General features: G+C 71.0%; 52 protein-coding genes and 1 riboswitch (1 of these 53 cut by a window edge). Of the genes, 22 read left to right on the top strand and 30 right to left on the bottom strand.

Annotation, left to right across the window (positions count from 1 at the left end):
• Positions 1-164: 164 nt before the first annotated feature.
• Entirely contained in the window at positions 165-1,745 is a 1,581-nt protein-coding gene (locus ACFV9H_RS17205; protein ID WP_385398587.1) for a PucR family transcriptional regulator, read from the bottom strand.
• A gap of 158 nt (positions 1,746-1,903) precedes the next feature.
• Complete coding sequence (locus ACFV9H_RS17210; RefSeq protein ID WP_385398590.1) at positions 1,904-4,264, bottom strand: ATP/GTP-binding protein; 2,361 nt, start codon at positions 4,262-4,264, stop codon at positions 1,904-1,906.
• 235 nt (positions 4,265-4,499) lie between these two features.
• On the opposite strand from ACFV9H_RS17210, the gene gabT reads away from it, so the two are divergent.
• The 3 genes from gabT to ACFV9H_RS17225 all read left to right on the top strand — a co-directional run bounded on the left by gabT (position 4,500) and on the right by ACFV9H_RS17225 (position 7,264).
• The gene (gabT, locus tag ACFV9H_RS17215) at positions 4,500-5,846 is read left to right on the top strand and encodes a 4-aminobutyrate--2-oxoglutarate transaminase (protein WP_385398593.1); all 1,347 of its coding nucleotides are present in this window, start codon (positions 4,500-4,502) and stop codon (positions 5,844-5,846) included.
• A gap of 142 nt (positions 5,847-5,988) precedes the next feature.
• On the top strand, positions 5,989-6,762 hold the full coding sequence (locus ACFV9H_RS17220; RefSeq protein ID WP_385398595.1) for a phosphatase PAP2 family protein: 774 nt from the start codon (positions 5,989-5,991) through the stop codon (positions 6,760-6,762).
• A gap of 49 nt (positions 6,763-6,811) precedes the next feature.
• Positions 6,812-7,264 carry a hypothetical protein gene (locus ACFV9H_RS17225; protein ID WP_385398598.1) on the top strand — a complete coding sequence of 151 codons (453 nt, stop codon included), beginning with the start codon at positions 6,812-6,814 and terminating at the stop codon, positions 7,262-7,264.
• Positions 7,265-7,322: 58 nt separating this feature from the next.
• On the opposite strand, the gene ACFV9H_RS17230 is transcribed toward ACFV9H_RS17225, so the two are convergent.
• The 8 genes from ACFV9H_RS17230 to ACFV9H_RS17265 all read right to left on the bottom strand — a co-directional run bounded on the left by ACFV9H_RS17230 (position 7,323) and on the right by ACFV9H_RS17265 (position 17,049).
• Positions 7,323-9,116 carry a chitinase gene (locus tag ACFV9H_RS17230; protein ID WP_385398783.1) on the bottom strand — a complete coding sequence of 598 codons (1,794 nt, stop codon included), beginning with the start codon at positions 9,114-9,116 and terminating at the stop codon, positions 7,323-7,325.
• A gap of 82 nt (positions 9,117-9,198) precedes the next feature.
• On the bottom strand, positions 9,199-9,663 hold the full coding sequence (locus ACFV9H_RS17235; RefSeq protein ID WP_385398600.1) for a hypothetical protein: 465 nt from the start codon (positions 9,661-9,663) through the stop codon (positions 9,199-9,201).
• 176 nt (positions 9,664-9,839) lie between these two features.
• Positions 9,840-11,258, bottom strand: a complete 1,419-nt coding sequence (locus tag ACFV9H_RS17240) for an NAD(P)/FAD-dependent oxidoreductase (RefSeq protein WP_385398603.1) — start codon at positions 11,256-11,258, stop codon at positions 9,840-9,842.
• 23 nt (positions 11,259-11,281) lie between these two features.
• Positions 11,282-12,088: an ABC transporter permease gene (locus tag ACFV9H_RS17245; protein WP_385398605.1), complete on the bottom strand. Its 807-nt coding sequence runs from the start codon at positions 12,086-12,088 to the stop codon at positions 11,282-11,284.
• A complete protein-coding gene (locus ACFV9H_RS17250; protein WP_385398608.1) occupies positions 12,088-13,017 on the bottom strand; it encodes an ABC transporter permease in 930 nt (309 codons plus the stop codon). Before ACFV9H_RS17250 ends, ACFV9H_RS17245 begins: the two co-directional genes overlap by 1 nt.
• Positions 13,014-14,162, bottom strand: a complete 1,149-nt coding sequence (locus tag ACFV9H_RS17255) for an ABC transporter ATP-binding protein (RefSeq protein WP_385398611.1) — start codon at positions 14,160-14,162, stop codon at positions 13,014-13,016. The genes ACFV9H_RS17250 and ACFV9H_RS17255 overlap by 4 nt, the downstream gene beginning before the upstream one ends.
• A gap of 73 nt (positions 14,163-14,235) precedes the next feature.
• Complete coding sequence (locus ACFV9H_RS17260; protein WP_385398613.1) at positions 14,236-15,486, bottom strand: spermidine/putrescine ABC transporter substrate-binding protein; 1,251 nt, start codon at positions 15,484-15,486, stop codon at positions 14,236-14,238.
• A gap of 48 nt (positions 15,487-15,534) precedes the next feature.
• A complete protein-coding gene (locus ACFV9H_RS17265) occupies positions 15,535-17,049 on the bottom strand; it encodes a gamma-aminobutyraldehyde dehydrogenase (RefSeq protein WP_385398785.1) in 1,515 nt (504 codons plus the stop codon).
• 194 nt (positions 17,050-17,243) lie between these two features.
• Between ACFV9H_RS17265 and ACFV9H_RS17270 the strand changes: the two genes are divergently transcribed.
• The 3 genes from ACFV9H_RS17270 (at position 17,244) to ACFV9H_RS17280 (ending at position 20,238) form a co-directional block, all read left to right on the top strand.
• Positions 17,244-17,798: an NADAR family protein gene (locus tag ACFV9H_RS17270; protein WP_385398615.1), complete on the top strand. Its 555-nt coding sequence runs from the start codon at positions 17,244-17,246 to the stop codon at positions 17,796-17,798.
• Entirely contained in the window at positions 17,795-18,226 is a 432-nt protein-coding gene (locus ACFV9H_RS17275; protein WP_385398617.1) for an NUDIX hydrolase, read from the top strand. Before ACFV9H_RS17270 ends, ACFV9H_RS17275 begins: the two co-directional genes overlap by 4 nt.
• A 422-nt stretch (positions 18,227-18,648) precedes the next feature.
• Positions 18,649-20,238 carry a TROVE domain-containing protein gene (locus ACFV9H_RS17280; protein WP_385398619.1) on the top strand — a complete coding sequence of 530 codons (1,590 nt, stop codon included), beginning with the start codon at positions 18,649-18,651 and terminating at the stop codon, positions 20,236-20,238.
• A 54-nt stretch (positions 20,239-20,292) separates the two neighbouring features.
• Here ACFV9H_RS17280 and ACFV9H_RS17285 read toward each other — a convergent pair whose 3' ends face one another.
• Complete coding sequence (locus ACFV9H_RS17285; protein ID WP_385398622.1) at positions 20,293-21,003, bottom strand: hypothetical protein; 711 nt, start codon at positions 21,001-21,003, stop codon at positions 20,293-20,295.
• Positions 21,004-21,113: 110 nt separating this feature from the next.
• On the opposite strand from ACFV9H_RS17285, the gene ACFV9H_RS17290 reads away from it, so the two are divergent.
• The 5 genes from ACFV9H_RS17290 (at position 21,114) to ACFV9H_RS17310 (ending at position 26,026) form a co-directional block, all read left to right on the top strand.
• A complete protein-coding gene (locus tag ACFV9H_RS17290; RefSeq protein ID WP_385398625.1) occupies positions 21,114-22,139 on the top strand; it encodes an adenosine deaminase in 1,026 nt (341 codons plus the stop codon).
• Between the two features lie 21 nt (positions 22,140-22,160).
• The gene (locus ACFV9H_RS17295; protein ID WP_385398627.1) at positions 22,161-22,850 is read left to right on the top strand and encodes a glycerophosphodiester phosphodiesterase; all 690 of its coding nucleotides are present in this window, start codon (positions 22,161-22,163) and stop codon (positions 22,848-22,850) included.
• Between the two features lie 86 nt (positions 22,851-22,936).
• On the top strand, positions 22,937-24,016 hold the full coding sequence (locus tag ACFV9H_RS17300; protein ID WP_385398787.1) for a sensor histidine kinase: 1,080 nt from the start codon (positions 22,937-22,939) through the stop codon (positions 24,014-24,016).
• On the top strand, positions 24,013-24,690 hold the full coding sequence (locus tag ACFV9H_RS17305) for a response regulator (protein WP_385398629.1): 678 nt from the start codon (positions 24,013-24,015) through the stop codon (positions 24,688-24,690). The genes ACFV9H_RS17300 and ACFV9H_RS17305 overlap by 4 nt, the downstream gene beginning before the upstream one ends.
• A 148-nt stretch (positions 24,691-24,838) precedes the next feature.
• Positions 24,839-26,026, top strand: coding sequence for a serine hydrolase domain-containing protein (locus ACFV9H_RS17310; RefSeq protein WP_385398632.1), 1,188 nt, complete (start codon positions 24,839-24,841; stop codon positions 26,024-26,026).
• On the opposite strand, the gene ACFV9H_RS17315 is transcribed toward ACFV9H_RS17310, so the two are convergent.
• The 3 genes from ACFV9H_RS17315 to ACFV9H_RS17325 all read right to left on the bottom strand — a co-directional run bounded on the left by ACFV9H_RS17315 (position 26,027) and on the right by ACFV9H_RS17325 (position 29,300).
• The gene (locus ACFV9H_RS17315; protein ID WP_385398634.1) at positions 26,027-26,491 is read right to left on the bottom strand and encodes a hypothetical protein; all 465 of its coding nucleotides are present in this window, start codon (positions 26,489-26,491) and stop codon (positions 26,027-26,029) included. It abuts the gene before it with no gap.
• A 78-nt stretch (positions 26,492-26,569) separates the two neighbouring features.
• Positions 26,570-27,748: a spermidine/putrescine ABC transporter substrate-binding protein gene (locus ACFV9H_RS17320; protein WP_385398636.1), complete on the bottom strand. Its 1,179-nt coding sequence runs from the start codon at positions 27,746-27,748 to the stop codon at positions 26,570-26,572.
• Positions 27,749-27,860: 112 nt separating this feature from the next.
• Positions 27,861-29,300, bottom strand: coding sequence for a gamma-aminobutyraldehyde dehydrogenase (locus ACFV9H_RS17325; RefSeq protein WP_385398639.1), 1,440 nt, complete (start codon positions 29,298-29,300; stop codon positions 27,861-27,863).
• 168 nt (positions 29,301-29,468) lie between these two features.
• Here ACFV9H_RS17325 and ACFV9H_RS17330 point away from each other — a divergent pair, with 168 nt between their 5' ends.
• The 10 genes from ACFV9H_RS17330 (at position 29,469) to ACFV9H_RS17375 (ending at position 39,260) form a co-directional block, all read left to right on the top strand.
• Positions 29,469-29,972 (top strand): Lrp/AsnC family transcriptional regulator, encoded by a 504-nt coding sequence (locus ACFV9H_RS17330; protein ID WP_007266859.1) that lies wholly within the window; start codon positions 29,469-29,471, stop codon positions 29,970-29,972.
• Positions 29,973-29,975: 3 nt separating this feature from the next.
• The gene (locus tag ACFV9H_RS17335) at positions 29,976-31,337 is read left to right on the top strand and encodes an aspartate aminotransferase family protein (RefSeq protein WP_385398641.1); all 1,362 of its coding nucleotides are present in this window, start codon (positions 29,976-29,978) and stop codon (positions 31,335-31,337) included.
• A gap of 194 nt (positions 31,338-31,531) precedes the next feature.
• Complete coding sequence (locus ACFV9H_RS17340; protein ID WP_385398644.1) at positions 31,532-32,335, top strand: ABC transporter ATP-binding protein; 804 nt, start codon at positions 31,532-31,534, stop codon at positions 32,333-32,335.
• Positions 32,317-33,387 carry a hypothetical protein gene (locus tag ACFV9H_RS17345; protein ID WP_385398647.1) on the top strand — a complete coding sequence of 357 codons (1,071 nt, stop codon included), beginning with the start codon at positions 32,317-32,319 and terminating at the stop codon, positions 33,385-33,387. The genes ACFV9H_RS17340 and ACFV9H_RS17345 overlap by 19 nt, the downstream gene beginning before the upstream one ends.
• A 26-nt stretch (positions 33,388-33,413) precedes the next feature.
• Complete coding sequence (locus ACFV9H_RS17350) at positions 33,414-34,505, top strand: LOG family protein (RefSeq protein WP_385398650.1); 1,092 nt, start codon at positions 33,414-33,416, stop codon at positions 34,503-34,505.
• A gap of 79 nt (positions 34,506-34,584) precedes the next feature.
• Positions 34,585-35,490 carry a hypothetical protein gene (locus ACFV9H_RS17355; RefSeq protein ID WP_385398652.1) on the top strand — a complete coding sequence of 302 codons (906 nt, stop codon included), beginning with the start codon at positions 34,585-34,587 and terminating at the stop codon, positions 35,488-35,490.
• 119 nt (positions 35,491-35,609) lie between these two features.
• Positions 35,610-36,215: a hypothetical protein gene (locus ACFV9H_RS17360; protein ID WP_385398655.1), complete on the top strand. Its 606-nt coding sequence runs from the start codon at positions 35,610-35,612 to the stop codon at positions 36,213-36,215.
• A 161-nt stretch (positions 36,216-36,376) separates the two neighbouring features.
• Complete coding sequence (locus tag ACFV9H_RS17365; protein WP_382642448.1) at positions 36,377-36,607, top strand: ferredoxin; 231 nt, start codon at positions 36,377-36,379, stop codon at positions 36,605-36,607.
• Positions 36,597-37,991, top strand: coding sequence for an NAD(P)/FAD-dependent oxidoreductase (locus ACFV9H_RS17370; RefSeq protein ID WP_385398658.1), 1,395 nt, complete (start codon positions 36,597-36,599; stop codon positions 37,989-37,991). Before ACFV9H_RS17365 ends, ACFV9H_RS17370 begins: the two co-directional genes overlap by 11 nt.
• A 15-nt stretch (positions 37,992-38,006) precedes the next feature.
• Complete coding sequence (locus ACFV9H_RS17375; protein WP_385398661.1) at positions 38,007-39,260, top strand: cytochrome P450; 1,254 nt, start codon at positions 38,007-38,009, stop codon at positions 39,258-39,260.
• A gap of 47 nt (positions 39,261-39,307) precedes the next feature.
• Here ACFV9H_RS17375 and ACFV9H_RS17380 read toward each other — a convergent pair whose 3' ends face one another.
• The 9 genes from ACFV9H_RS17380 to rpsB form a co-directional block, all read right to left on the bottom strand.
• A complete protein-coding gene (locus ACFV9H_RS17380) occupies positions 39,308-40,360 on the bottom strand; it encodes an ABC transporter ATP-binding protein (protein WP_385398664.1) in 1,053 nt (350 codons plus the stop codon).
• Positions 40,360-41,976, bottom strand: coding sequence for an ABC transporter permease (locus ACFV9H_RS17385; protein WP_385398790.1), 1,617 nt, complete (start codon positions 41,974-41,976; stop codon positions 40,360-40,362). The genes ACFV9H_RS17380 and ACFV9H_RS17385 overlap by 1 nt, the downstream gene beginning before the upstream one ends.
• A gap of 110 nt (positions 41,977-42,086) precedes the next feature.
• Positions 42,087-43,178: a thiamine ABC transporter substrate binding subunit gene (locus ACFV9H_RS17390; protein ID WP_385398667.1), complete on the bottom strand. Its 1,092-nt coding sequence runs from the start codon at positions 43,176-43,178 to the stop codon at positions 42,087-42,089.
• Between the two features lie 84 nt (positions 43,179-43,262).
• A riboswitch (TPP riboswitch) is annotated at positions 43,263-43,372 on the bottom strand.
• Between the two features lie 58 nt (positions 43,373-43,430).
• Positions 43,431-44,543 (bottom strand): 23S rRNA (adenine(2503)-C(2))-methyltransferase RlmN, encoded by a 1,113-nt coding sequence (gene rlmN, locus ACFV9H_RS17395; RefSeq protein ID WP_385398670.1) that lies wholly within the window; start codon positions 44,541-44,543, stop codon positions 43,431-43,433.
• Positions 44,544-44,636: 93 nt separating this feature from the next.
• Entirely contained in the window at positions 44,637-45,713 is a 1,077-nt protein-coding gene (locus ACFV9H_RS17400) for a phosphatidate cytidylyltransferase (RefSeq protein WP_385398673.1), read from the bottom strand.
• The gene (gene frr, locus ACFV9H_RS17405; protein WP_031144133.1) at positions 45,713-46,270 is read right to left on the bottom strand and encodes a ribosome recycling factor; all 558 of its coding nucleotides are present in this window, start codon (positions 46,268-46,270) and stop codon (positions 45,713-45,715) included. Before frr ends, ACFV9H_RS17400 begins: the two co-directional genes overlap by 1 nt.
• A gap of 85 nt (positions 46,271-46,355) precedes the next feature.
• Positions 46,356-47,135, bottom strand: a complete 780-nt coding sequence (pyrH, locus tag ACFV9H_RS17410; RefSeq protein WP_354380102.1) for a UMP kinase — start codon at positions 47,133-47,135, stop codon at positions 46,356-46,358.
• 162 nt (positions 47,136-47,297) lie between these two features.
• Positions 47,298-48,134, bottom strand: a complete 837-nt coding sequence (gene tsf / locus ACFV9H_RS17415) for a translation elongation factor Ts (RefSeq protein WP_385398676.1) — start codon at positions 48,132-48,134, stop codon at positions 47,298-47,300.
• A 135-nt stretch (positions 48,135-48,269) separates the two neighbouring features.
• Positions 48,270-49,154, bottom strand: coding sequence for a 30S ribosomal protein S2 (gene rpsB / locus ACFV9H_RS17420; RefSeq protein ID WP_385398678.1), 885 nt, complete (start codon positions 49,152-49,154; stop codon positions 48,270-48,272).
• 250 nt (positions 49,155-49,404) lie between these two features.
• On the opposite strand from rpsB, the gene ACFV9H_RS17425 reads away from it, so the two are divergent.
• Positions 49,405-49,947 carry a M23 family metallopeptidase gene (locus ACFV9H_RS17425; RefSeq protein ID WP_385398680.1) on the top strand — a complete coding sequence of 181 codons (543 nt, stop codon included), beginning with the start codon at positions 49,405-49,407 and terminating at the stop codon, positions 49,945-49,947.
• Positions 49,948-50,027: 80 nt separating this feature from the next.
• Here the strand turns inward: ACFV9H_RS17425 and ACFV9H_RS17430 are convergent, their stop codons facing one another.
• From ACFV9H_RS17430 to ACFV9H_RS17460, 7 genes are all read right to left on the bottom strand, one after another.
• The gene (locus tag ACFV9H_RS17430; protein ID WP_385398792.1) at positions 50,028-50,567 is read right to left on the bottom strand and encodes a TetR/AcrR family transcriptional regulator; all 540 of its coding nucleotides are present in this window, start codon (positions 50,565-50,567) and stop codon (positions 50,028-50,030) included.
• Positions 50,568-50,637: 70 nt separating this feature from the next.
• Entirely contained in the window at positions 50,638-51,474 is an 837-nt protein-coding gene (gene whiG / locus ACFV9H_RS17435) for an RNA polymerase sigma factor WhiG (RefSeq protein ID WP_385398683.1), read from the bottom strand.
• A gap of 209 nt (positions 51,475-51,683) precedes the next feature.
• Positions 51,684-52,979 (bottom strand): DNA-processing protein DprA, encoded by a 1,296-nt coding sequence (gene dprA / locus ACFV9H_RS17440; protein WP_385398685.1) that lies wholly within the window; start codon positions 52,977-52,979, stop codon positions 51,684-51,686.
• Positions 52,976-54,622 carry a YifB family Mg chelatase-like AAA ATPase gene (locus ACFV9H_RS17445; RefSeq protein WP_385398688.1) on the bottom strand — a complete coding sequence of 549 codons (1,647 nt, stop codon included), beginning with the start codon at positions 54,620-54,622 and terminating at the stop codon, positions 52,976-52,978. The genes dprA and ACFV9H_RS17445 overlap by 4 nt, the downstream gene beginning before the upstream one ends.
• Positions 54,622-54,993, bottom strand: a complete 372-nt coding sequence (locus ACFV9H_RS17450; RefSeq protein WP_385398690.1) for a YraN family protein — start codon at positions 54,991-54,993, stop codon at positions 54,622-54,624. Before ACFV9H_RS17450 ends, ACFV9H_RS17445 begins: the two co-directional genes overlap by 1 nt.
• Positions 54,994-55,123: 130 nt before the next feature.
• Positions 55,124-55,432 carry a DUF2469 domain-containing protein gene (locus ACFV9H_RS17455; protein ID WP_003965949.1) on the bottom strand — a complete coding sequence of 103 codons (309 nt, stop codon included), beginning with the start codon at positions 55,430-55,432 and terminating at the stop codon, positions 55,124-55,126.
• A gap of 55 nt (positions 55,433-55,487) precedes the next feature.
• Positions 55,488-55,696, bottom strand: the final stretch of a protein-coding gene (locus tag ACFV9H_RS17460) for an NUDIX hydrolase (RefSeq protein ID WP_385398693.1). It continues 301 nt past the right edge of the window; only the last 209 of its 510 coding nucleotides appear in the window; its start codon lies beyond the right edge, outside the window; it ends in the stop codon at positions 55,488-55,490.

Genomic DNA, 55,696 nt, shown 5'->3' on the forward strand with positions numbered 1-55,696 from the left:
GGGCTGAATTGCCCTCCGGTCAAATCCAGCCCCGCCGGCGTTTGAGGCGCCGCCGGAGGCCAATCCAGCCTCGCCGGCGTTTGAGGCGCGGGGGGTCGGGGGCGGAGCCCCCGCAGCGGCGCCGCACCCGGCACTCGCACCGGCACCGGCACCCGCACCCGCACCTACGACGGAGTCGAGCTGGCCTTGAGGGCGAGCCACAGCTCCATGCGGACGTCCGGGTCCTCCAGGGAGCGGCCGAGGATCTCCTCGACGCGCTTCATCCGGTAGCGCAGGGTGTGCCGGTGGACGCCGAGGTCCGCGGCGGCCGCGTCCCACTGGCCGTGCCGGGAGAGCCACGCCTGGAGGGAGGCCACCAGGTCCCCCCGGCCCGTCGCGTCGTGCTCCCGCAGGGCCCGCAGCGTGCCGTCGGCGAAGGCCCGTACCGCGTCGTCGGCGAGCAGCGGCAGGACCGAGCCCGCCGCCATGTCCTCGTGTTCCACCAGGGGACGACCGCGCCGGCGGGCCACCGCGAGGGCCTGGTCGGCCTGTTTCAGGGCGGCCGCCACGGTGCCCGGTCCGGCCGGCGCGGACAGGCCGACCACCAGTTCGTCGGGCTCCGGCCCGCTCGCGTCCCGGCCGCGCCGGGCCTCCAAGGCCTCCGCGTGGTCCACGCACGCCTGTACGGCCGAGCCCGCGTCGGCGGCCAGCACCACGAGCCGGCCCGGCTCGGGCACCACCAGCAGCGTTTCGCCCGTGCGGGCGGCCGCCGACTCCACCGCGTCGGCCAGCAGGGCCAGGCCCTCCGGCTGGGCCGTGCCGGGGAGTGCCGGTTCGGCCACGATCAACCGGAAGGGGGCCTCCAGCAACACTCCGTACAGGTCTCCGGCCACGGACCGCGCGTGCTCCGCCTCCCCCGCCAGCAGCATCCGCAGCACCGCCGCCCCCAGCCGGGACTCGGCGTCGTGCAGGGAGCGCGAGCGCTCGGTGGTGAGGGTGAGGAGGGCGACGGCGGAGTGCACGGCGTACCGCTCGGCCGTGCCCAGCGGGGCGGCGGTCCCGACGGCCAGCGCGCCGCGCGCCCGCCGCCCGGTGCCCAGCGACTGGAGCTCCACCCGGTCCTCCGCGCCGCCGACCACCGCACTGGCGGGCGCGGGCCGGTCCCGAAGCCGCTCCACGTCGGGGGTGAGGCGGGCGGCGCGGCGCGCGGCCCAGTCGGGGGCGGCCGCGACGACCGCGCCCGAGGTGTCGTAGAGCGCGGCCCAGCCGTGCACGTGCGCCGCCAGCTTCGCGAGCAGCTCGGCGGGCCCGTCGGCGGACAGCGCGGCGCGCGTCAGCTCCCGCTGCGCCTCGAAGCCGGCGGTCACGGCGCGGTACTGGTCCGCCGCGAGGGCCGCGGAGACGGCCTTGCTGATCGCGAGGAACGGGGTCCGGCGGGGTACCTCCAGCAGCGGCATGTCCTCGGCCCGCGCGGCCTCGACCAGTGCTTCGGGGACCGCCTCGTAGTTGACCCCGATGGCGAAGCCGATGCCGACGACCCCGGCCGCGGCGAGGCGGCGTACGTAACGGAGCATCTCCTGCGGATCCTCGGCGTCCAGCTTCATCGCGGTGATCAGCAGCAGCTCCCCGCCCTCCATGTACGGAACGGGGTCGGCGAGCTCGCTGACGTGGGCCCAGCGCACGGGGGTGTCGAGGCGGCTCTCCCCCGCCCGGACGCTGAGTTTGAGCGCCGAGTGCTGGACGAGCGAGGCGAGGGTGAGCGGCATCGGTTACCAGGGGCCTTAGCGGGAGGGACGGCGGAGGGCTGAACGGCGGGCTGACGGACGGAGGCGTACAGAGCACCAGAACGACCACGGGAGCTTTTCGCCGCGCCGTATGAACGACTCCCCTCGATTCTGCCACCTCGTACGGTTTCGGGTGCGGGTCAGGCCGATCCGGCCAGCCGCACCAGCAACGGCGCCGCCCGTTCCCCGCGGACCGAGGTCAGCGACAGCACCGCGGACCCCGGCGGCACCGCGTGCGCGAGGTCCGAGGCGGACCAGCGCTCGCGCTCCACCTGGCGCACGGTCACCGCGTCCGTGGTGACGGCCTTGCCGGTGACGAGCTTGCGGAAGGCGTGGATGGCCCGGGTCAGCGGCTGGTCGGCGAAGACCGTGCGGTGGGTGACGTCGCGGGTCTCCACCCACTCGGTGCCCCAGGCCTCGGCGAAGCGCTTGCCGTCCCAGGTGGTGACCCCGGAGAAGGCCATCCGGCAGCCGACCGCGCCGAGCAGCGGAGTGCGCAGCGCCTCCGGTACGTCGTCCAGCGTGCGCAGCGTGAGCAGTACGCCTGCGTTCGCGGACCGCAGTCGCTGTACGCCGCGCACGGTCTCCGCGGTCAGGGTGTGGGAGGCGTCGTCGAAGGCGAGGAAGGCGAAGAGGGAGCGGTCGGTGCGGGCGGCCGCGGCGGCGTTGAACTGGGCGAGCAACAGCCGGGCCAGCATCCGGGAGGCGTCGGCGTGCCCGCGCTCGGGCAGGTCGACGCGGACCCGGATCGGGTGCTCCAGGGCGCGCAGCGAGAAGGGCCGCCCCTGGCCGGTGGTGTCGAAGAAGCCGGCGAAGGCGGGCCGGTCCAGCAGCGCCACCCGGTCGGCGAGGGCCGGCCCGGGGTCGCCGTGGGATCCGTACTGCCGCTCCCGCGCGTCGAGCTCGCGGAGCATGGCGTGCGCCCCGGCGTCCTCCAGGGCTCGGCGCAGCCCGGCGAGGGCGTCCGGCACCTGGTCGAGCAGCTCGCGCAGCTCGGGCACGGCGGGGAACCGACCGTACGCCGCCCGGAAGGGCCCGAGGAGCTGCGCGAGGGCGGTCGCGGCGCGGCGTACCTCGATCCCGGGGACCTCACCGACGAAGGCCTCGGCGAGCAGGGTGGCGGCCTCGTCGGGGTCGGTCGTGCCGCCGTAGAGGTCGAGGTCGTAGACGGAGCCGGGGTCGCCGACGCGCACGACGACGTCGTAGGCCCCGTCCGGCCCGAGCTGCGCGCCGGCCGCCCCCACGGCGACGACGGCGGCCTGCCCGGCGAGCGCCTGCAGCGCGAGCGACTCGACGACGGGCCGCACGAGCCGGCCCGTCTTCCCGGCGCCGGAGGGCCCGACGGCGAGGAGCGAGGTGCCGAGCACGTCGGGGTCGAGGGCGAGGCCGGTGCCGCGGCGGGCGTAGGGGTTGCGCGGCTCGTCCTCGACGGTGCCGAGCCGCACCTGCCGGACCAGCAGATCGTGCCGGGCTGCCCTGACGGGCAGGTCCCGCGCCCCGGAGGGGTGGGCACAGGCGGCGGCGCCCTTGTCGCGCACGGCGTCGGCGAAGGCCCGCAGCCGGCTGGGGTCGGCCTGTACCGACTCCCAGGCCCTGCGGATTCGGGTGTAGTCCACGTCGTTCATCCGCCCGGCCTTGATCTCGGCTTCCAGCCTTTCGGCCGACTCGGCCAGCCCTGCGGCACGCAGTTCCGCCCAGGATGTGAGGTCGGTGCGCCGCACCGGCTGGGCAGCGGCCCGCGCGGCCGCTGCTTCCGCCGCGGCGGCCCGGCCCCGTCCGGACCAGTCGGCAAGCCTGACGAAGAACACGATGACCGGAAGGTAGATCACCGCGTACAGGATCCACATGACGACCGCACCCGTGGCCGGCTCGATCTCCCGCCACGGCACGTGCCCGAGGACCAGTTCCTCCACCTTCACGAGGTGCGTCTTGAACACGATCACCACCAACAGCGCGCCGAGCGTGGCACCGAGCGCCGCGGCCCTTCGTCCCTGGTCCGCCACCACGCGCTCGAAAGCGGTCCGCCAGTTGCCCAGCCGGGCGAACCCGAAGACGAGCCCTGCGGTGAGGAGCACCTCGTAGACCTCCATCGCGATGGCCCCCCGGTCATCGACCGGCAGGTGGCTGTAGGGGTCCCACCAGTCGCCGGGTGTGAAGATCAGCAGCAGGTAGGTCGACCACGGGACGGATCCGTACATCGTGATCCGCCACACGAGAACGCAGCCGAGGAACGTCAGGATCGCGCGATTGCGGAGCTGGCGGACGTTCACTGCGTCACGCGCGGCATCCCCTGTCGGACCGGTCCGCCACACACCCGGGTCCGTGCCGACCCGCGGAAGGGACAACCACTGCTCCAACTCCGGCCCTTGGGCCGGGACGTGCGCGGGAGACGGCGGTACGAGCGGCTTCGGCGGGGCCCCCACCGGCCTCGGCGGTACCGAAGGCCGGGGGACGTGACCTGCCCGCGTCGAGCGTCCGTCGTGCGTGCCCTCGGTGTCCATGAACCCCTGCCCCCTGCCAGTTCGGTGCTGCGGCGCTCAATCTAGTGCCCGGCCCGCGCCTTCGGCCCGTACCCGGTCATGATCCACAAGACGCGCCCCGCATCCCTCCTATGGCCGTCACGGACAAGGACACGCGGGCACCACTCCCGAACGGAGCATGCAGGACCCCCGCCCCCGGGCCTAGCCTGCGGACAAAGACACAAGTGCGTCCGAAATCACCCCCAGGGAGCTCCCTATGACCGCTGTCCCGCAGGAGCGCAAGCTCGTCACCGCGATCCCCGGCCCCAAGTCGCAGGAGCTGCAGGCCCGCCGCCTTGAGACGGTGGCCGGCGGCGTGGGCTCCGTGCTCCCCGTCTTCACGGCCCGCGCGGGCGGCGGCATCATCGAGGACGTCGACGGCAACCGCCTGATCGACTTCGGCTCCGGCATCGCCGTGACCTCCGTCGGCGCCTCCGCCGAGGCCGTCGTGCGCCGCGCCTCCGCGCAGCTCGCGGACTTCACCCACACCTGTTTCATGGTCACCCCGTACGAGGGCTACGTCGAGGTCTGCGAGGCCCTCGCCGAGCTGACCCCGGGCACCCACGCCAAGAAGTCGGCGCTGTTCAACTCCGGCGCCGAGGCCGTCGAGAACGCCGTCAAGATCGCCCGTGCGTACACCAAGCGCCAGGCCGTCGTCGTCTTCGACCACGGCTACCACGGCCGTACGAACCTGACGATGGCGCTGACCTCGAAGAACATGCCGTACAAGCAGGGCTTCGGTCCCTTCGCCCCCGAGGTCTACCGCGTCCCGGTCGCCTACGGCTACCGCTGGCCCAGCGGCGCCGAGAACTGCGGCCCCGAGGCCGCCGCCATCGCGATCGACAACATCACCAAGCAGATCGGCGCCGAGAACGTCGCCGCGATCATCATCGAGCCGGTCCTCGGCGAGGGCGGCTTCATCGAGCCGGCCAAGGGCTTCCTGCCGGAGATCGTGAAGTTCGCCAACGAGAACGGCATCGTCTTCGTCGCCGACGAGATCCAGTCCGGCTTCTGCCGCACCGGCCAGTGGTTCGCGTGCGAGGACGAGGGCATCGTCCCCGACCTGATCACCACCGCCAAGGGCATCGCGGGCGGTCTGCCGCTCGCCGCCGTGACCGGCCGCGCCGAGATCATGGACTCCGCCCACGCGGGTGGCCTGGGCGGCACCTACGGCGGCAACCCGGTGGCGTGCGCCGGTGCGCTCGGCTCCATCGAGACCATGAAGCAGCTCGACCTCAACGCCGCGGCGAAGAAGATCGAGTCCGTCATGAAGGCCCGTCTCTCCGCCATGCAGGAGAAGTACGAGATCATCGGTGACATCCGCGGCCGCGGCGCCATGATCGCGATCGAGCTCGTGAAGGACCCGGTCTCCAAGACCCCGTTCCCGGAGGCGGCCGGCGCGCTCGCCAAGGCCTGCCACGCCGAGGGCCTGCTCGTCCTCACCTGCGGCACCTACGGCAACGTGCTCCGCTTCCTCCCGCCGATCGTCATCGGCGAGGACCTGCTGAACGAGGGCCTGGACCTCATCGAGGCCGCGTTCGCCGGCATCGGTACGGAGATCTGATCGAACGTCTAGAACGTCCGATCGCAGCACCCGATCGCTACCAGCGGTAACGGTCGGACGCTGTGAAGAAGGTGTGGGGGGCCGATGGCAAGAGCGCGTTCTTGCTGTCGGCCCCCCTCTCGCTGCCGTACGGTTTCTGCAGATGAGTGAGACACCCCGTTCCCGGGAAACCGGGGGCGACACCAGTACCGGGCTTCCCCAGCGCCGCACTGGGCATGCGTTCGCGCACACTCCTCACCGATCGGACAGCCGTCCGCCCCAAACCCCCCGGGGCGTACGGCAACCCGATCCGGGCGGCCGTCCCGGAACCATCCCCCCTGTTCCGGGACGGCCGGCCATCCTCCTCCTTCTCCTCTCCCTGCTGGGACTCGCACTGACGACCTGGCAGGTCCTCGTCTCGGGCCCGCTGATCACGCCGGACGAGAACCTCAGCCGCGCCCTGGTCCGCACGGTCCCCGACGCCGTCACCGAGCGCCTCGCCGACCTCGGCAACATCCCGGTCGCCGTACCGGTCCTGGCCCTGGCGATGGCGTACGCCGTCCGGCGCTCCCGCGCCTGGGCCCCGGCCCTGACCGCGGGCCTGGCGATGGCCCTGGTCCCGGCCGTGATCGTGCCGCTGAAGGAGTGGACCGCCCGCCCGGGCCCCCTGGAGCCCTGGGCCGCCGGCTACTACCCCTCGGGTCACACCGCCACCTCCGCCGTCGCCTACGTCGGCGCGGCCCTGCTGATCGGCCCGTACACCCGCCGCGGGTGGCCGCTGGCCGTCGCCCTCGTCCTGACGGGCGCCACGGCCGCCGGCCTGATCCTGCGCGGCTGGCACTGGCCTCTGGACGTACTGGCCAGCTGCTTCCTGTGCACGCCCCTGCTGATGGCCGTCGCAGGGGTCGTACGCCGCACTGTCAGACCCCCCGCCTAGTCTGTCGCCGATCTTGGGACTTCTCCCCTACGGAAGGCGGCGGCGCGCGATGGGTGCCAGCGGGTGGGACTACGTGACGGAGTACGAGGGCGGCGTCGAGGCATCGCTGACAGCCCTGCAGGCACGCGTGTTCAGGGAGGAGTTCGGCGAGATCGACGACTATCCGGACCTGGCCTCGCTGTGGGCCGACCACGAGTTCATGGGCACGCAGGGCACGCACACGATCCTCGATGTCGTGCGGGTCGTCCGGGGCCCGGAGGAGCAGGAAGGCACCGTGCGGCCCCTCGCCGCCGACCGGATACTGCACCACTTCGGCACGGACCGGCCGACCGTCGCACAGTTCGAAGAGCTGATCGCGCGGGCCTCGCGGGCGATGAGCCACCAGGAGTACACGGAGAGCCTGTCGAGCGAGGGCAGCCTGCGCTGGAGCGGGCTGTACGTCCTGCTGTACACCGGCGACGAGCCCACCCACGTCGGCTTCTTCGGCAGCTCCGGCGACTGACGCCACCGGCCGGTCCGGGCCGCGGAGGGCGCCGGACCGGCCGGGGCCGGGCGCTGCTTCAGCCGCCGAAGTAGGAGTCGAAGTTCCTCGAGAACTCCCAGCCGCCGAAGCGGTCCCAGTTGATCGACCAGGTCATCAGGCCGCGCAGGGCGGGCCAGGTCCCGTGGGTCTGGTAGCCGCCGCAGTTCGTCTTTTTCGTCAGGCAGTCCAGTGCCTTGTTCACCTCGGCGGGCGCGGTGTGGCCGTTGCCCGCGTTGGTCGTGGCCGGCAGGCCGATGGCGACCTGGTCCGGGCGCAGCGGCGGGAACACCCGGGCGGTGTTGCCGGCCACCGGGAAGCCGGTGAGCAGCATGTCGGTCATGGCGATGTGGAAGTCGGCGCCGCCCATGGAGTGGTACTGGTTGTCGAGGCCCATGATCGAGCCCGAGTTGTAGTCCTGGACGTGGAGCAGGGTGAGGTCGTCGCGCAGGGCGTGGATGACCGGCAGGTAGGCGCCGGCGCGCGGGTCCTGGCCGCCCCAGGGGCCGGAGCCGTAGTACTGGTAGCCGAGCTGCACGAAGAAGGTCTCGGGGGCCATGGTCAGGACGAAGCCGGGGCCGTACTTGGCCTTCAGGGTCTTCACGGCCGAGATGAGGTTGACGATTCCCGGTGTGGTGGGGGCCCGGAAGTCGGTGTCGCCGGTGGCCAGGGAGAGGGAGTGGCCCTCGAAGTCGATGTCGAGGCCGTCGAGTCCGTACTCGTCGATGATCTTGCCGACGGAGGAGACGAAGGTGTCGCGGGCGGCCGTGGTCCCGAGCTGGACCTGGCCGTTCTGGCCGCCGATCGAGATCAGCACCTTCTTGCCCGCCGCCTGCTTGGCCTTGATGGCCGCCTTGAACTCGGCCTCCGCTTCGACGGTCGGGCATTCGGCGACCGGGCAGAGCCGGAAGCGGATGTCCCCGGAGGTCACCGAAGTCGGTTCGCCGAAGGCGAGGTTGATGACGTCCCAGGAGGCGGGTACGTCGGCCATCCGGAGGTGGCCGGAGCCGTTGGCGAAGCTCGCGTGCAGGTAGCCGACCAGCGCGTGCGCGGGGAGTTCGCCGCCGCCCCCGCCGCCGCCGCTCGTGGTGGTCGCGGAGACGGGGGCGCTCTTCGGGGACTCGCCCGCCGCGTTCACCGCGCCGACCCTGAAGGTGTACGTGGTGGAGGCCGCGAGGCTGGTCACGGCCGCCGAGGCGGAGCTGACGGAGAAGGGCGCGGCGCCGTCCCGGTACACGGTGTACGAGGTGGCCCCGGGCACCGCCGTCCAGGACAGGGAGATCGCGCTCGACGAGGTGGCGGTGGCCGTCAGGCCGGTGGGGGCCACCGGCGGCTGGGGCAGGCCGGGGCCGCCCGGGTCGGGTCCGACGAGGGTGAGGTCGTCGGTGAAGTGGGCGGACTGTCCGTACCAGCCGTGCGTGTAGACGGTCACGGAGGTGGTCGAGGGGCCGGTGCGGAAGCCGGTCGTCAGCTGCTTCCAGGCACCCGCGCTCTGCGTCCAGGTCGACGCGTCGGTGGTGCCGGTGCCGCTCGCGCCGAGGTAGACGTACGCGCCCTGGACCCAGGCGGTCAGCGTGTACGTCGAGTCGGGCTTGACGGTGACGGTCTGCGAGCAGCGGGCGTTGTCCTGGCCGACGGGGGTGGCCTTGAGGGCGGAACTTCCGCCGTGGACGGGGGTGGTGACGGTGGCTCCGCTGCCCGCCGAGCAGTTCCAGCCGTCGAGGCCGGCCTCGAAGCCGCCGTTGCGGATCAGGTCGGCGTCGGCCGCCGCGGCGGGCGGCCCCGCGGCGAGGAAGCCGGCCACCGCGAGTGCGGCGGCCGTGACGAAGGACATGGCTCTGCGCACAACTGCCTCCGGGGCGTGGGGGGATGGAGGGGGTCAGCCGCGCCCAAGATGGTCCAGACCAATGCCCTTGTCAAGACTTCCGGGCCTCCTCCGCCACCACGCCCGCGGCCGCCTCGTGCATCGCGAGCTCCAGCACCGACGGGTCGGTGAGGGTTCCCTCGCCGTCCGGGAGCACCAGCCAGCGGACCCCGCCCGTCGCCCGGCCGGGATACGGGACCACGATCCAGGTCCCGCGCCCCGCTCCCCGTACGCCCGTGCCGAGCCAGCGGGAAGCCGTGCCCGGGGGCACGAAGAAGCCCAGCCGCGAGTCCCCGAAGTCGGCGAGCACCGGGCCGGGCCGGTCGAGGAGCAGGTTCAGCACGTCGAGGGTGGCCTGCCCCAACTCCCCGGGCAGGATCAGCACGTCCCAGCGCCGACCGGCGGGCAGCAGGGTCACCCCGAGGGGGTTGCGCTCCCACTCGAACCGGCAGGCCTCGGGATCGGGCGCCACCGATACCAGCCATTCCACCGCCGTCTTGGTTCCCGGGATCGTCATCGCCCGGCCTCCCTTCCCTGTTGGTGAGGGTCCTCACCTGGGGAGAGCGGGGCCGGGCGCGGCGATGACGCGGGTTCGACCACATCGTGGTGGTGAACCGGGTCACACGGTGATCGGCGTCGTGTGCGGGGGCGTGCGCGAGGGCGCCGGCCGGCAAGGGCCCCGGCCGGCGGGCCTCAGCTGTCGAAGCCGAGGCCGAAGCGGTCCAGCGTACGGAGCCAGAGGTTGCGGTGCCCGCCGCGGCGGTCGGCGCGGGCCAGCGACCACTTGGTGAGGGTGATCCCGGTCCAGGCGAAGGGCTCTGGCGGGAACGGCATCGGCTTGGACTTCACCATCTCCAGCCGGGTGCGCTCGGTGTCGAGGCCGTCCAGCAGGTCCAGCATCACGTCCGCGCCGAAGCGCGTGGCGCCCACTCCGAGCCCGGTGTAGCCGGCCGCGTAGGCCACCTTGCCGGAGTGCGCGGTGCCGAAGAAGGCCGAGAAGCGCGAACAGGTGTCGATCGCGCCGCCCCAGGCGTGGCTGAACTTGACGCCCTCCAGCTGCGGGAAGGCGGTGAAGAAGTGCTCGGCGAGCTTGAGGTAGGTCTCGGGGCGGTGGTCGTACTCGGAGTCGAGCTTCCCCCGGTAGGGGTAGATCGCGTCGTAGCCGCCCCAGAGGATCCGGTTGTCCTTGGTGATCCGGAAGTAGTGGAACTGGTTGGCGCTGTCGCCGAGCCCCTGTCGGTTCTTCCAGCCGATGGAGGCCAGCTGCTCCTCGTCCAGCGGCTCGGTCATCAGCGCGTAGTCGTAGACCGGGACGGTGAACGGGCGGATCCGCTTGACCAGCGACGGGAAGATGTTGGTGCCCAGGGCGACCCTGCGCGCGAGGATCGTGCCGTACGGGGTCTGGACGGTCATCCCGCGGCCGGCCGAGGCCATCTGCAGGCCGCGGGTGTTCTCGTAGATCCGCACCCCGAGGTCGAGGCAGGCCTGCTTGAGACCCCAGGCCAGCTTCGCCGGGTGGATCATGGCGACGCCGTCGCGGTCCCATAGGCCCGCGAGGAACGTCGGCGAGCCGACCTCCGCGCGCACCGCGTCGCCATCGAGCCATTCGGAGTTGCCCGCGAGGCCGAGGCGCCGGGCCTCCTCGTGGAGTTCCCGCAACTCCTCGACCTGGTGCGGTTCGGTGGCCACGTCGATCTCGCCGGTGCGCTCGAAGTCGCAGTCGATTCCGTAGCGGGCGACCGCCTCCTCGATGGCGTCGAGGTTGCGGGCGCCCAGCTCCTCCAGCTTGGCGAGCTCGCCCGGCCAGCGGGCCAGTCCGTTGGCGAGGCCGTGGGTGAGGGAGGCCGCGCAGAAGCCGCCGTTGCGGCCGGAGGCGGCCCAGCCCGCCTCCTTGCTCTCGATCAGTACGACGTCCCGCTGCGGGTCCCGCTCCTTGGCGAGGAGCGCGGTCCACAGCCCGCTGTAGCCGCCGCCGATGACGAGCAGGTCGCACTTCTCGTCGGAGGTGAGCGCCGGTCGGGGGGCGGGCTTGCCGGGGTCGTCCAGCCAGTACGAGACCGGCATGGCTTCGGAAAGGGATTTCGCAACACTACGCATGGCGACTGGGGCCATGGCTTCCAACTCCCTACAGGGTGTTACTTGGGCTGTGCCTTCTTGCGGCGGTTGCCGACCATCTGGCCGGCCAGGACCACCAGCACCGCGATGACGAACATCGCCGTGCCGATGACGTTGATCTGTACGGGCGTACCGCGCTGGGCCGATCCCCACACGAACATGGGGAAGGTGACGGTGTTGCCCGAGTTGAAGTTGGTGATGATGAAGTCGTCGAAGGAGAGCGCGAAGGAAAGCAGTGCGCCCGCCGCGATACCGGGGGCGGCGATCGGCAGGGTGACCCGCACGAAGGTCTGCACCGGGCCGGCGTAGAGGTCGCGGGCGGCCTCCTCCAGGCGCGGGTCCATGGACAGGACGCGCGCCTTGACGGCGGCGACGACGAAGCTGAGGCAGAACATGATGTGGGCGATCAGGATCGTCCAGAAGCCCAGCTGGATGCCCATGTTGAGGAAGAGCGCGAGCAGCGAGGCCGCCATCACGATCTCGGGCATGGCCATGGGCAGGAAGATCAGCGAGTTGACCGCGCCGCGCGCCTTGAAGCGGTAGCGGACCAGCGCGAAGGCGATCGCGGTGCCCAGTGCCGTCGCCGCGAGGGTGGACCACAGGGCGATCTGGAGCGAGAGCGAGAGCGAGCCGCACAGGTCGGCGACCCCGCACGGGTCCTTCCACGCGTCGAGCGAGAACTCCTGCCAGGCGTAGTTGAACCGCCCGGTGGGGTTGTTGAAGGAGAAGACGGTGACGACGACGTTCGGCAGGATCATGTACGCGAGCGTGCCGAGGCCGAAGATGACGACGAGATTGCGCCGCAGCCAGCCGGTGAGAGTGCGCATCAGACCAGGTCCTCCGTCCCCGCTCGGCGGATGTAGATGGTGACCATGATCAGCACGATGGCCATGAGGATGAAGGACAGCGCGGCCGCCGTCGGGTAGTCGAGGATCCGCAGGTACTGCGACTGGATGACGTTGCCGATCATCCGGGTGTCCGTGGAGCCGAGCAGTTCGGCGTTCACGTAGTCACCGCTCGCCGGAATGAAGGTGAGCAGGGTCCCGGAGACCACACCCGGCATGGAGAGCGGGAAGGTCACCTTGCGGAAGACCGTGGCCGGCTTCGCGTACAGGTCCCCGGCCGCCTCGTGGAGGCGGGTGTCGATGCGCTCCAGCGAGGAGTACAGCGGGAGGATCATGAAGGGGAGGAAGTTGTACGTCAGACCGCAGACCACCGCCAGCGGCGTGGCCAGCACCCGGTCGCCCTCGGTCATGCCGAGCCAGCTGGTGACGTCGAGGAAACCGATGTTGTTGAGGACGGCGACCACCGGGCCGCCGTCGGCCAGGATCGTCTTCCAGGCCAGCGTGCGGATCAGGAAGCTGGTGAAGAACGGGGCGATCACCAGGACCAGCAGCAGGTTGCGCCAGCGGCCGGCCTTGAAGGCGATCAGGTAGGCCAGCGGGTACCCGAGCAGCAGGCACAGCGCGGTGGCGGTGCCGGCGTACAGCAGGGAGCGCAGGAACTGCGGGTAGTACTCGGTGAAGGCGTCCCAGTAGGTCTGGAAGTGCCAGGTGACCTGGAAGCCCTCTTCGAGGGAGCCCGTCTGCACCGAGGTGGAGGCCTGGTAGACCATCGGCAGGACGAAGAAGACCAGCAGCCACAGGATGCCGGGGAGCAGCAGCCAGTACGGGACCAGCCGCTTGCGCACGGACGCCTTGTGCACCGGGGGTTCGGCGGGGGCGGCGACCTCCGGCAGTGTGGCGGGGGCGGTCATGCGCTCTCCTCGACCGTCTCGATGCCCGCGTCGATGTCCTGGGCCGCGTCGAGGCCGAAGGTGTGCTCCGGGTTCCAGTGCAGGATGACGTCGGCGCCCGGCACCAGGCGGGCGTCCCGCTCGATGTTCTGGGCGTAGACCTCCAGCTCGGGACAGACCTTGCTGTCGATCACGTACTGGGTGGAGACCCCGATGAAGGAGGAGTCGGCGATCTTGCCCGCGACCTTGTTGCGGCCGGCGGCGATGGTGTGCTCCTCGTCGGCGTGGACCAGGGAGATCTTCTCCGGGCGGACCCCGACCAGCAGCTTCCCCCCGGAGCGGGGGGTGGTCGCGCAACGGGCGGCGGGCAGGTGCAGCTTCGTGCCGGAGGCGGAGACCACCACCTCGGACCCGGCGGACTCCACGGAGGCCTCGATGAGGTTGGACGTGCCGAGGAAGTTGGCGACGAAGGTGGTGCCCGGGTTCTCGTACAGCTCGGCGGGGGCGCCCAGCTGCTCGACGCGGCCGCCGTTCATCACGGCGACCGTGTCGGCCATGGTCATGGCCTCTTCCTGGTCGTGCGTGACGTGCACGAAGGTGATGCCGACCTCGGTCTGGATCCGCTTGAGCTCCAGCTGCATCTGGCGGCGCAGCTTGAGGTCGAGGGCGCCGAGGGGCTCGTCGAGGAGGAGCACCTGCGGGTGGTTGATCAGGGCGCGGGCCACGGCGACGCGCTGCTGCTGGCCGCCGGAGAGCTGGTGCGGCTTGCGCTGGGCGAACTGGCCGAGCTGGACCAGTTCCAGCATGTCGTCGACCTGCTTCTTGACGGACTTGATCCCGCGGCGGCGGAGCCCGAAGGCGATGTTCTCGGAGATGTTCAGGTGCGGGAACAGCGCGTAGCTCTGGAAGACCGTGTTGACCGGGCGCTTGTACGGCGGGAGGTGCGTGACCGCCCGGTCGCCGAGGTGGACCGTCCCGGTGGAGGGCTCCTCCAGGCCGGCGATCATGCGCAGGGTGGTGGTCTTGCCGCAGCCCGAGGCGCCGAGCAGGGCGAAGAAGGAGCCCTGGGGGATGGTGAGGTCCAGCGGGTGCACGGCGGTGAAGGAGCCGTAGTGCTTGCTGATCCCGGAGAGGCGGACGTCGCCGCCTTCGGTCTTGTCAGTCATGAAGGGGTCCCGGGGGTGGGTGGGCGGAGAGGACAAGGAAGGGTTCGCCGCATGGCGCGGACGGCGCGGCCGGCTACGCGCCGATGAGCTTGGCGAACTTCTCTTCGTACGCGGTCTCTTCCTCGCTGGTGAGGGAGCGGAAGGCGTGCGCCTTGGCGGCCATGGCCTTGTCCGGGACGATCAGGGGGTTGTCCGCGAGTGCCGGATCGATCTTGGCCAGCTCGTCCTTGACGCCCTCGACCGGGCAGACGTAGCTGATGAAGGCGGCCAGCTGGGCGGCGACCGGGGGCTCGTAGTAGTAGTCGATGAGCTTCTCCGCGTTGGCCTTGTGCCGGGCCTTGGCGGGGACCAGCAGGTTGTCGCTGGAGGTGATGTATCCGGGGGCCGGGATCGCGTACTGGATGTCCGGGTTGCCGGCCTGGAGCTGGATCACGTCGCCCGCCCAGGCGAGACAGGCGGCGAGGTCGCCCTTGTCGAGGTCGGCGGTGTAGTCGTTGCCCGTGAAGCGGCGGATCTGCTTGGTGTCCACGCCCTTCTGGAGGCGGCCGATCGCGCCGTCGAAGTCCGCGGTGGTGAAGTTCGCCGGGTCCTTGCCCTGGTCGAGCAGGGTCATGCCGACGGAGTCGCGCATCTCCGTGAGGAAGCCGACCCGGCCCTTGAGGGTGGGGTCGTCGAGCATCTGGGTGACGGAGTCGACCTTCTTCCCGTCGGTGGCCTTGGTGTTGTAGGCGATGACGGTGTCGATGCCGGTCCACGGGTAGCTGTAGGCGCGGCCCGGGTCCCAGTCGGGGGTGCGGAACTGTGGGATCAGGTTGGCGTAGGCATGGGGCAGGTGCGAGGGGTCCAGCTTCTGCGCCCAGCCCAGGCGGATGATGCGGGCGGCGAGCCAGTCGGTGACGACGATCAGGTCGCGGCCGGTGTCCTGGCCGGCGGCGAGCTGCGGTCTGATCTTGCCGAAGAACTCGACGTTGTCGTTGATGTCCTCGGTGTACTTGACCTTGATCCCGGTCCGCTTGGTGAACTCCTCCAGGGTGGGACGGGTCTTCTCGTCGTCGCTGGTGTCCATGTACTCGGTCCAGTTGGAGAAGTTGATCTCCTTCTCCTGGGCCGAGTGGTCGTCGGAGGCCACTGCCGTGTCGCCCTCGCGCTTCGCCGGCGGGATACCGCACGCGGCAAGGGTGGAGAGGCCGCCGAGGGTGAGCGCTCCGACACCGGAGGCGCGCAGCAGCGAGCGGCGGGTGAGGGCGCCGCGCCCGCTGGTGAGGCTGCGCCGCATCGCGGCGAGTTGCGCCTCCGAGAGGCGGTCGGGCTCGAACTGCTCCATGCGTGGTGCCCTTTCGGGAGGTGTACCGCTGGTCGGGCGGTGCTTCTCTTATCGGTCCCCGAAGATCGTGCGGTGCCAGTCCTTCGCGGCGACCGCCGTGTTGTCGTACATCACGTGCTTGACCTGCGTGTACTCCTCGAAGGAGTAGGCCGACATGTCCTTTCCGAAACCACTGGCCTTGTATCCGCCGTGGGGCATCTCGCTGATGATCGGAATGTGGTCGTTGACCCAGACGCAGCCCGCCTGGATCTCCCGCGTGGCGCGGTTGGCCCGGTAGAGGTCGCGGCTCCAGGCGGAGGCGGCGAGCCCGTACGGGGTGTCGTTGGCCAGCGCGATGCCCTCGTCGTCACCGTCGAAGGGCAGGACGACGAGGACCGGGCCGAAGATCTCGGACTGGACCACCTCGCTGTCCTGGGCGGCGCCGGTGATCAGGGTGGGCCGGTAGTACGCGCCCTCGGCCAGGTCCCCGCCGGGGATCTCGCCACCGGTGACGACGGTGGCGTAGCCGCGGGCGCGCTCGACGAAGCCGGCGACGCGGTCGCGCTGGGCGTGGGAGACCAGCGGGCCGAGGTCGGTGGTGGCGGCGAAGGGGTCGCCGAGGCGGACGGTCTCCATCAGTTCGGCGACCCGGGCGACGAAGGCGTCGTGCAGCGGCCGCTGGACGTAGGCACGGGTGGCGGCCGTGCAGTCCTGGCCGGTGTTGATGAGGGAGGCGGCGACGGCGCCGTTCGCGGCGGCCTCCAGGTCGGCGTCGTCGAAGACCAGGAAGGGCGCCTTGCCGCCGAGCTCCAGGTGGAGCCGCTTCACGGTGGCGGTGGCGACTTCGGCCACCCGCTTGCCCACTGCGGTGGAGCCGGTGAAGGAGGTCATGACCACGTCCGGGTGGCCGACCAGGTGCTCTCCGGCCGTACGGCCCGCGCCGGTGACGATGTTGATCACGCCGTCGGGCAGACCCGCGTCCTTGGCCGCCTGCGCGAACATCAGGGAGGTCAGCGGGGTGAGCTCGGCCGGCTTGAGGACGATGGTGTTGCCCGCGGCGATCGCCGGGAGGATCTTCCAGGCGGCCATCTGGAGCGGATAGTTCCAGGGCGCGATGGAGCCGACGACCCCGATGGCCTCGCGGCGCACGTAGGAGGTGTGGTCCGCGGAGTACTCGCCCGCCGCCTGCCCCTGGAGGTGGCGGGCCGCGCCGGCGAAGAAGGCGGCGTTGTCGATGGTCCCCGGCACGTCGAACTCCGTGGACAGCCTGATCGGCTTGCCGCACTGGAGGGACTCGGCGGACGCGAAGTCCTCGGCCTGCTCGGCCAGGACGGCGGCCAGCCGGTGCAGTGCGTCCGAGCGCTCGCCCGGGGTGGCGCCGGACCAGGCCGGGAAGGCCCGCTTGGCGGCCGCGACGGCCTCGTCGACGTCCGCGGTGCTCGCGAGCGCGTAGGTGAGGACCTCGTCGCCGGTGGCGGGGTCGACCACGGTGTGTGACTGGCCGGAGGTGCCGGCCCTCAGTTGCCCGTCGATGTACTGCGCGCCGTCTGCGAAGCGGTCTTTGACCTGGAAGCGGTTGCCCATCACGCTCTCACGCTCTCCGTAGCTACAGTTCGAGCTACAGCTCGAATTGAGTGCCGATCCTGACAGAGGAGAACCCCTCGGCCAAGTGATTCCGTTGTTGCCTTTTGATTACGCGACGGAATCGGTCGACCATGTGTCGAGGCACGCCCGAAATCCCGTACGAAGTGTCAGTGGCGACTGTCAGACTCGCGTGCATGGAGATGATCGACAAGCTGACCGAGCAGGTCAGCCGTGGTGAGCGGGTCAAGTTCCTGCCGTTCTGGGGACACCGGCCCAGGCCGGACGGGAGCCTCGGTCCGAGCTGTCTGAGTCAGTGGTGGCCGGCCGAATTCACTGTGGGTGATGTCCGGTACGCCACGGCGGAGCACTGGATGATGGCCGGGAAGGCGCGGCTGTTCGGGGACCCTGAAGCGGAGCGCGCGGCGCTGGAAGCCAAGACTCCGGCCGAGGCGAAGAAGGCCGGGCGGCTCGTGCGCGGCTTCGACGACGAGATATGGGAGCGCGAGCGGTACAGGATCGTGGTGGAGGGCAGCGTGCACAAGTTCGCCTCCACACCGGAGCTGACCGCGTACCTGCTGGGCACCGGAAACCGGGTGCTCGTCGAGGCCAGCCCGCTGGACCGGATCTGGGGCATCGGGCTGGCGGCCGACGACGAGCGCGCGCTGGACCCGGCGCGCTGGCGGGGGCTGAACCTGCTGGGCTTCGCCCTGATGGAGGCCCGCGAGCGGCTCCTGCGGGGAGAGGCGTGACGGACCGGCGCCGGGTCGCCGCCGTGATAGTCCGGGACGGCTGCGTGCTCATGGTGCGCGAGCGCGGCCTGGGTCCCACGGGCCGGCACGACGGGCCGGAGTACTGGACCCTGCCGGGCGGCGGCCTGGAGCAGGGCGAGGAGCCGGAGGACGGGGTCCGGCGGGAGGTGGCCGAGGAAGTGGGACTGCGCGCCCTGGGCGTGCGGTACGCGTACGACGCTCCCTACCCCTCGGGCTGGACCTCCTGCTTCCGCGTGGAGGTGGCGCCCGGAGAGCCGGTGCTCGGGGTCGACGCGGACCTGGAGTGCGACTGTCCGCGGATGGTCGGGCTGATCTGGGTCCCGCTGTCGCGCGGCACGGACGGAGAGTCGGTCATGGTGCCGACGCTGCTCAGTAATTGCGTGGTGGATCCCGAACCCGGCGCCTAACGTGATCCTCGTCCAGGTGCGAAGGCGAGACCTACTTCCACTGTCAATGGGGCGGCCGCGGGTTCGAGTCCCGTCATCGGCTTCGGGCCGGTGTAGCTCAGTTGGTAGAGCACCACGTGGTTTCGCCGACCTTGTTCTCTGGACATGTGTGTCACGCACCTCCCGGTGCGCTCAGGCTGCGGCTACTTCTTTCAGAATCCACGCCGCCGCCACTTCTGATCTCGGGAGGCACGCGTGGGGGATGCCCGGTGCGCAGGCGACGGCTACTTCCGGATCGACGGGTCGCGGGTTCGAGTCCCGCCCGGCCACGGCCGGTAGCTCAGTCGGATAGAGCAGTCGACATTGTCCGTCGCCGACTTCGATCTCGGGCATCCCTCACGTCACGTCTCCCCCGCTTTTCTTTGAATTCGGGGGGATTCACCATGGCTCGTTTCAACCTGCGCGCGCTCAAGGCGGCAGCCGCCGCGCCCACGTCGCCCGTACGCTCGACCCGCCGCGCCCGCACCCACCAGGGCGGCCCCGGGTACGAACGCGATCCGCGCTCCGAGCTGTTCCTGCTCGCCGTCGCCAACTTCGTGACGCAGCGCACCTTCTACGAGAGCGGCGAGGACCGCGACGACCGCTTCGCGGCGCTCGTGCGGCAGCTCGCGGTCGAGGACCCGGCGTGGACCGCCGGCCTGCTGCGCTGGCTCCGTGCGGACGCGAACATGCGGACCGCCTCGCTCGTCGGCGCGGCCGAGTACGTCAAGGCACGCCTCGACGCGGGTGCCACCGACGGGCCTTCGAACCGCCAGGTCGTGGACTCGGTGCTGCAGCGCCCGGACGAGCCCGGCGAGCTGCTGGCCTACTGGACGGCGACGTACGGGCGGGGCGTGCCCAAGCCCGTCAAGCGCGGCATCGCCGACGCCGTGCGCAGTCTCTACTCCGCCACCTCCCTGCTGAAGTACGACACCTCCTCCAAGGCGTACCGCTTCGGCGACGTCCTCAACCTCGTGCACGCCTCCCCCGACCCGGCCAAACCCTGGCAGGGCGAGCTGTTCCGGCACGCCCTCGACCGCCGGCACAACCCGGAGAGCGCGCGGGTCCCGGCGGGCAACCGCACCCTCGCCGCCCATCGGGCACTGATGGAGCTGCCGGTCCCGGAGCGGCGCGGTGTGGTCCTCGCCCCGGACGGCGCGGAGCGCCTCGCGGAGGCGGGCATGACCTGGGAGGCCCTCGCCGGATGGCTGCAGGGGCCGATGGACGCGGCCGCCTGGGAGGCGGTCATCCCGTCCATGGGTGCGATGGCGCTGCTGCGCAACCTGCGCAACTTCGACCAGGCCGGGGTCTCGGACGTGGTGGCCGCGCGCGTCGCGGCGAAGATCTCCGACCCGGAAGTCGTCGCCCGGGCCCGGCAGTTCCCCTTCCGCTATCTGGCCGCCTACCAGCACGCTCCCTCGCTGCGCTGGGCGTACCCGCTGGAGCAGGCACTCGGGCACTCGCTGGCCAACGTGCCCGCGCTGCCCGGCCGGACGCTGGTGCTCGTCGACCGGTCCGGGTCGATGTGGTGCCGGCTGTCGAACCGCTCCCAGCTCAACCGGGCTGACGCGGCGGCCGTCTTCGGGGCGGCACTGGCGCTGCGGGCCGAGGAGGCCGACCTGGTGCAGTTCGGTACGACCAGCGAGGTGGTCCCGTACACCCGGGGCGAGTCCGTGCTGAAGGTGCTGGAGCGGTTCGGGGACCTCGGTGGCACCTATACGGCCCGCGCCGTGAAGGAGCACTACCGGGACCACGACCGGGTGCTGATCGTCACCGACGAACAGGCCGCCTCGTACGGATACGGCGGCGACCCGACGCAGGAGGTGCCGAGCACGGTCCCGGTGTACACCTGGAACCTGGCCGGCTACCGGGTGGGCCACGCGCCTTCCGGTTCCGCGAACCGGCACGCCTTCGGCGGGCTCACGGACGGGGCCTTCCGCATGGTGTCCCTGATCGAGGCGGGGCAGGACGCCGACTGGCCATGGGCCTCGTAGCCGAAGGCCTCGTAGCCGAAGGCCTCGTAGCCGAAGGCCTCGTAAGAGGGCCGGTCAGACCTTCTCGTGGTTCCGGGAGTCCGAGTACGGGCTCTCGTACCGCGTGTCGGGGAGCGGTCCCAGGTCCCTGAGGGTGCCGAACATCACCAAGAGCATGAACACGCTGAGCACGATGCCGACGGCGCCGAGGATGATGCCGGCCAGCGCCATCCCGCCGTTGTCCGCCTCGCCACGGGTGGCCTTGCTCTTGCCCAGTGCGCCGAAGACGATGGCTCCGATGCCGAGGCCGACGGCTATGAAGCTGGTGACGCAGCCGACGACGGCGAGGATGCCGAGGACGAGGGCGGTGATGCCGAAGCCGTTGTTCTTCGGCATCCCGTACGGCTGGTACGCGGCGTAGCCCGGGTATCCCTGTTGGGCGGGGTATCCCTGTTGGCCGGGGTATCCGGGCTGGCCCGGGTATCCGTAGGTCGGCTGGGCGGGCGTCGGACCGGGGTACGCGTAGGCGCTCGGATCGGGCTGGGCCGGATATCCGTACGCCGCGGACGCGGGCCCCGTCACGGGAGCCGTCGGAGGGGTCGGAGGGTTCTCGGCTCCCGGCATCTCGATGACCGTCGGCTGGTCGTGCACGGACGGCGGGCCCGACACGCCGGACGCTCCCGGTGCCGCCTGCGAACCGTGCGCACCCTGCGACTTGCCCAGGTCCACCGACGGCCGCTCCAGCGGGGCCCACGGGTCACGCGGCTCGGAACTGTTCTCGTTCATACGACGCCCCCCTCTCGTACGGCCATGCTAAGCGCTGCCACCGACAGTCACGGCTCTGCCTACGATGAAGGCCGACCTGCCCGCACCAGCGTCCTCCCGGAGGCATCCCCATGACCGACCTGCACCCCTTCATCGCGGGGCTGCCCAAGGCGGAACTCCACGTCCACCACGTCGGTTCGGCGTCCCCGCGCATCGTCGCCGAGCTCGCCTCCCGACACCCCGACTCGAAGGTCCCCACCGACCCCGAGGCTCTCGCCGACTACTTCACCTTCACCGACTTCGCGCACTTCATCGACGTCTACCTGTCGGTCGTGGACCTGATCCGCACTCCGGAGGACGTCCGGCTGCTGACCTTCGAGGTCGCCCGGGACATGGCCCGGCAGAACATCCGCTACGCCGAACTGACCATCACGCCGTACTCCTCCACCCGCCGCGGCATCGACGCGAAGGCCTTCATGGAGGCCATCGAGGACGCCCGCAAGGCCGCCGAGGCCGAGCTCGGCGTCATCCTGCGCTGGTGCTTCGACATCCCCGGCGAGGCCGGCCTGGAGGCCGCCGCCGAGACCGCCCGCCTCGCCGTCGACCTGCGTCCCGAGGGCCTGGTCTCCTTCGGTCTCGGCGGCCCCGAGATCGGTGTCCCGCGCCCGCAGTTCAAGCCGTACTTCGACGCGGCCCGGGCGGCCGGCCTGCGCAGCGTGCCGCACGCCGGCGAGACCACCGGCCCCGAGACCATCTGGGACGCCATCCGCGAGCTGGGCGCCGAGCGCATCGGCCACGGCACGAGCGCCACCCAGGACCCGGAGCTGCTGGCGTACCTCGCCGAGCACCGCATCGCGCTGGAGGTCTGCCCGACCTCCAACATCGCCACCCGCGCCGTCGCGAACCTCGACGAGCACCCGGTCAAGGAGATGGTCGCGGCGGGCGTGCTCGTCACCATCAACAGCGACGACCCGCCGATGTTCGGCTCCGACCTCAACAACGAGTACGCGGTGGCCGCCCGCCTCCTCGACCTGGACGAGCGGGGCCTCGCACAGCTCGCCAAGAACGCCGTCGAGGCCTCCTTCCTGGACGAGGCCGGCAAGGAGAGGCTCAGCGCGGAGATCGACACGTACACCTCCGCCTGGCTCGCACGCTGACGTCCCGTCGACAATGGGGCCATGCGCACCTTGACTGCCGTCGCCCACCGCGGCGATCCCTACCGTGTCCGTGAGAACACCCTGTCCTCGATCCGCTCCGCCTTCGCGCGCGGCGCGGACGCGGTCGAGATCGACGTACGGCTGACCCGTGACGGGGTCCCGGTCCTGCTCCATGACGAAACGCTCGATCGGCTGTGGGGCCATGACGTGCGCCTGGACGCCGTCACGGCCCCGCAGTTGCGGGAGCTCACGCAGGGCGGGATCCCCACCCTGCGCGAGGCGCTGATGGCCGCCGGAGCGGGCCGGTTGATGCTCGACCTGCCGGGCGCCACGTGGGAGTCGGTGCGCACCGTCGTGGGCCAGGTCCACGAGTGCGGGGCGCGCGAGCGCACGTATTACTGCGCGGGCCCGAACACCATGCTGGCGGTCCGCGCCGCCGATCCGGACGCGGAGATCGCGCTGACCTGGACCACGTTGTCGCCGCCGCGCCGGGTGCTGATCGACGCCGTGGCGCCGCGCTGGCTCAACTACCGCTTCGGGCTGGTGAGCCAGGAACTGACGGACGCCCTGCACCGGGACGGGCTGCTGGTGTCGGCGTGGACCGCGGACACCAAGAGGACGATGAAGGCGCTCGTCAAGGCCGGCGTCGACTCCATCACCACGAACCGGATGGACGCGCTGGCCGCCGTACGCGCCGACCTCGGCCGGTGATACGCGCCTGGGCGGACCGCGTGCGGCACGCCGATCCGCGCCTGCGGGACCTCGGCCTCACCCTGCTCGTACAGCTGGCGTGCACGATGCCGTTCGTCGTGCCGACGCAGCCCGGCGCTTCGCCGAAGAGCTGGCCCGCGTACCTGGTGACGGTGCTCGGCCTGCTGCCGCTGGTCTGGCGCCGACGGGCCCCCGTCACCGTGCTGGTGGCCATCGTCGCCGTCGGCTTCCACTACAACTTCGCGATGGACGGGCCCGGCCAGCCGCTGCCCTACGGACCCCTCATCGCCTTCTACACGGTCGCCGTGCTCAGTCCGCCGCGGACCCGGCTGGTGGTGACCGCGGCCGTGCTGGTCTGCGCGGCCTTCGCGGTGTACGGGAACACCGGGACGGCGAGGGAGCTGTTGTTCACTCTGTTCGTCATCGCGGCGGCGTACGCCCTGGGGCGCTCGCAGCACACCCGGCAGGCGTACACCGCGGCGGTCGAGGACCGGGCGGCGCAGCTGGAGCGGGCGAACCGGATCGAGGCGGAACAGGCGGCGGCGCGTGAACGGGCCCGGATCGCTCGGGAGATGCACGACATCCTCTCGCACGCCGTCAGCATCATGATCGTGCAGGCCGAGGCCGGTCCGGTGGCGGTCCGCAAGGCTCCGGCCCGGGCCGAGGCGGCCTTCGAGGCGATCGCCGAGACGGGCCGGGACGCGATGGCGCAGCTGCGCACGATGCTGGGGGTGCTGCGGACGGAGGAGGTCGCTCCGCGGTCCCCGCAGCCCGGGATCGGGGCGCTGCCGACGCTGCTGGACCGGGTGCGGGCGGGCGGACCGCGCGTGTCGTACGAGCGGACGGGCGCGGTGCGCGAGCTGCCGGCCGCCTTGGAGGCGACGGTGTACCGGGTGGTGCAGGAAGCTCTGACGAACGTGGTGAAGCACGCCGGGGCCTCGGCGGTGGATGTGCTCCTGGAGTACGGGCCCGATGCCCTCACGGTGACGGTCACGGACGACGGGCGGGGGCCGGGTCGGGCCTCCTCGGGCGGGCACGGTCTGATCGGGATCCGCGAGCGGGCGGCGGCTCACGGCGGGACGGCGTGGACGGGTCCGGGGCCGGACGGGGTCGGCCATACGGTGCGGGTGGTCCTTGTAACCTCGCTGTCGGAGGTGGGGAATTGACGATCCGTGTGGTGGTGGCCGACGACCAGGAGCTGGTCCGCAGCGGGTTCGCGATGATCCTGGACGTCCAGGACGACATCGAGGTCGTCGCTGAGGTCGGGGACGGCGCGGCGGCGGTGGAGGCGGTACGTCGACTCTCGCCCGATGTCGCCCTCCTGGACATCCGGATGCCGGTGTTGGACGGGATCGAGGCGTGCCGGACGATCTCCGCCGAGAGCACGTGCCGCACCGTCATGCTGACGACCTTCGACTCGGACGAGTACGTGTACGAGGCGCTGCACGCGGGGGCGAGCGGGTTCCTGCTGAAGGACGTGCGGCGGGACGATCTGGTGCACGCGGTACGGGTGGTGGCGGCGGGCGAGTCCCTGCTGGCGCCTTCGGTGGCGCGGCGGCTCATCGAGGAGTACACGGCGACGACGGGGGCGACGGCCCGGCCCGAGCTCCCGACGGACCGGCTGGAGGTGCTGACGGCACGGGAGCGGGAGACGCTGCTGCATCTGGGGCGGGGGTTGTCGAACGCGGAGATCGCGGCGGCGTTGGTGGTGAGCGAGCACACGGTGAAGTCGCACGTGGGGAACGTGCTGGCGAAGCTGGGGCTGCGGGACCGGATCCAGGCGGTGATCTGCGCGTACGAAACGGGCCTGATCGCGGCGGGTACTCCCTCTGGGGAGTGAGGGGACGGCGTGTCGTATCCCTCTGGCCGGTGAGTTGTCGTACCGGCAAAGACCCCTCTCGGTGGTGATCCGCAACTACCCCTCTGAGCTGCAGCATTGAGTCATCGGGGCCGCAGTGGCCCGGTGAACTCAGAGGGGGATTTCCATCATGAAGGCTCGCACGCACACGCTGATCGCCGCCGCCCTGGTCCTGGGAATCGCGTCCGGCCCGGCCGTCGCACACGCTGCTCCGGCTCCCGTCTCGGCGGGGGTCGTCGCGCCGATCGTCTCGACCCCGCCGAACGCGGCGGCGCTGGAGCGGGCGATCGCGGGCCTCGGCCCGGAGAACAAGTACGCGACGGCAGCGCTGGTCCGCGTGGGCGGTACGAGTGGCAGCTGGCGGGGCAGTTCCGGCGTCGCCGATGTCCGCACGGGTCGTGACGCCGTCGAGCAGGGCCGTTTCCGGGCCGGTTCGGTGACGAAGACGTTCACCTCCGCCGTGGTGCTGCAGTTGGCTGCCGAGGGTGCGGTGGACCTGAACCGGCCGGTGCAGGAGTACCTGCCGGGCCTGTTGCCCGAGACCTTCAAGCCGGTCACCGTACGGCAGTTGCTGAACTACACGAGCGGAATCCGACCGGCTGACAGCCCGGCCGACACCTTCGAGGACGCCTATGCCCACCGGTTCGACCTGGACGACCCGCACGCCCTGATCGCCAACGCCGTGGTCAAGGGGCCCGAGTTCGACCCGGGAACCAGGCAGCACTACCTCAACATCGACTACACGATCCTGGGCGTGCTGATCGAGAAGGTGACGGGCACCTCGTACGAGGAGGCCCTGACCACGCGGATATTCAAGCCCCTCGGCCTGCGCCACACATCGCTGCCGAGTCGTACGCAGACGCGGATACCGGGCCCGCACAACCGGGGCTACCAGGGGGTCACTCGGGCAGACGGTACGCGGGAGCTCGTGGATGTGACCGAGTGGGGCTCCTCGCGCGAGTGGGCCGCCGGGGACCTCATATCGACCACGGCGGACCTGGAGCGCTTCACCGTGGCCCTGTTCGGCGGCCGGGTCGTGCCGAAGGCGCAGCTGGAGGAGATGTTCACGGTGCCCGACGTGCTGGACTTCGAGAGCGGTCAGCACGCCGTACAGACTGCCGGCATGAAGGAGTTCGTCCTGCCGGACGGCACGGTGGTCTACGGAAAGACGGGTGCCCGGCACGGCTACAGCACCGCCATCGGTGGATCCCGCGACCTGTCCCGCACGCTCGTGTATTCGGTGAACTCCACCGATGCCAAGGGCCGGGACCTGAACGCGGTGACCCTGGGCATCGTGATGGCGGCCTTCGCCAAGTAGCTACTCGGACAAGGCTTCGAGGCGCTTGATCATGCGGCGGAGCACCAGCAGGGGGATCACTCCGAAGACACCGAAGGCCATGTCGATGACGCTCCACCAGCCGGGTATCCCGCGGATGGGTCCGCAGATCAGGGCCAGGGGGATCACGCCGGCGCAGGCGATCATGCCGGCTTCGACGATCCAGATGTTGCGGACCGGGTCGCGGTGGACGCCGTAGAAGAAGACGGCGATGACGAGGTGGGCGAAGGCGAGCCAGTCGGTGCCGTAGAGGAGGAAGGGGTACTCGGCATCGGCCCGCTCCAGCCCGTCTCCCACCCGGCGGAGCCACTCGTTGTCCACCAGGGCATTGGCCCAACGGAGCTCGCTGACCAGGGGGAAGGCTGTGAGTCCACTCAGCACGAGGCAGACGATGAACAGGATCAGCCAGGCACGGATACGCCGCTGAAGGGCGCTTCTCTCGCTCATGGAAGGAAGCGTACACCTGGAATTGAACACGTTCAGCCAATTCTCTGAACATGTTCAACTCGGCGGGTGGATCGTGTGTCAGAGTCCGACGATCGCGTTCCAGCGCTTCGCGAAGGAGCGGCGCTCGGCCGTGGAGATGTCCCGGGCGACGACCAGCCGCTTGCGCATGTCGTCGTCGGGGAAGATGAGCGGATTCTCGGCCAGTTCGGCGGTCTCCCCGTCGTCGGAGCCGGCCAGGACCTCACGGGCTGCCGGGACCGGGCAGACGTAGTTGACGGAGGCGGCGAGGGATGCGGCCACCTCCGGGTCGTAGTAGTGGTCGATCAGAGCCTCGGCATTGGCCTTGTGCCGGGCCAGGTTGGGGACGAGCAGGCTCTCCGCCCAGAGTTCGCCGCCCTCCTCGGGGACCACGAACTCGATGTCCGGGTTGTCGGCCTGGAGCTGGATGGCGTCACCCGAGTAGGCCTGACAGGCCAGCACGTCGCCCTTGCTCAGATCGGAGGTGTAGTCGTTGCCGGTGAAGCGGCGGATGTGCTTCGTGCGCACCAGTTCCTCGACCTGGTCGCACACCCGGTGGAAGTCGGATTCGGTCCAGCGGGTGACGTCCACCCCGTTGCCCTGCATCAGCAGGGCGAAGGACTCGTCGAGGCCGGAGAAGAGGGTGACCTTGCCCGCGAGCTCCGGCCGCCACAGGTCGTTGACCGATTTGATCTCCCGGCCCAGGGCCTTGCGGTTGTAGGCGATGCCGGTGATCCCCGACTGCCAGGGGACGGTGTGCAGCCGGCCCTCGTCGAAGGCGGGGGAACGCAGTTGCGGGTCCAGGTGCCTGGCCACGTTGGACTGCGCCGAGCGGTCCATCTTCTGGGCCCAGCCCAGGTGGACGAAGCGGGCGGCCATCCAGTCGCTGACCACGACCAGGTCGTGGCCGGTCTCCTGGCGGTTCATCAGGGCGGGGCTGATCTTGCCGAAGAACTCGTCGTTGTCGTTGATCTCCTCGGTGTACCGGACCTCGATGCCGGTCCGCTCCGAGAAGGCGTCCAGGGTGGGCCGGCTCTGCTCGTCCTCGTCATCGGTGTCGATGTAGAGCGGCCAGTTGGAGAAGACCACGCTCTGGTCCCGCTCGGAGCGGTCCGCGCCCTCTCGCTGTTCCTCCGGGACATAGGCGGCGGGCACACCACAGCCGGCGAGGGCGGCGAGCAGGCCCGCGGCACCGAGGCCGCGCAGCGCGTCGCGGCGGGAGAAGTCGAGTCGAGGCATGACCAAAGCCTCATCCAACGTGAAAGGGCGGGCAATAGACATGGTGTCTACCGCCCGCCCCTTCGGCGCACTGCTGTGATCAATGCGGCGGATGCCGCCGATCAGCCCTCGATCAGCCGTCGAGCGAGGTCATGACGTGCTTGATGCGCGTGTAGTCCTCGAAGCCGTAGGCGGAGAGGTCCTTGCCGTAGCCGGACTTCTTGAAGCCGCCGTGCGGCATCTCGGCGACGAGCGGGATGTGGGTGTTGATCCACACGCAGCCGAAGTCGAGGTTCTTGGACATCCGCATCGCGCGGCCGTGGTCCTTGGTCCACACGGAGGAGGCGAGGGCGAACTCGACGCCGTTCGCGTACTCCACGGCCTGGGCCTCGTCCGAGAAGGACTGGACGGTGATGACGGGGCCGAAGACCTCGTTCTGGATGATCTCGTCGTCCTGCTTGAGGCCGGAGACCACGGTCGGGGCGTAGAAGTAGCCCTTGTCGCCGACCTGGTGACCGCCCGCCTCGACCTTGGCGTGCGCGGGGAGGCGCTCGATGAAGCCCGCGACCTGCTTGAGCTGGTTCGGGTTGTTCAGCGGGCCGAACAGCACGTCCTCGTCGTCCGGCTGGCCGGTCTTGGTGTCGGCGGCGGCCTTGGCGAGCGCGGTCACGAACTCGTCGTGGATCGACTCGTGCACGAGCACGCGGGTGGCGGCGGTGCAGTCCTGGCCGGCGTTGAAGTAACCGGCGACCGCGATGTCCTCGACGGCCTTGGCGATGTCGGCGTCCTCGAAGACGACGACGGGGGCCTTGCCGCCGAGCTCCAGGTGGACGCGCTTGACGTCCTTGGAGGCGCTCTCGGCGACCTGCATGCCGGCGCGCACCGAGCCGGTGATGGAGGCCATCGCCGGGGTGTTGTGCTCGACCATGGCCTTGCCGGTCTCGCGGTCACCGCAGATGACGTTGAAGACGCCCTTGGGCAGGATCGAGTCGATGATCTCCGCCATCAGGACGGTGGAGGCCGGCGTGGTGTCCGAGGGCTTGAGCACCACGGTGTTGCCCGCGGCGATGGCCGGGGCGAACTTCCACACGGCCATCATCATCGGGTAGTTCCAGGGCGCGACCTGGGCACAGACACCGACGGGCTCACGGCGGATGATCGAGGTCATCCCCTCCATGTACTCGCCGGCCGAGCGGCCCTCCAGCAGTCGGGCGGCACCCGCGAAGAAGCGGATCTGGTCCACCATCGGCGGCAGCTCCTCGCTGGCCGTGAGGCCCAGCGGCTTGCCGGTGTTCTCCGACTCGGCGGCGACGAGCTCGTCCGCGCGCGCCTCGAAGGCGTCGGCGATCTTCAGCAGAGCCTTCTGGCGCTCCGACGGGGTCGTGTCGCGCCAGCCCGGGAAGGCGGCAGCGGCGGCGGCCATGGCCGCGTCGACATCGGCCTGACCCGAGAGCGGGGCGGTCGCGAAAGCCTCGCCGGTGGCGGGGTTGACCACCTCGGTGGTCCGCCCGTCGGCGGCGTCCTTGAACTCCCCGCCGATGTAGTTGCGCAGACGACGCAGTTCGGTGGTCACTACAGCCACACTCCTGATCACATGTCCAATGATTGAGACGAAAGCCAAGCCTAGCCCCTCGGCGGACGCTTTCGACAGACCCGGACGCCACGAACTACGAAATCAGTGAGATCCAGCTCGCCAAACAACGGATTTCATCGATTCCGCCTTGCGGAACAGACGACCCTCGTGCACAGTGAGGTCGTGGTCAGTCGAAGCGCAGATTCCAGGAACAGACAACCGTCCCCTTCGGTCGATGCTGTGTCCCTGGCGATCATCGAGCAACTGCAGGAGGACGGTCGCCGTCCCTATGCATCGATCGGCAAGGCCGTCGGCCTCTCCGAAGCGGCCGTACGCCAGCGCGTACAGAAGCTGCTCGACCAGGGCGTCATGCAGATCGTGGCCGTCACCGACCCGCTCACCGTGGGCCTGCGACGCCAGGCAATGGTCGGCATCAACGTCGAGGGAGACCTCGACCCGGTGGCCGACGCACTGACCGCCATGGCCGAGTGCGAATACGTGGTGATGACCGCGGGATCGTTCGACCTGATGGTGGAAATCGTCTGCGAGGACGACGACCACCTGCTCGAAACGATCAACAAGAAGATCCGCACGCTCCCCGGCGTGCGATCAACCGAAAGCTTCGTTTATCTGAAGCTCAAGAAGCAGACCTACATGTGGGGAACTCGATAGCCCGTGAGCCAGGACCTCTCCAAGACCGCGTACGACCACCTGTGGATGCACTTCACCCGCATGTCGTCGTACGAGAACGCACCCGTCCCCACCATCGTGCGCGGTGAGGGCACCTACATCTTCGACGACAAGGGCAAGCGCTACCTCGACGGTCTCGCCGGACTGTTCGTGGTCAACGCGGGACACGGCCGCAAGGAACTGGCCGAGGTCGCCTACAACCAGGCCCAGCAGCTCGCCTTCTTCCCCGTGTGGTCGTACGCCCACCCGAAGGCCGTCGAGCTCGCCGAGCGCCTCGCGGACTACGCCCCGGGCGACCTGAACAAGGTCTTCTTCACCACCGGTGGCGGCGAGGCCGTCGAGACCGCGTGGAAGCTCGCCAAGCAGTACTTCAAGCTGCAGGGCAAGCACACCAAGTACAAGGTCATCTCGCGTGCGGTCGCCTACCACGGCACCCCGCAGGGCGCCCTGTCCATCACGGGCCTGCCGGCCCTGAAGGCTCCCTTCGAGCCGCTGGTTCCCGGCGCGCACAAGGTGCCGAACACCAACATCTACCGCGCCCCGATCTACGGCGACGACCCCGAGGCCTTCGGCCGCTGGTGCGCCGACCAGATCGAGCAGGAGATCCTGTTCGAGGGCGCCGACACCGTCGCCGCGGTCTTCCTGGAGCCGGTGCAGAACGCCGGTGGCTGCTTCCCGCCGCCGCCCGGGTACTTCCAGCGGGTCCGCGAGATCTGCGACGAGTACGACGTGCTGCTCGTCTCGGACGAGACGATCTGCGCCTTCGGCCGCCTCGGCACGATGTTCGCCTGTGACAAGTTCGGCTACGTGCCGGACATGATCACCTGCGCCAAGGGCATGACCTCGGGCTACTCCCCGATCGGCGCCTGCATCGTCTCGGACCGCATCGCCGAGCCGTTCTACAAGGGTGACAACACCTTCCTGCACGGCTACACCTTCGGCGGACACCCGGTGTCCTCGGCGGTGGCGATCGCCAACCTCGACATCTTCGACAAGGAAGGCCTCAACCAGCACGTGCTGGACAACGAGGACGCCTTCCGCTCGACGCTGGAGAAGCTGCTCGACCTGCCGATCGTCGGCGACGTCCGCGGCAACGGCTACTTCTACGGCATCGAGCTCGTCAAGGACAAGGTCACCAAGGAGTCCTTCACGGACGAGGAGACGGAGCGCGTGCTCTACGGCTTCCTCTCCAAGGCCCTGTTCGACGCCGGCCTGTACTGCCGGGCCGACGACCGCGGCGACCCGGTCATCCAGCTGGCCCCGCCGCTGATCGCCGATCAGGGCACCTTCGACGAGATCGAAGGCATCCTGCGCTCGGTGCTCACCGAGGCCTGGACCAAGCTGTAGCCGGCGCCGCACCCCGAGCTGCATCCGGACTGTAAATAGTCCGAACCACACGGCCCGGATCCCCCGTTCGAGTGAGAACGCGGGGGTCCGGGCCGCGTGCTGTCACCATCCAAGACGTTCATCTCTTTACATCTCAGTGCGGCGCCAGTGACCGAAAGGGCTCCGCTTCGTTCCCCCGGACGGAGGTGTACGCCATGGTGGCTCCACCGGACAATGCCCGGCCTGACAAGGCCCCGCCTCAGGACGATCTGCTCTGGGCACGGTCCCTTCACTACTCCCACTGGGGGTCCCCGCGGACGAAGTCCGGGGGAGGTTCCCCCGGACTCGTCGGTGTCTCCCTCGGAGTGCGTCAGGGCGAGATCCTGGCCCTGACCGGTCCCCGCGGCTGCGGCAAGACCACCCTGCTGCGCTGCCTCTCCGGGCAGCTGCGAGCGGAGCAGGGGGAGGTCTGGTTCAACAGCGTCCCCGTGCACACCCTGGGCGCGGCGGCCCGCGAACGGCTGCGCCGCGACCGGTTCGGCTGGATCGGCCCCGAGCCCCAGCTGCTGCCCGAGCTGAAGGTCTGGGAGAACGCCGCCCTGCCGCTGCTGCTCGCCGGGGCCTCCCACCGCAGCGCCAAACACGCCGCCTGCGAATGGCTGGACCGCCTCGACATCGGCGGCTTCGCCCGCAAACGGCCCACCGCCCTCACCCGGGCCGAATCCCAGCGGGTGGCCCTGGCCCGGGCCCTGGTCAACGTGCCCGCGGTGCTCTTCGCCGACGAGCCCACGGCCCCACTGCACCGGGCCGAGCGCTCCCTGCTGCTGCGCACCCTGACCACCGCGGCCCGCTCCCACGAGATCACCGTGGTCCTCGCCACCCACGACGAGGAGAGCGCCGCCGTCGCGGACCGCCGGCTCGCGCTGCTCGACGGCCGCTGGGCCGGGGCCGCGGCAGCCGTCTCCTCCCCCGGTCCCGACACATCGGAGGGCCAGGCCGCGTGCTCGCTCTCCGCCTAGCCCGCGGCTCCCGGCCCCTGGTCCAGCTGCGTCGGCTCCTCGTCGCGGCCGCCTCGGCCGGCAGCGGATTCCTGCTGCTGTACGTCCTCGAAGCCGCCGTGGCCCGGCCCGCCGGATCGTTCCCTCGGCTGCTGTGGGCGCTGGTCCCGCTCGCCGTCACCGTCCACCTCGCCGTCGCCGTGGCCCGTACCGACCCGGCGACGCGGCCCCGCGCAGGGCTGGACGCCGCCGGGCTGGGACCCGTACGGCTCGTCCTGGTCGCGGTCATCTCCACCGCCATCGCCTGCACCCTGGGCAGCGCACTCGCCCTCGCCGCCTTCCTCCACCTGCGCGGGGACCTGGCCGGACTGCCGTTCGACGGGGCCGGGGCCCGGCTGCTCCACGCCGACCAGCCACTGCCCGTGGCCGCCGCCCTCACCCTGCTGGCCCTGATCCCGCTCACCGCTTCCGCCGCGACCGCCCTCACCCTGCGCCCCCGCTCGCCCATGGCCCCGCAGACCGGGCTGCCCTGGGGCATCGCCCTGACCGCGTGCGGGCTCGCGGCCTCGGCGTACGCGGGCGGCGGCACCGGGATGCTCGCCGGCTGGTCGCTGATCGCGGTCGGCCTCGCCCTCGCCGGACCCGGCCTCGCCTACGCCTGCGGCTCCCTGGTCCAGGCGGTGCGCCCGGGCGCGCTCCGGCTGCTGGCCGGACGGGCTCTGCAGGAGGAGGCGCCCCGGCTCGGCCCGCCGCTCGGGGTGCTGTGCGCGGTCGGCGCGGGCGCCCTCACCGCCCTGGCCCTGCGCGACCGGGGCGGGATGCTCGTCCCGCTCGGCCCGCTGACCGGGCCGGCCGCCACCCTGGTGGCCGTGTGCGCGATCGCGACCCTTCTCACATCCGCGGTGGAGGCCCGCCAGACCCGGGCCGCCGGCCGCGAGGCGCTGACCGACCTGGGCGCTCCGCCCAAGGTCCTGCGCACGGCGGCGGGTCTGCGGGCTTCCGCCCTCGTGGCGGTGTGCGTACCGCTCAGCTGGGGTGTGGCACAGCTGACGTCCCTGGCCCTGACCCGCTGACGCGACCAGCCCTTAGGGTGGGCCGAATGGTCAACGCAGACATCGAGATCGAGACGCTCGCCGAATTCGACCGGGTCGTGGCCCGCGGCTCGCTCAGCGGCTACCGGATCCAGTCGGTCAACCTGCTGGAGCGGACCTTCGCCCTGCTGTCCGCCGACACCTCGGCGGCCGTGTTCCTGGGCTGCGCGATGGAGCCCGACGCCTCCGTGAAGGTCCGCGCCGACGGCGCGCTGGTCTTTCCACCCGTCCCGGACCTGCCCTTCAACCCGTACCGGGGCCTGCTCTACACCCCGGAGGAGCTCTTCGCCGGACTGCCCGAGGGATACGAGGCCACGCCGGACGCCCTGGCGTACGCCTGGTTCCAGGAGACCAAGGCCGACGGGGACGTCCTCTCCTCGATGCTGCGCTCCATCCACGACGACGCCATCTCGGACGCCCTCGACGAGCACCTGCTGGACGCCCGGGTCGTGGGCGTGATGGGCGGCCACGCCATGGCCCGCGGCGGTGCGGAGTACCGCGGCGCCGCCGAGCTCGGCCGGGCGCTGACCCGGTCGGGGCTGACGGTGGCCACCGGTGGCGGACCGGGCGCGATGGAGGCCGCCAACCTCGGCGCCTACCTGGCCCCGGTGGCCGACGAGGCCCTCCCGGAGGCCCTGGAACTGCTGGCGAAGGCCCCGTCCTTCGCGCCGTCGGTGTCCGACTGGGCGCGGGCGGCGTTCGCCGTCCGGGACCGCTGGCCCGGCGGCGGCGACTCGGTGGGCATCCCGACCTGGTTCTACGGGCACGAGCCGCCGAACGCTTTCGCCGCGCACATCGGCAAGTACTTCGCGAACGCCACCCGGGAGGACGGGCTGCTGGCCCGGTCCAACGCGGGCGTGGTCTTCCTGCCGGGCGCGGCGGGCACCGTCCAGGAGGTCTTCGACAGCGCGACTCCGAACTACTACGAGTCGCGGGGCGAGCCGGCACCGATGGTCCTGGTCGACCGGGCCCACTGGACCGAGCACCTCCCGGTGTGGCCGCTGCTCCAATCGCTGGCGCGCGGTCGTTCGATGGAGTCGCGGATCGCGATCGTCGACTCGGTGGACGAGGTACCGGACGTCCTCGCGTCGATGACCTGAGCTTCGGAAGCAACTTCGCGGCCCGTTCACACGTCTGGCAGAGGTACGCAAAACCTGCCAGACGTGAACGGAGCCTTTGGTGCTCATAGGCCTGCTGACCGCTGTCGCGGCGTCCATCTGCTACGGCACGGGATCCGTGCTGCAAGCCGTCGGATCGCGCCGCGCGGCCCGGATGTCCCCGACCGCCGCCGGGGTGACCGCCCATGGCGGCCCCAATCTGTCGTCCACCGCGAAAGCGGCGATGACCTGGGAATTCATCGTCGGCACGATCCTGGACTTCGTGGGCTTCGGCCTCGGCGCCCTGGCCGCACGTCTCCTTCCCCTCTTCCTCTCCCAGACGGTGATCAGCGCCAACCTGGTGATCACGGCCGTGCTGAGCGTGAAGCTGCTGGGCATCCGGCTGAGCCGGAAGGAATGGACGTCCATCGGGGTCGTCTGCACGGCCCTGGTCCTGCTGGCGACGGCGGCGGGCCACGAGGGGGGCCACCACGCTCCGATGGCCACGCACTGGTGGCTGCTGGGCATCACCCTGCTGTTGATGGTGGGCGGCACCGTGGCCGTACGTCTCCTCGGCGGCGGGGCCGCGATCCTGGCGGGCCTGCTGTCGGGCCTCGGCTTCGGCGCGCTGGGCGTCGGCGTCCGGATCCTGAACGGGGTCGACCCGTTCGACCTCGGCACCTTCCTGTCCGACCCGGCCCTCTACGCCATCCTCGTGGCGGGCGTCGGCGGCATGTACCTGCACACGGTCGCCCTCCAGATCGGCTCGGTGAACGGCGCCACGGCGGCGCTGGTCGTCGGCGAGACGGTCCTCCCGGGCGCGATCGGCGTCCTGTGGCTCGGCGACGCGTCCCGCCCGGGCCTGGCGTGGCTGGCGGTGCTCGGCTTCGTGCTCGCCGTCGCCGGTGCGGTGGCCGTCGCCTGGTACGGCAAGCACGAGGGCTCCGATCCGCAGACGGAAGCCCCGGTCCCGGCGGCGGTCGGGTAGGCCCGGGCCGGGGGCACGCCCGTCCCTCGCCCGTCACCCGCTCGCCCTTCCCCGGTGGCGCCCGCCCGGCGGCTGCCGCTTGCTGGACGGGGGAGAGAGCGAGGAGCCCCATGGCCTCCATGGACACCACGACCGCCCGCCTGTACACGCCCCGGGCCGCCGGGGCGGCCGGCATCGTCTTCGCCGTGCTGCTCGCGGCGGCGATCGTCCTGATGCGGATCGCCATCCCCTCGGGCGACGGCGCCAAGGCGGCGGTCGACCCCGGCGACCGCTGGGCGGTGCGGCTGGCCCTGGAGATCGTGCCCTTCGCCGGGATCGCCTTCCTGTGGTTCATGGGCGCGCTGCGCGCGCACGTCGGCGAGGCCGAGGACCGGTTCTTCTCGACCGTGTTCCTCGGCAGCGGGTTCGTCTGCGCCGCCACCCTGTTCGTCGCCGCCGGGGCGGCGGGGACCGTGCTGACGGAGGACCCGCCCTCCGACTTCGGCCGCGATTACGCCTACACGATCCTCGCGACCTACTCCATGCGGATGGCGGCCGTCTTCGTCCTCGCCACCTCGACGATCGGGCGCCGGCTCGGCGTCTTCCCCAAGCCGCTGACCCTGCTGGGAACCCTCGTGGGCCTGGTCCTGCTCGTGGTGGGGTCCGGCGTGCCCTGGTCCGAGCTGGTCTTCCCGGCCTGGGCCCTCGTCGTCGGCATCTACATCCTGCGGACCCGGATGCGGTAGGCAGCGGGGCCGCGGGGCCCCGACGTACGCCCTGACCAGCGGTTTGCGTACCCGGCAGGACGTGCCCGGCTCCCGCGTGCATGCTGGATGAGGGAGGGGAACGGGGGTCGGGGGGCTCGGGGTCGACGGGGAAGTTCCAGCCATCGAAAGGCGGACGCCTCATGAGGCTTGTCGTGGACCTCAACCGCTGTCAGGGCTACGCCCAGTGCGCGTTCCTCGCCCCGGACGTCTTCGCCATGCACGGTGACGAGTCACTGCTGTACAACCCGCAGCCCGACGAGGAGCACCGCGAGAACGTCGTCCGCGCCGTCCACGCCTGCCCCGTCCGGGCCATCCTGCTGGACGCGATGAACGGGTCCCTGTCGACCGCGGAGGCGCGTGGTGAGCGCTGACTCAGCCCTGGAACGGCTCAAGCGCGAAGGCCGCATCGTGGTCGTGGGCGCTTCCCTCGCCGGCCTGCGGGCCGCCGAGACCATGCGCGAGAAGGGGTTCGCCGGTTCGCTCACGATGATCGGCGACGAGCCCTACGAGCCGTACGACCGCCCACCGCTGTCCAAGCAGGTCCTGCTGGGCAAGGCGACCGCGGACCGTACGCTCCTCCCCCGCCGACTGGACATCGACGCCAAGTGGCGTCTCGGCGTCCCCGCCACCGGTCTGGACATGGCGGCCAGACGGGTCAAGCTCGCCGACGGGGACGAGGTGGAGTACGACCGGCTGCTGATCGCCACCGGGGTACGGGCCCGGCCGTGGCCGAACGAGGAGGAGGCGGCCCTCGAAGGCGTCTTCACCCTGCGTACCCGGGACGACGGCGCCGCGTTGGAGCGGCGGCTCGCGGCCGGACCGCGCCGGGTGCTGGTCATCGGCGCCGGATTCACCGGCTCCGAGATCGCCTCGGCCTGCCGGGAGCGGGATCTTGCGGTCACGGTCGCCGAGCGGGGCGCCGGACCCCTGGTCGGGGCCCTGGGCGGGGTGATCGGCGAGGTCGCGGCCGAGATGCACCGCGAGAACGGGGTGGATCTGCGCACCGGCATCATGGTCACCGGGCTGGAGGGCGACTCTTCCGGCCAGGTACGCGCCGCCCACCTGTCGGACGGCAGCGTCCTGGAGGCCGATGTCGTGATCGTGTCGCTCGGCGCTCAGCGCAACACCGATTGGCTGGCCGGTTCCGGACTGGGCGCGGGCCCGCGGGGCATCGCCTGTGACGCGGGCTGCCGGGCCTTCAACATCTGGGGCATCGTCACCGACGACATCTATGTGGCGGGTGACGTGGCACGTTCCCCGCACGCGCTCTTCGGGTACCAGTTCCTGTCCCTGGAGCACTGGGGCAACGCCGTCGCCCAGGCCGAGACGGCGGCGCACAACATGCTCAGCGAAGGCATGGACCGTCGCCCCCACGTGTGGGTTCCGGCCTTCTGGTCCTCCCAGTTCGGGGTGAACATCAAGTCGGTCGGGGTGCCCTCGATGGGGACCGAGATCCTCATCACGCAGGGGTCCCGCGCCGAGCGCAGGTTCGTCGGCGTCTACGGCTATCAGGGGCGTGTCATCGGCGCCGTCACCTTCGACCAGTGCCGCTGGCTGGACTTCTACGAGCAGCAGATCGAACACACCGCGCCGTTCCCGCCGCCCTTCGCGACGGTGGACCGCAGGAGCGAGGGGAACAACCCGCTGGACGCGGACTTCCCCGACCCGTCGGTGCCCACGCACGGCCCGACCATCACCCTGAGTGGCTACTCACCGGCCGACCGGCGGATGACGTTCACGCCGGCCCACAACTGAGCACGAGGACCTCTCATGACTGAAGGCATCCTGCGGCAGATCCTCGACTACTCCAGCCGGTCCAACCCCTATCCCCTGTACGAGGAGCTCCGCAAGACCCCGGTGTTCCACGACGGGGACGGACCGTACGTCGTCAGCACCTATCACGAGATCAAGAGCCTGCTGCACGATCCGCGGATCAGCTCCGACTCCCGCAACCTGGCGTCGACGGTCGGCGACCTGCTCAGCGAGGGGGACGAGGAGGAGGGGATGGCGGCCTTGCCTCCGGCCTTCCTGAAGCTGGACCCGCCCGACCACGACCGGCTGCGCCGCATGACGAACCGCCCCTTCGGGCCGCCGCACTCCCCGCACCGCGTCCACGACATGCGCGGCGAGCTGGGCGGCATCGTCACCGGTCTGATCGACTCCATCTCCGAGAAGGGAGACCCGGGACGGATCGACCTGGTGGAGGAGTTCTCGTACCCCTTCCCGGTCACGGTGATCTGCCGGCTGCTGGGCATACCGAGCGAGGACGAGGCGCGCTTCCACGTCTGGGCCGACACGCTCGCCGCGAGTCTGGACCCCGATCCGGACGCGGATCCCGCCGAACGCGTCAAGAAGTCGCAGGGCGCCCGCATGGAGCTCGGCATGTACCTGGCCGGGCTGATCGAGGAGCGGCACAAGAACCCGGGTGACGACATGCTGTCCCAGCTGTCGACCGCGGAGGGGCCTGACGGCGCCATGAGCACGATGGAAGTGCTCAGCACCTCGGCGCTGCTGCTGATCGCCGGACACGAGACCACCGTCAACCTGATCACGAACGGCATGCTCACCCTGCTGCGCCATCCGGAGGTCCTGGACCGGCTGCGCGCCGATCCGAAGCTGTCCGTCCCGATCGTGGAGGAGCTGCTTCGCTACGAGCCGCCGGTGCAGCTGCTGCCGCAGCGCACGCCGCTGGCCGACATCGAGATGGAGGGGGTGACCATCCCCAAGGGCGCCCCGCTCTGGTTGGTCCTGGCCTCTGGCAACCGCGACCCCCGCCGGTTCGAGGACCCGGACCGCTTCGACCCGGACCGCCCGGACGTCCAGCACCTGGGCCTCGGCAGCGGCATCCACAGCTGCTTCGGGGCGCCGCTGGCCCGGCTGGAGGCGGCGCTGGCGCTGAGCGAGCTGGCCCGCAGACTGGAGAACCCCCGGCTGCTGGAGGACCCGCCGCCCTACCGCCAGAACGCGGTCCTGCGCGGCCCGCGCCACCTGCCGATCGGCTGCGACGGCATCCGGGCGGCCTGAGGAAGCCCGGGCTCGCGCGGCCGGCTTCCGTAGCGGCCCGGCAGGCCCTACTGCGCGGGCCCGCCCCCGACCGAGGTGGCCGGCAGGACGACCACCTCGGTCGGGCTGAAGGTGACCGCCACGCGGTCGCCCACCGCGGGCGCCCCCGCCAGCCCGCACTCGGCCTCCAGTACCGGCCCCGCCTCCGGGCGCACCCGCAGTGCGACGTGCGTACCGCGGAAGGTGCGGGCGACCACCTCGCCGGCCAGACCGGCCGCGCACAGCACGACCCCCGCCGGGCGGACGAGCAGCCGGTGCTCTCCGTCCGGGGTGCCCGCCGGAACCGGGACCTTGCCCCACGCGGTGACGGCCGCGCCGCCCGACACCACGGCCGGGACCACGTTCTCGAAGCCGAGGAACCGCGCCACGAACTCCGACGCGGGCCGCTGCCACACCTCCAGCGGAGTCCCGGCCTGCGCGATCCGCCCGTCCCGCATCACCACGACCCGGTCGGCCAGGGCGAAGGCCTCCCCCTGGTCGTGCGTGACGGCCAGCACGGTCGTCCCCAGCCGGGAGAACAGCCCCCGCAGCTCCACCACGAGCCGCTCCCGGAGCCCCCGGTCGAGCTGCCCGAGGGGTTCGTCCAGCATCAGCAGCCGCGGCGACGGCGCCAGCGCCCGGGCCAGCGCGACCCGCTGCTGTTCGCCGCCCGACAGGGAGGCCACCGCCCGGCCCTGGGCTCCGGGGAGCCCGACCAGCTCCAGCAGCTCCGCGACCCGGGGCCCGTACGAGCCGCGCCCGCGCGAGGAGCCCCGCATCCGGAGGCCGAACGCGACGTTCCCGCCGACGTCCCGGTGCGGGAAGAGCTGGTGGTCCTGGAACATCAGGCCGACGCCCCGCCGGTGCACGGGCACCCCGGCCTGGTCCGCCCCGCCCAGCAGTACCCGGCCCTCGGACACCTGCTGGAGTCCGGCGACGACCCGCAGCAGTGTGGACTTCCCGCTTCCGCTCGGTCCCAGCACGCACACGATCTCGTGCTCGGCGACCTTCAGGTCCACGGCGTCCACGACCGCACGCTCACCGAAACGGACCGACACCCCTTCCAGCTGAAGCAGTGTCATCAGAACTCTCCGGAGGTCTTGTCGGGTCGCAGTCGCTCCAGCACCAGCAGGGACGCCGCGCACACCAGCATCAGGATCGTGCTCAGGGCCATCGCCTGCCCGTAGTTCATCTCGCCGGCCCGCCCCAGCAGCCGGGCCACGGCCACCGGCAGCGTCGGGTGGTCCGGCCGCGCGATGAACACGGTCGCGCCGAACTCCCCCAGCGAGACCGCGAAGGCGAACCCGGCCGCGATCAGCAGCGCCCGCCGCACCAGCGGCAGGTCCACCTCCCGCCACGCCCGCAGCGGCGACGCGCCGAGCACCGCGGCCGCCTCCCGAAGCCTCCCGTCCACCGCGCGCAGCACGGGCAGCATGGTCCGTACGACGAACGGCACGCCCACGAGGGCCTGCGCGAGCGGCACCAGGATCCACGAGGTCCGCAGGTCCAGCGGCGGCTCGTCCAGGGTGATGAGGAAGCCGAAGCCGACCGTCACGGCGGACACCCCGAGCGGGAGCATCAGCAGCGCGTCGAAGCCGCGTACGAAGCGGCCCCCGCGCCGGGTCAGTGCCGCGGCCGCGAGCCCGCCGACGACCAGGGCGATCGCGGTGGCGGCGAGCGCGTACCGGAGGGAGTTCCAGATCGCCTCCAGCGGCGGCACCAGGAACGTTCCGCCGCCCGCGCCCACCTCCTGGAGCGCCCGGTAGAAGCCGAACCCGTACCCGCCGGGCGCGTCGAAGGAGCGTTCCACCAGCACGCCGAGCGGCAGCACGATGAGCAGAGCCACGGTCAGCAGCACCCCGCCCAGCAGAGCGCGCTGCGCCAAGCCGCGCGGCCGGTGGGTGGTCCGGCCCGGATCGACCAGCCGCAGTGCGGTCTCGCGCCTGCGCACGGTCCAGGCGTGCACCGCGAGGATCGAACCGATCGCGGCGAACTGCACCATCGTCAGCACGGCGGCCGTCGGCAGGTCCAGGAGCTGCGCGGTCTGCCGGTAGACCTCCACCTCCAGGGTGGAGTACGAGGGCCCGCCGAGGATCAGCACGACGCCGAAGGAGCTGAAGGTGAACAGGAACACCATCAGCGAGGCGGCGGCCACCGCCGGGGCCAGCGCGGGCAGCGTCACCCGCCGCCAGGCCGCGAACCGCCCGGCGCCGAGCACCCGGGCGGCCTCCTCCTGGCGCGGATCCAGCTGGGCCCAGAGCCCGCCGACCGTGCGTACGACGACGGCGTAGTTGAAGAAGACGTGCGCGAGCAGGATCGCCCAGACGGTGGTGTCGAGCCGGACCCCCACCCGTTCGTCCAGCAGCCCGCCCCGGCCGACCAGCGCGAGGAAGGCGGTACCCACGACCACGGTCGGCAGCACGAAGGGAACGGTCACCATGGCGCGCAGCAGCTGCTTGCCCGGGAACTCGAAGCGCGCGAACACGTACGCGCCGGGGAGTGCGATCAGCAGCGTGAGCGCGGTGGAGGCGAGCGCCTGCCAGGTGGTGAACCACAGCACCTCGGCGATGTCGGGCCGGGTGATCACCTCGCCGACCCGGCCGAACTGCCAGCCGGCGTCGGTCTTGAGCCCGCGGCCGACGATGGCGGCGACGGGATAGGCGAAGAACAGCCCGAAGAAGGCGAGGGGCACGGCCATCAGCGCGAGCCGCACCGCCGTGGCCCGACCGGACTCACGGGTGCTCACGCCGAAGCCCGGAACCGGCGCGGCGCCCCCCGACGCCGCGGCCGTTTCCTTGGTGGTACCGCCTACTTCACGACGAGCGCGGTCCATGCCGAGACCCACTGATCACGGTTCTTGGCGATGGTCTCCGGAGCCACGTTCTCGGGCTTCTCGACCACCACGCCGTGCTTGGTGAACAGCTCCGGCAGGGCAGCGTTCTTCGTCACCGGGTTCACGAACATCTGGAGCGGCATGTCCTCCTGGAACTTCTTGCTGATCAGGAAGTCCACGAGCGCCTTGCCGCCCTCCTCGTTCTTCGCGCCCTTCAGCAGACCCGCGAACTCGACCTGACGGAAGCAGGTGCCGGTGGCGACGCCCGTCGGGGCCTCGGCCGGCTGCGGCTCGCCGTACAGCACCTCGACCGGCGGGCTGGAGGCGTAGGAGACGACCAGCGGGCGGTCGCCCTTGGCCTTCTTGCCGCCCGCGGAGCCGGAGAAGCGCTCGTTGTAGGCCTGCTCCCAGCCATCGACGACCTCGACGCCGTTGGCCTTCAGCTTGGTCCAGTAGTCCTTCCAGCCGTCCTCGCCGTACTTGCCGACGGAGGCGAGCAGGAAGCCGAGGCCGGGCGAGGAGGTCGCGGCGTTCTCGGTGACCAGCAGGTTCTTGTACTCCGGCTTGATCAGGTCGTCCAGCGTCTGCGGCGGGGCGATCTTCTTGTCGGCGAAGTAGGCCTTGTCGTAGTTGACGCAGATGTCGCCGGAGTCGATCGGGGTGACCCGGTGCTCCTTGTCGAGGACGTATTCCGGCTTCACCTCGGCCAGGCCCTTGGCCTCGTACGGGGTGAAGATGCCCTTGTCGAGGGCGCGAGAGAGCAGGGTGTTGTCCACACCGAAGAAGACGTCGCCGCGCGGGGAGCCCTTGGTGAGGATCTCCTGGTTCAGCGCCGCGCCCGCGTCCCCGGACTTCAACACCTTGACCGTGTAGCCGCTCTGCTGCTCGAACTCCTTGAGGACCGTGTCGGTCACGTTGAAGGAGTCGTGGGAGACGAGCGTGACGGTCTTGGACTTCGGGGTCTCGCCCGCGCCCTTGTCCTTGGCGTCGCCGCCGCAGGCGCTGAGCGTGGTGACGCCCAGCGCGGCCGCGAGCGCGGCGCCCGCGATCTTCTTGGTGGTGCTCACTGGTGATTCCTCCTGGGATGACCAGGAGAAGACGCGGCCCCGCCCGGCGCTCTGTGGGAGCGGACGCCGGGCAGGGCGCAACAGCTTGAGTGATGACCGAACTTCCTACCCCGAATGACCGGGGCGAGGTTCAGAGGGTCTGCGGATGACGGGTACCGCACTCTCAGCGCTGTGGCGCTCCCCTGTCGGAATATGAAATTGGTTCGGCCACAGGGTACCCCGTGGCCGAATGCGAACGGTCAGAACCGGACCCTAGCGCTCCGACGCGGCGAGCTGGCCGCACGCGCCGTCGATCTCCTGGCCGCGGGTGTCCCGTACGGTCACGGGCACGCCGTGGCGGGCGATCGCCTCGACGAAGGCCCGCTCGTCCTCGGGTCGCGAGGCGGTCCACTTGGAGCCGGGCGTCGGGTTCAGCGGGATCAGGTTGACGTGGACGCGCTTGCCCTTGAGCAGCTTGCCCAGCAGGTCACCGCGCCAGGCCTGGTCGTTGATGTCGCGGATGAGGGCGTACTCGATCGAGATCCGGCGGCCGGACTTCTCCGCGTACTCCCAGGCCGCGCCGAGGACCTCGCGAACGTTCCAGCGGGTGTTCACGGGGACCAGGGTGTCGCGCAGCTCGTCGTCGGGCGCGTGCAGCGAGACGGCGAGGCGGCACTTGAAGCCCTCGTCGGCGAACCGCAGCATCGCCGGGACCAGGCCGACGGTGGAGACGGTGATGCCGCGCTGCGACAGGCCCAGGCCGTCGGGCTCCGGGTCGGTGAGCCGGCGGATGGCGCCGACCACGCGGTTGTAGTTGGCCAGCGGCTCGCCCATGCCCATGAAGACGATGTTCGACAGGCGGGCCGGGCCGCCCGGGACCTCGCCGTCGCGCAGGGCGCGCATGCCGTCGACGATCTGGTGCACGATCTCGGCGGTGGAGAGGTTGCGGTCCAGACCGGCCTGGCCGGTGGCGCAGAACGGGCAGTTCATGCCGCAGCCGGCCTGCGAGGAGATGCACATGGTGACCCGGTCGGGGTAGCGCATCAGCACGGACTCGACGAGCGTGCCGTCGTGCAGCTTCCACAGGGTCTTGCGGGTGGTGTCGTTGTCGCAGGAGATGTGCCGTACGACGTTCATCAGGTCCGGGAGGAGCTCCTGCTGGAGCTTCTCCCGGGAGCCGGCGGGGATGTCGGTCCACTCGGCCGGGTCGTGCGCGTACCGGGCGAAGTAGTGCTGGGAGAGCTGCTTGGCCCGGAAGGGCTTCTCACCGATCGCGGCGACCGCCTCGCGGCGCTCCTCCGGCGTGAGGTCGGCAAGGTGCCGGGGCGGCTTCTTGGCTCCGCGCGGTGCGACGAAGGTGAGCTCTCCCGGAACGGGGCGGGCCATGGCAGGTACTCCTTGTAAGACGAAAGGCGCGCCGCAGAAGCAGCGCGCCTTTCAAGAGTAACCGCCCGGCGTCTTGTGACGCCTTTCCGCAGGTCAGCCCGTACCCACGAAGGCCGCCAACAGCAGCCAGACGACCGGAGCGGTCGGCAGCAGGGAGTCGAGCCGGTCCATGATGCCGCCATGACCCGGGAGCAGGGTGCCCATGTCCTTGATGCCCAGGTCACGCTTGATCATCGACTCGCCCAGGTCGCCCAGGGTGGCGCTGACCGCGACCGCGAGGCCCAGCAGCAGGCCCTGCCACCAGGAACCGCCGTCGATCAGGAACTCCATGCACAGGGCGCCCGCCGCCATGGCGAAGGCCACCGCGCCGAAGAGCCCCTCACGGGTCTTGCCGGGGCTGATGCGGGGGGCGAGCTTCGTCTTGCCGAACCGCCAGCCGACCGCGTAGGCCCCGGTGTCGCTGACCACGGTCAGGACCAGGAAGGTCACCACGCGCTGCGGACCGTCGTCGGCGGTCAGCAGCATCGTGACGAACGTGGCCAGGAAGGGCACGTAGAACGCCGCGAAGACACCCGCGGTGACGTCCTTGAGGTAGTCCTCGGGGGGTTCGGTCATCCGCCAGACCAGGACCGCGAGGGCGGTCAGGGCCATGGCGACCCAGGCCCCCTCGGCACCCCGGACGTAGCCGGCGATGACCATGGCCGCGCCGCCCACCGCGAGCGGGACCAGCGGGGCCTTGATGCCCTTCTTCTCCTGGAGCCGGGAGGTGAGCTCCCACAGGCCCACGACGACAGCGACGACCACGACGCCGACGAAGACCGCCTTGACGATGAACAGCGAAGCGAAGATCACCGCGCCGAGGCCGACGCCGACCCCTATGGCGGCACGCAGGTCCCGCCCCGCGCGCTTCTTCGGCGGCGGGGGAGAGGCGTCCTGCGGTGCCTGCGAGGGCGGAGGCGGGGGGCTGGGCATGGGCTCCTGCGGCGGCGTCTCGTCGCGGAAGAGGGGGCCGCCGTCCGGTGCGGCCCCCCGATCGCGTGCTTCCCGGTCGTCGAAGTCACGGCCGGCGGCATCGGGCACGATGGGCATGGGCCGAGTGTGCGGGCCCACCTGCGCATCGTATGCGGGACCCGCCGGAACCGGCTCCGGCTGCCAGGAAGAGTCGTTCATCAGACTTCGAGGAGCTCGGCTTCCTTGTGCTTGAGGAGCTCGTCCACCTGCGCGACGTACTTCGCGGTGGTGTCGTCGAGCTCCTTCTCGGCGCGGCGCACCTCGTCCTCGCCGGCTTCCTTGTCCTTGACGAGCTTGTCGAGGGCGTCCTTGGCCTTGCGGCGGACGGCGCGGATGGAGACCTTGGAGTCCTCGGCCTTGGTGCGCGCGACCTTGATGTACTCCTTGCGGCGGTCCTGCGTCAGCTCGGGGAAGGTCACCCGGATGATGCTGCCGTCGTTGCTCGGGTTGACACCGAGGTCGGAGTCCCGGATGGCCTGCTCGATGTTGCGCAGCGCGCTCTTGTCGAACGGGGTCACGATCGCCATGCGCGGCTCGGGCACCGAGAAGGAAGCGAGCTGGTTGATGGGCGTGATGGCGCCGTAGTAGTCCGCCACGATCTTGTTGAACATCGCCGGGTGCGCACGACCGGTGCGAATCGCGGCGAAGTCTTCCTTGGCGACGACGACGGCCTTTTCCATCTTCTCCTCGGCCTCGAGGAGGATCTCTTCGGTCACCACGTGCTCCTGCATGTCTTGAATGGATGGTTCAGGCGGGCGGGACGGGCGGGGCCGGTCCGGGCTCGGTCCGGCAGCGGACTGCTCAGGCCCGGGTTCCCTGGTCGCTGACAAGCGTGCCGATCTTCTCACCCTTGACGGCGCGCGCGATATTGCCCTCGGCGAGCAGTTCGAAGACGAGGATCGGCAGCTTGTTGTCGCGGCACAGCGTGATCGCCGTGGCGTCGGCGACCTTGAGGTCACGGGAGAGGACCTCGCCGTACTCCAGTGCGTCGAACTTCACCGCGTCCGGGTTCTTCTTGGGGTCGGAGTCGTAGACCCCGTCGACGCCGTTCTTGCCCATGAGGAGGGCCTCGGCGTCGATCTCCAGGGCGCGCTGGGCCGCCGTGGTGTCGGTGGAGAAGTACGGCATGCCCATGCCGGCGCCGAAGATGACGACGCGGCCCTTCTCCAGGTGGCGCACGGCGCGGAGCGGGATGTACGGCTCCGCGACCTGGCCCATGGTGATGGCGGTCTGCACGCGGGAGTCGATGCCCTCCTTCTCCAGGAAGTCCTGGAGGGCGAGGCAGTTCATGACCGTGCCGAGCATGCCCATGTAGTCGGACCGGGCCCGGTCCATGCCGCGCTGCTGGAGTTCGGCGCCGCGGAAGAAGTTGCCGCCGCCGATCACAACGGCGATCTCCGCGCCGTCTCGGACCACCGCGGCGATCTCGCGCGCGATGGCGTGGACGACGTCGGGGTCGACGCCCAGTCCTCCGCCACCGGAGAAGGCCTCGCCCGACAGCTTCAGCATGAAGCGGCGGCCCTTCTTGTCCTGGTCGCTCTTGTCGTCGGATGCGGTGTGGGGGTCCACGCCCTGATTCATGGAGATCTCCTCGTGCACATACGAAGAAGGCCATTGCCGGTGGGTCCTTGCGGTTCCCTCTACGGCAATGGCCTCCTCGTCAGATCTGCGGTCGTCCTGCGCGAGCGCGGACGACTGCCTCAGACCCTACCGGGGTCCGGTGTCCGTCGCGTACGGACGGACTCAGATGCCGACCTTGATGCGCGAGAAGCGCTTCAGGGTGACACCGGCCTCGTCCAGAACCTTCTGCACGGACTTCTTGTTGTCCAGCGCGTACGGCTGGCCGAGGAGGGTGGCCTCCTTGAAGAAGCCGTTGACGCGACCCTCGACGATCTTCGCGATGGCAGCCTCGGGCTTGCCCTCCGCGCGGGTGACCTCTTCGGCGATGCGACGCTCGGACTCGACCTTCTCGGCCGGGACGTCGTCGGCGGACAGCCACTGCGGGGCGAACGCGGCGATGTGCTGCGCGACGCCGCGGGCGACCTCGGCGTTCTCCTTGTCGAGCTCGACCAGGACGCCGATCTGGAACGGCAGGTCGGGCATCGTGCGGTGCATGTACGAGGTCACGTAACCGCCGGTGAACTGCGCGAAGCGGTCCAGGACGATCTTCTCGCCGAGGTTGGCGTTGGCCTCGTCGACGAAAGCGGTGACGGTCTTGCCGGGCTCGATCTCGGACGCGAGCAGCGCCTCGATGTCGGCCGGGGAGGTCGCGGCGACGTGCGCGGCCAGCTGGTTGGCGACGGCCAGGAACTTCTCGCCCTTGGCGACGAAGTCGGTCTCGCACTTCAGCTCGACGATGACACCGGAGGTGTTGTCGTCGGCGATGAGGGAGACGACCGCACCGTTCTCGGCAGAACGGCCCTCGCGCTTGGCGACGCCCTTCTGACCCTTGATGCGGAGCGCTTCCTGGGCCTTGTCGACGTCACCGTCGGCGTCCACGAGCGCGTTCTTGCAGTCCAGCATGCCGGCGCCGGTGAGCTCGCGGAGCTTCTTGACGTCAGCGGCGGTGTAGTTCGCCATGAGTCTGTGATTCTCTCTCGAAGTCGTAGATCTACGGGTGAACGGCGGAGGCGCCGCGCTTTTGGCGCGGCTCCCCCGCCGTCATCGTCCGTGCTGTGAGTGCCCGGCGCGTGAACGGCGGGCGCTCTCAGTGGGTCAGGCCTGCTCGGCGTCGGCGGCCGGGGCCTCAGCCTCGGCGGCCGGGGCCTCGACGACCTCGGCGGCGGCCTCGGCCGGAGCGGCCTCGGCGTCGTCGGCCTTCTTGTCACCCTCGAGCAGGTCGCGCTCCCACTCGGCGAGCGGCTCGGCGGCGGCCTTCTCGCCCGGCTTCGAGTCGCCGGTGGCAGCGCCGGAGCGGGCGATGAGGCCCTCGGCGACGGCGTCGGCGATCACGCGGGTGAGCAGGGTGACGGAACGGATCGCGTCGTCGTTACCCGGGATCTTGTAGTCGACCTCGTCGGGGTCGCAGTTGGTGTCGAGGATCGCGACGACCGGGATGTGCAGCTTGCGCGCCTCACCGACCGCGATGTGCTCCTTCTTGGTGTCGACGATCCAGACGGCGCTGGGAACCTTCGACATCTCGCGGATACCACCGAGGGTCTTCTCCAGCTTGGTCTTCTCGCGGGAGAGGACCAGGAGCTCCTTCTTGGTGAGACCCGAGGCGGCGACGTCCTCGAAGTCGATCGCCTCAAGCTCCTTCAGACGCTGAAGGCGCTTGTAGACGGTGGAGAAGTTGGTGAGCATGCCACCCAGCCACCGCTGGTTGACGTACGGCATGCCAACGCGCGTCGCCTGCTCGGCGATGGCCTCCTGGGCCTGCTTCTTGGTACCGACGAACATGATGGAGCCACCGTGCGCGACGGTCTCCTTCACGAACTCGTAGGCGCGGTCGATGTACGACAGCGACTGCAGCAGGTCGATGATGTAGATGCCGTTGCGCTCCGTGAAGATGAAGCGCTTCATCTTCGGGTTCCAACGACGGGTCTGGTGACCGAAGTGGACGCCGCTTTCCAGCAGCTCCCGCATCGTGACGACGGCCATGGCCATCTCCTTGGTTTCTCGGTTTGGTTCCTGACGCCCCGCCGCGCCCTGCCCCGCTGAGGGACCGAGAGACGCTGTCACCTGGCCGTTTCGGGCCGGTGCTGGGGCGTGCGAAGTCGACCCGGTGACCCGGATCGCCACAAGAAGTGTACGGGACCCGGCGGTATGCCGGGTGACGCCGTTGTCCACAGCGCCCGGACTGTCCACAGGCCCGCCCCGACCCTCCGCCGGCACGGAACGCTTGGGCACCATGACGACACTGCTGATCAGTCTGCTCCTCGCCCTGGCCCACGCGACCCTTCCCGGGGTCCGCCCGCTGCCCGGGCCCCTGTCGGTGGCCCGCTGGTGGGACCCTCCGCCGTCGCCGTACGCGGCGGGGCACCGGGGCGTGGACCTGGCGGCGTCGGTGGGTGCGGAGGTCCGGGCGGTCGCCGCGGGCCGGGTTCACCACGCCGGCCAGGTCGCGGGCCGCGGGGTCCTCTCCCTCACCCTCCCGAACGGCCTGCGCACGACCTACGAGCCGGTCCGCGCCCTGGTCTCCGAGGGCGAGTCGGTCACGGCGGGCCAGGTGGTCGCGATCCTCACGGAGGGCACGCACTGCCCGGCCCCCTGCCTCCACTGGGGCCTCTTGAGGGGCGAGGAATACCTCAACCCCCTCACCTTCCTCCCCCGCCCCACGCCCCGCCTCCTGCCACTACTCAGCCCCGCAGGCCAAAATCCAGCCCCGCCAGGACGAAATCAAGCCTCGCCGGCGCTTGAGGCGCGGGGTTTGGGGCTGAGCCCCGATCCTTGAGCCGCACCGGCCCGGCCAGGGGCCGAGAACCAGCCGCGCCGGCGCTTGAGGCGCGGGGCCGAGGGGGGAGCCCCAGGGCCTCAGCCCCGGACCCCCCGCAGGGCCATGGCGACGGCGGTCTCCGTGACCACGGCGGGATCCTCTGCGGCACCGAGCTCGATGCGCCGGACGGCGGCGTCCACGACACCCTGCAGCAGCATCGCCGCGAGCTTCGGCTCCCGCTGCCCGAGGGCGGCCAAGGCCTCGACGATCATCGCGACGAGGCCCCCGTGCGCCGCGCGGATCTTCTCCCGCGCCCCGGCGTCCAGCTCGCTCGCGGAGATCGCCACCACGGCCCGGTGCCGCCGGTCCCCCACCAGCCCCAGCTGGCTCCGCACATAGGCCTCGATCTTCGCCTCCGGCGCCTCGGCGGATTCCATCGCCGCCTCGATCTCGGCGGCCCACACGGGGAAGTCCACCGCGCACAGCTCCTCGACCACGGCCGCGCGGGAGCGGAAGTACTCGTACACGGAGGACCGGGCGAGCCCGGTGCGCTCCGCGAGGGCGGGGAAGGTCAGCGCCTCCGTACCGCCTTCGGACAGCAGGGTTCGCGCGGCGTCCAGAAGGGCGCCGCGCTGCATCGACCGGTGCTCGGCCACGGAGGCCGCTCGAATCCTGGGCACACGTCCACTCTACGGAGGTACCGCAACCTCACCGCCCCACGTCCGCCAGCTTCGCCCGCAGTTGCAGCACCGACTTGGTGTGGATCTGGCTGACCCGGCTCTCGGTGACGCCCAGCACGTTGCCGATCTCGGCCAGGGTGAGGCCCTCGTAGTAGTAGAGGGTCACCACGGTCTTCTCCCGCTCGGGCAGCGTGTTGATGGCCCGTGCCAGCAGGCGCCTGAGCTCGCGGTCCTCCGCCACCTCCACCGGGTTGTCGGCGGCGGTGTCCTCCAGGGTGTCCATGAGGGAGAGGCGGTCGCCGCCCTCGCCTCCGACGTGCAGGAGTTCCTCCAGCGCGACCACGTTCGCCAGCGACAACTGGCTGAATACGGCGTGGAGGTCCTCCACCCCGATCCCCATCTCCCCGGCGACCTCGCTCTCCGTGGGGGTGCGCCGCAGCTGCGCCTCCAGCGTGGCGTAGGCCCGCTCCACGGCCCGCGCCTTCTGCCGCACCGAGCGGGGGATCCAGTCCAGCGCCCGCAACTCGTCGATCATCGCGCCGCGGATCCGGGTGATCGCGTAGGTCTCGAACTTGATCGACCGGTCGATGTCGAACTTCTCGATGGCGTCGATGAGTCCGAACACCCCGGAGGAGACGAAATCGGCCTGTTCCACATTGGGCGGCAGGCCCACGCTCACGCGGCCGGCGACGTACTTGACCAGCGGCGAGTAGTGCAGGATCAGCTGCTCCCGCAGCCGCTCGTCACCCGAGGCCTTGTACGAGCGCCACAGCACGTCCAGGGACGAGGGCGCGGTGGACCGCTCACTGCCGCGGGCAGCGGGGGGCACCGCAGCGCGGTCAGACCCTGAGGTGTGCTGGGGCATGCTTCGCCTTTGCCGGAGCGGGATTCCTTGGGAGCGTAGCGTGACGGAAGTGTCGCGGTGCGCGAAGAGTACGGGATCGCGCGGGGGCGCAGGCGCGACCCGACTCGCGCGGGCCACCCGGGACCGGCGCCTGGCGCTCGGTCCCGGCAGCTGCCATCGGGAAGACCGCGTCTCTCATCGCTTTCACTCTTTCACCGGAACGCCCCAGGTCAACGACCGCCTCGCCGGGCGGCACCGGTTTGTGTGCCTCCTCCAGCCGTTTGTCTGCTCAACTGCCAGTCGTCGCCCTGCCGTTCGACGAACCCCAGAGAGTGAAGTTCGTACAGTCTGCCGATGACTTCATCGGCGCTGGTGCCGGAGGCAAGTGCCAACTCCGCGACCCGCGCCGGGCGGCCGGCCGGCAGCGCTTCGAGCACCCTGGCGGTGTCCCGGGCGAGCAGGTCCCGGGCGAGCAGGGGTCCGCGCCGCTCGGGAGCCAACTCGCCCATGGCGCCGACCAGCTCGGCCACCTCCGCCGCGTCGGTGACCAGCTCGGCCTCGCCGCGCAGCAGCTCGTGCACCCCGGCGGAGAGCCCGCTGGTGGCGGGCCCGGGGACGCCCATGGTGAATCGGCCGAGCCTCTGGGCCTGTCGGGCCGTGACGAGGGAGCCGCTGCGGTGGGCGGCCTCGACCACGACGGTGCCCCGGGTGAGGGCGGCGATGACCCGGTTGCGCAGGACGAAGCGGCTGGGGGTGGGGTGGCTGCCGGGTGGCAGCTCGCCCAGGATCAGCCCCTGGCCGGCGACACGGCCGAGCAACTCGGCGTGTCCGCGCGGATAGGCGACGTCCACCCCGCAGGCGAGCACGGCCGCGGTGGCGCCGCCCGAGGCGAGGGCTCCGCGGTGGGCCGCGCCGTCGATCCCGTACGCGGCGCCGGAGACCACGACCCAGCCCCGCTCGGCGAGGCCGGCCGCCAGGGTCTGGGCCATGTGCGCGCCGTACGGGGTGCAGGCGCGGGCCCCGACCACGGCGACCGAGCGCAGCGCCCAGGTCCGCAGGTTCGGCCGGCCGCGCAGCCACAGCCCGACGGGCCGGGCGTCGCCCAGGTCGTCGAGCTGGGTCGGCCACTCCGCCGAACCGGGGCAGACGAACCGGCCCCCGTACTCGGCGGCCGCCGCCAGGTCCCGCCGGGGGTCGGCCAGCGCCGCCCGCCTCCGGTACCCGGCGAGCCGCCCGGCTCCCACCCCGCCCGGCGCACGAACCCCGCCGTCCCCCTCGCCCTCGCTCCCGGTGAGCATCCGTATCAGCCGCACGGCCCCGTGCTCGCGCAGCCACCGCCCCACGATTTCGTCCCCCGGCTCCACCACCCGCGTCAACGCGGCCCTGGCCAGTACCTCCGGTCCGACCGCGGTGGCCGGAGCCGGGCTCCGGCCACCGCGGCTGCCCGGCCCGGTCGGCTCCGGGGCGGGGCCGGCCCGCCCGTCTCCGTCCCGCACGGACGGCTCCGCATCCCCCGTCCCGGTCATGACCCGGCCCCCACGATCGCGGCCGTGCCTCGGGCGATGCCGGTCCTCAGTTCCAGGGCGACGGCGACGTCCAGGGCATCGGGACGGTCGCGCCCCCGTAGGTCGGCGACCGTCCAGGCGACCCGCAGGACCCGGTCCAGCCCCCTGGCGGTGAGCAGGCCGCGCTCCATGTCCCGCTCGGCCGTGGCCAGCGCCCCCGGGCCCGCCTGCCACCGGGTGCGCAGCTCCTGGCCGGGCACTTCGGAGTTGAGCCGCCATGGGGTGTCGGCGTACCGGGCCGCCGCGCGGTCCCTGGCCTCCTGCACCCGGTCGGCGACACTCGCGGTGGATTCGCCTCGGCCGCCCTGCCCCAGCAGATCGGACCGGGTCACGGGCTCGACTTCGACCCTCAGGTCCACCCGGTCGAGGAGCGGCCCGGAGAGCCTGCCCTGATAGCGCCGGATCACGGAGGGCGGGCATTCGCACCCGGCCCCGTGCAGGGTGTGGCGCCCGCACGGACACGGGTTCGCCGCGAGCACCATCAGGAATCTGGCGGGCAGCCGCACGACGCCGGCGGCCCGCGCGATGACCACGTGCCCCGATTCGAGCGGCTGCCGCAGCGCGTCCAGGGTCCGGCCTTGGAATTCCGGGGCCTCGTCCAGGAACAGCACGCCCCGGTGGGCCAGGGAGACCGCCCCCGGCCGGGGGACGCCGTTCCCGCCGCCCACCAGCGACTGCATGGTCGCCGAATGGTGGGGCGCGCAGTAGGGCGCCCTGGCCACCAGCGGCTCTCCGGGCGGGAGGATCCCCGCCACCGAGTGGACCGCCGTCACTTCCACGGACTCCTGACGGGTCAGCGGTGGCAGGATCCAGGGCAGCCGCTCGGCCAGCATCGTCTTGCCCGCTCCGGGCGGCCCGCTGAGGAAGAGGTGATGCCCTCCGGAGGCCGCCACCTCCAGGGCGCGGCGCGCGGCGTACTGCCCGGCCACATCCGCGAGGTCGGGGAAGTCCGGCCCGTCTCCCGCACCGGAACGGCCCCGGCCGCCGAGTCCCGCGCCCAGCCCCGCCCCCGGCACCAGCAGCCCCGCCAGTATCGGGTCCGGGCGCCCGGGGGTGACCGCGGCGTCCAGGGCGTCCTCCTCGGGGACGGCGGTGTCCGTCAGGACCGCGATCAGCTGGCGCAGGCTGCGGACCCCGAGCACCGAGACGTCCGGTACGAGCGCGGCCTCGGCGGCGCACTGCTGCGGCACCACCACCTGCCGGTAGCCCGCCTCCGACGCGGCGAGGACGGCCGGCAGGATCCCCCGGACCGGGCGCACCCGGCCGTCCAGCCCCAGCTCCCCGATGAGTACGAGATCGGCGATCGCGCCGGGCTCGACCACCTCGGCGGCGCCCAGGACGGCTGCCGCCACAGCCAAATCGAAACCCGCGCCGGACTTCGGCACGGACGCCGGGCTCAGCCCGACCGTGAGCTTCTTCTGCGGCCAGGCCGCACCCGAATTGACCACGGCGGCCCGCACCCGGTCCCGGCTCTCCACCAGGGTCTTGTCGGGCAATCCCACCAGTGTGAAGGCCGCGACCCCGGGCTCCAGGTCGGCCTGGACCTCCACCACCACGCCGTCGACGCCGACCAGGGCCACCGAACAGGCCCGGGCGAACCCCATCAGGCCACCCCCCTGACGTGCTCCACCACGGGCGCCCCGCGCCGCGGCAGCAGGACTCCGACGAGGTCGATGCGGACCCCGCCCGGGGGTGGCCCGCCGTTGTCGGCGAGCCAGCGGCCCGCGAGCCGGCGCAACCGCTCCGCCTTGCCGGGCCGCACGGCGGCCATGGGATGCTCGAACTCACCCTCCCGGCGGGTCTTGACCTCGCAGACGACGAGGGCGTCCCCGTCCCGCGCGACGATGTCGATCTCCCCGCTGCGGCACCGCCAGTTCCGCGCGATCACGGTCATCCCGGCTTCGGTCAGCCGCCGTGTCGCGAGCTCCTCGCCGTACCGCCCCAACGCCTGCTGTGCCACGCCCTTCGCGTTCATCCGGCACCACCTCCGGCACCGACGATCCCGCGCCCTCACCCACCTTGTGGATCTTGGTGGACAACCGGGCCGTTGTGGACAATCCCGTCACCCACACGAAGGACGGCCCCGGGCGGCGCCGAAGGCGCGGCTAGCCGCCGGGCAGTTCGAGGTCGCTCTTGTTGAGCTCCTCGATGTTCACGTCCTTGAAGGTCAGCACGCGCACCTGCTTCACGAAGCGGGCCGGACGGTACATGTCCCAGACCCAGGCATCGGCCATCGAGACCTCGAAGAAGACCTCCCCCTGCACCGAGTGCACCTGCATCTCGTAGTCGTTGGTGAGGTAGAAACGGCGTTCGGTCTCGATCACATACTTGAACAGCCCGACGACGTCGCGGTACTCCCGATAGAGCTTCAGCTCCATCTCGGTCTCGTACTTTTCGAGGTCCTCGGCACTCATGGCATGTTCCCCTTCAGCCGTGCGTCCCCCTATTGTGCGCCAGACCCATGCGCCCCTAAACGATTTCCGGGGCCAGGACCACCGGCGCAGCCGGAGGACCGTCGTCGAGCAGCGTCTTCAGCAGCTCGGCGAGTCTGGTCGGGTACACCGTCTCACGTGCCGCGAGCAGTTCCTCGGAGGTCCACCACCTGGCTCCGGTGACGCTGCGCCGCTCCAGTTCGGTGAGCCCGCCCATCGCGGTCTCCGTCTGGGCGGTACGGGCCA

The organism is Streptomyces sp. NPDC059874 (assembly GCF_042731135.1).
Classification (GTDB): Bacteria; Actinomycetota; Actinomycetes; order Streptomycetales; family Streptomycetaceae; genus Streptomyces.

Excerpts from the sequence above, each read along its gene's own strand:
- ACFV9H_RS17285 (WP_385398622.1), bottom strand. The coding sequence starts at position 21,003 with ATGAACGAGAACAGTTCCGAGCCGCGTGACCCGTGGGCCCCGCTGGAG.
- ACFV9H_RS17365 (WP_382642448.1), top strand. The coding sequence starts at position 36,377 with ATGAGGCTTGTCGTGGACCTCAACCGCTGTCAGGGCTACGCCCAGTGC.
- ACFV9H_RS17235 (WP_385398600.1), bottom strand. The coding sequence starts at position 9,663 with ATGACGATCCCGGGAACCAAGACGGCGGTGGAATGGCTGGTATCGGTG.
- ACFV9H_RS17210 (WP_385398590.1), bottom strand. The coding sequence starts at position 4,264 with ATGGACACCGAGGGCACGCACGACGGACGCTCGACGCGGGCAGGTCAC.
- ACFV9H_RS17225 (WP_385398598.1), top strand. The coding sequence starts at position 6,812 with ATGGGTGCCAGCGGGTGGGACTACGTGACGGAGTACGAGGGCGGCGTC.
- ACFV9H_RS17400 (WP_385398673.1), bottom strand. The coding sequence starts at position 45,713 with ATGAACGACTCTTCCTGGCAGCCGGAGCCGGTTCCGGCGGGTCCCGCA.
- dprA (WP_385398685.1), bottom strand. The coding sequence starts at position 52,979 with ATGACCGGGACGGGGGATGCGGAGCCGTCCGTGCGGGACGGAGACGGG.
- rlmN (WP_385398670.1), bottom strand. The coding sequence starts at position 44,543 with ATGGCCCGCCCCGTTCCGGGAGAGCTCACCTTCGTCGCACCGCGCGGA.
- whiG (WP_385398683.1), bottom strand. The coding sequence starts at position 51,474 with ATGCCCCAGCACACCTCAGGGTCTGACCGCGCTGCGGTGCCCCCCGCT.
- ACFV9H_RS17450 (WP_385398690.1), bottom strand. The coding sequence starts at position 54,993 with ATGAACGCGAAGGGCGTGGCACAGCAGGCGTTGGGGCGGTACGGCGAG.
- ACFV9H_RS17385 (WP_385398790.1), bottom strand. The coding sequence starts at position 41,976 with ATGGCCGTGCCCCTCGCCTTCTTCGGGCTGTTCTTCGCCTATCCCGTC.
- ACFV9H_RS17260 (WP_385398613.1), bottom strand. The coding sequence starts at position 15,486 with ATGGAGCAGTTCGAGCCCGACCGCCTCTCGGAGGCGCAACTCGCCGCG.
- pyrH (WP_354380102.1), bottom strand. The coding sequence starts at position 47,135 with ATGAATCAGGGCGTGGACCCCCACACCGCATCCGACGACAAGAGCGAC.
- ACFV9H_RS17360 (WP_385398655.1), top strand. The coding sequence starts at position 35,610 with ATGGACACCACGACCGCCCGCCTGTACACGCCCCGGGCCGCCGGGGCG.
- ACFV9H_RS17375 (WP_385398661.1), top strand. The coding sequence starts at position 38,007 with ATGACTGAAGGCATCCTGCGGCAGATCCTCGACTACTCCAGCCGGTCC.
- ACFV9H_RS17205 (WP_385398587.1), bottom strand. The coding sequence starts at position 1,745 with ATGCCGCTCACCCTCGCCTCGCTCGTCCAGCACTCGGCGCTCAAACTC.
- ACFV9H_RS17430 (WP_385398792.1), bottom strand. The coding sequence starts at position 50,567 with ATGCAGCGCGGCGCCCTTCTGGACGCCGCGCGAACCCTGCTGTCCGAA.
- ACFV9H_RS17340 (WP_385398644.1), top strand. The coding sequence starts at position 31,532 with ATGGTGGCTCCACCGGACAATGCCCGGCCTGACAAGGCCCCGCCTCAG.
- ACFV9H_RS17280 (WP_385398619.1), top strand. The coding sequence starts at position 18,649 with ATGGCTCGTTTCAACCTGCGCGCGCTCAAGGCGGCAGCCGCCGCGCCC.
- tsf (WP_385398676.1), bottom strand. The coding sequence starts at position 48,134 with ATGGCGAACTACACCGCCGCTGACGTCAAGAAGCTCCGCGAGCTCACC.
- ACFV9H_RS17245 (WP_385398605.1), bottom strand. The coding sequence starts at position 12,088 with ATGCGCACTCTCACCGGCTGGCTGCGGCGCAATCTCGTCGTCATCTTC.
- ACFV9H_RS17315 (WP_385398634.1), bottom strand. The coding sequence starts at position 26,491 with ATGAGCGAGAGAAGCGCCCTTCAGCGGCGTATCCGTGCCTGGCTGATC.
- ACFV9H_RS17425 (WP_385398680.1), top strand. The coding sequence starts at position 49,405 with ATGACGACACTGCTGATCAGTCTGCTCCTCGCCCTGGCCCACGCGACC.
- ACFV9H_RS17240 (WP_385398603.1), bottom strand. The coding sequence starts at position 11,258 with ATGGCCCCAGTCGCCATGCGTAGTGTTGCGAAATCCCTTTCCGAAGCC.
- ACFV9H_RS17295 (WP_385398627.1), top strand. The coding sequence starts at position 22,161 with ATGCGCACCTTGACTGCCGTCGCCCACCGCGGCGATCCCTACCGTGTC.
- ACFV9H_RS17380 (WP_385398664.1), bottom strand. The coding sequence starts at position 40,360 with ATGACACTGCTTCAGCTGGAAGGGGTGTCGGTCCGTTTCGGTGAGCGT.
- rpsB (WP_385398678.1), bottom strand. The coding sequence starts at position 49,154 with ATGGCCGTCGTCACGATGCGGGAGCTGCTGGAAAGCGGCGTCCACTTC.
- ACFV9H_RS17310 (WP_385398632.1), top strand. The coding sequence starts at position 24,839 with ATGAAGGCTCGCACGCACACGCTGATCGCCGCCGCCCTGGTCCTGGGA.
- ACFV9H_RS17250 (WP_385398608.1), bottom strand. The coding sequence starts at position 13,017 with ATGACCGCCCCCGCCACACTGCCGGAGGTCGCCGCCCCCGCCGAACCC.
- ACFV9H_RS17270 (WP_385398615.1), top strand. The coding sequence starts at position 17,244 with ATGGAGATGATCGACAAGCTGACCGAGCAGGTCAGCCGTGGTGAGCGG.
- ACFV9H_RS17230 (WP_385398783.1), bottom strand. The coding sequence starts at position 9,116 with ATGTCCTTCGTCACGGCCGCCGCACTCGCGGTGGCCGGCTTCCTCGCC.
- ACFV9H_RS17265 (WP_385398785.1), bottom strand. The coding sequence starts at position 17,049 with ATGGGCAACCGCTTCCAGGTCAAAGACCGCTTCGCAGACGGCGCGCAG.
- ACFV9H_RS17320 (WP_385398636.1), bottom strand. The coding sequence starts at position 27,748 with ATGCCTCGACTCGACTTCTCCCGCCGCGACGCGCTGCGCGGCCTCGGT.
- gabT (WP_385398593.1), top strand. The coding sequence starts at position 4,500 with ATGACCGCTGTCCCGCAGGAGCGCAAGCTCGTCACCGCGATCCCCGGC.
- ACFV9H_RS17300 (WP_385398787.1), top strand. The coding sequence starts at position 22,937 with ATGCCGTTCGTCGTGCCGACGCAGCCCGGCGCTTCGCCGAAGAGCTGG.
- ACFV9H_RS17255 (WP_385398611.1), bottom strand. The coding sequence starts at position 14,162 with ATGACTGACAAGACCGAAGGCGGCGACGTCCGCCTCTCCGGGATCAGC.
- ACFV9H_RS17445 (WP_385398688.1), bottom strand. The coding sequence starts at position 54,622 with ATGGGGTTCGCCCGGGCCTGTTCGGTGGCCCTGGTCGGCGTCGACGGC.
- ACFV9H_RS17350 (WP_385398650.1), top strand. The coding sequence starts at position 33,414 with ATGGTCAACGCAGACATCGAGATCGAGACGCTCGCCGAATTCGACCGG.
- ACFV9H_RS17220 (WP_385398595.1), top strand. The coding sequence starts at position 5,989 with ATGAGTGAGACACCCCGTTCCCGGGAAACCGGGGGCGACACCAGTACC.
- ACFV9H_RS17290 (WP_385398625.1), top strand. The coding sequence starts at position 21,114 with ATGACCGACCTGCACCCCTTCATCGCGGGGCTGCCCAAGGCGGAACTC.
- ACFV9H_RS17455 (WP_003965949.1), bottom strand. The coding sequence starts at position 55,432 with ATGAGTGCCGAGGACCTCGAAAAGTACGAGACCGAGATGGAGCTGAAG.